This is a genomic window from Flavobacterium soyae, from assembly GCF_021245985.1.
In the GTDB taxonomy this organism is placed as follows: domain Bacteria; phylum Bacteroidota; class Bacteroidia; order Flavobacteriales; family Flavobacteriaceae; genus Flavobacterium; species Flavobacterium soyae.
In genome coordinates this window covers 8,383-66,053 of record NZ_JAJQXA010000009.1, presented here as the reverse complement: position 1 = coordinate 66,053, position 57,671 = coordinate 8,383, and the positions used below count along the sequence as shown (strand labels likewise).

52 protein-coding genes (1 of these 52 running past the window's edge) are annotated in these 57,671 nt (G+C 33.4%); 18 read left to right on the top strand and 34 right to left on the bottom strand.

Translation table 11 applies throughout. The features are described 5' to 3' along the window. The 8 genes from LUU93_RS12865 to LUU93_RS12830 all read right to left on the bottom strand — a co-directional run. Positions 1-323: the start of a hypothetical protein gene (locus LUU93_RS12865; protein WP_232681529.1), read on the bottom strand. The gene continues 1,150 nt to the left of window position 1, outside the view; 323 of the gene's 1,473 nt are visible here — the first part of the coding sequence; it begins with the start codon at positions 321-323; the stop codon falls past the left edge of the window. 189 nt (positions 324-512) lie between these two features. Then, positions 513-1,745 carry an ATP-dependent Clp protease ATP-binding subunit ClpX gene (gene clpX / locus LUU93_RS12860; protein WP_073489066.1) on the bottom strand — a complete coding sequence of 411 codons (1,233 nt, stop codon included), beginning with the start codon at positions 1,743-1,745 and terminating at the stop codon, positions 513-515. Between the two features lie 164 nt (positions 1,746-1,909). Further along, positions 1,910-2,584 (bottom strand): ATP-dependent Clp endopeptidase proteolytic subunit ClpP, encoded by a 675-nt coding sequence (clpP, locus tag LUU93_RS12855; protein WP_073489064.1) that lies wholly within the window; start codon positions 2,582-2,584, stop codon positions 1,910-1,912. A gap of 316 nt (positions 2,585-2,900) precedes the next feature. After that, positions 2,901-4,223, bottom strand: a complete 1,323-nt coding sequence (locus tag LUU93_RS12850) for a trigger factor (RefSeq protein WP_232681528.1) — start codon at positions 4,221-4,223, stop codon at positions 2,901-2,903. Between the two features lie 115 nt (positions 4,224-4,338). Then, entirely contained in the window at positions 4,339-4,683 is a 345-nt protein-coding gene (locus LUU93_RS12845; RefSeq protein WP_232681527.1) for a phage holin family protein, read from the bottom strand. Between the two features lie 85 nt (positions 4,684-4,768). After that, complete coding sequence (locus LUU93_RS12840) at positions 4,769-5,704, bottom strand: sterol desaturase family protein (RefSeq protein WP_232681526.1); 936 nt, start codon at positions 5,702-5,704, stop codon at positions 4,769-4,771. Positions 5,705-5,836: 132 nt separating this feature from the next. Beyond that, positions 5,837-6,601 (bottom strand): alpha/beta fold hydrolase, encoded by a 765-nt coding sequence (locus LUU93_RS12835; RefSeq protein ID WP_232681525.1) that lies wholly within the window; start codon positions 6,599-6,601, stop codon positions 5,837-5,839. Positions 6,602-6,709: 108 nt separating this feature from the next. After that, entirely contained in the window at positions 6,710-7,423 is a 714-nt protein-coding gene (locus LUU93_RS12830) for a pyridoxine 5'-phosphate synthase (protein WP_232681524.1), read from the bottom strand. 116 nt (positions 7,424-7,539) lie between these two features. Between LUU93_RS12830 and LUU93_RS12825 the strand changes: the two genes are divergently transcribed. The 8 genes from LUU93_RS12825 (at position 7,540) to murI (ending at position 16,001) form a co-directional block, all read left to right on the top strand. Further along, the gene (locus LUU93_RS12825; protein WP_232681523.1) at positions 7,540-8,199 is read left to right on the top strand and encodes a CBS domain-containing protein; all 660 of its coding nucleotides are present in this window, start codon (positions 7,540-7,542) and stop codon (positions 8,197-8,199) included. A 92-nt stretch (positions 8,200-8,291) separates the two neighbouring features. After that, positions 8,292-9,176, top strand: a complete 885-nt coding sequence (locus tag LUU93_RS12820; RefSeq protein WP_232681522.1) for an NAD kinase — start codon at positions 8,292-8,294, stop codon at positions 9,174-9,176. Positions 9,177-9,349: 173 nt separating this feature from the next. Beyond that, positions 9,350-10,039 (top strand): type IX secretion system protein PorG, encoded by a 690-nt coding sequence (gene porG, locus LUU93_RS12815; protein ID WP_232681521.1) that lies wholly within the window; start codon positions 9,350-9,352, stop codon positions 10,037-10,039. A gap of 5 nt (positions 10,040-10,044) precedes the next feature. Next, positions 10,045-10,785, top strand: a complete 741-nt coding sequence (gene uppS / locus LUU93_RS12810; RefSeq protein ID WP_232681520.1) for an undecaprenyl pyrophosphate synthase — start codon at positions 10,045-10,047, stop codon at positions 10,783-10,785. Beyond that, positions 10,718-13,474 (top strand): BamA/OMP85 family outer membrane protein, encoded by a 2,757-nt coding sequence (locus LUU93_RS12805; RefSeq protein ID WP_232681519.1) that lies wholly within the window; start codon positions 10,718-10,720, stop codon positions 13,472-13,474. Before uppS ends, LUU93_RS12805 begins: the two co-directional genes overlap by 68 nt. Positions 13,475-13,533: 59 nt before the next feature. Next, on the top strand, positions 13,534-14,559 hold the full coding sequence (locus LUU93_RS12800) for an OmpH/Skp family outer membrane protein (RefSeq protein ID WP_232681518.1): 1,026 nt from the start codon (positions 13,534-13,536) through the stop codon (positions 14,557-14,559). Between the two features lie 13 nt (positions 14,560-14,572). Further along, complete coding sequence (locus tag LUU93_RS12795; RefSeq protein WP_177178064.1) at positions 14,573-15,076, top strand: OmpH/Skp family outer membrane protein; 504 nt, start codon at positions 14,573-14,575, stop codon at positions 15,074-15,076. Between the two features lie 148 nt (positions 15,077-15,224). Continuing rightward, the gene (gene murI, locus LUU93_RS12790; RefSeq protein WP_232681517.1) at positions 15,225-16,001 is read left to right on the top strand and encodes a glutamate racemase; all 777 of its coding nucleotides are present in this window, start codon (positions 15,225-15,227) and stop codon (positions 15,999-16,001) included. A gap of 4 nt (positions 16,002-16,005) precedes the next feature. Here the strand turns inward: murI and bamG are convergent, their stop codons facing one another. Both bamG and LUU93_RS12780 read right to left on the bottom strand, forming a co-directional pair. Beyond that, positions 16,006-17,244, bottom strand: coding sequence for a BamG family beta-barrel-assembly machinery protein (gene bamG / locus LUU93_RS12785; protein WP_232681516.1), 1,239 nt, complete (start codon positions 17,242-17,244; stop codon positions 16,006-16,008). Beyond that, positions 17,245-18,573 carry a DUF4270 family protein gene (locus LUU93_RS12780; protein ID WP_232681515.1) on the bottom strand — a complete coding sequence of 443 codons (1,329 nt, stop codon included), beginning with the start codon at positions 18,571-18,573 and terminating at the stop codon, positions 17,245-17,247. A 281-nt stretch (positions 18,574-18,854) separates the two neighbouring features. On the opposite strand from LUU93_RS12780, the gene LUU93_RS12775 reads away from it, so the two are divergent. The 5 genes from LUU93_RS12775 (at position 18,855) to LUU93_RS12755 (ending at position 22,927) form a co-directional block, all read left to right on the top strand. Then, positions 18,855-19,646, top strand: a complete 792-nt coding sequence (locus tag LUU93_RS12775) for a DUF6268 family outer membrane beta-barrel protein (protein ID WP_232681513.1) — start codon at positions 18,855-18,857, stop codon at positions 19,644-19,646. Positions 19,647-19,662: 16 nt separating this feature from the next. Continuing rightward, positions 19,663-20,670: a Kelch repeat-containing protein gene (locus LUU93_RS12770; protein ID WP_232681512.1), complete on the top strand. Its 1,008-nt coding sequence runs from the start codon at positions 19,663-19,665 to the stop codon at positions 20,668-20,670. Then, complete coding sequence (locus tag LUU93_RS12765; RefSeq protein ID WP_232681511.1) at positions 20,660-20,989, top strand: DUF4907 domain-containing protein; 330 nt, start codon at positions 20,660-20,662, stop codon at positions 20,987-20,989. Before LUU93_RS12770 ends, LUU93_RS12765 begins: the two co-directional genes overlap by 11 nt. Then, positions 20,990-22,093, top strand: a complete 1,104-nt coding sequence (locus tag LUU93_RS12760; protein WP_232681510.1) for a sensor histidine kinase — start codon at positions 20,990-20,992, stop codon at positions 22,091-22,093. Positions 22,094-22,210: 117 nt separating this feature from the next. Continuing rightward, entirely contained in the window at positions 22,211-22,927 is a 717-nt protein-coding gene (locus LUU93_RS12755; RefSeq protein WP_232681509.1) for a LytR/AlgR family response regulator transcription factor, read from the top strand. 91 nt (positions 22,928-23,018) lie between these two features. On the opposite strand, the gene LUU93_RS12750 is transcribed toward LUU93_RS12755, so the two are convergent. Next, positions 23,019-23,531: a gamma carbonic anhydrase family protein gene (locus LUU93_RS12750; protein ID WP_232681508.1), complete on the bottom strand. Its 513-nt coding sequence runs from the start codon at positions 23,529-23,531 to the stop codon at positions 23,019-23,021. A gap of 10 nt (positions 23,532-23,541) precedes the next feature. Further along, positions 23,542-24,531 carry a PorP/SprF family type IX secretion system membrane protein gene (locus tag LUU93_RS12745; protein ID WP_232681507.1) on the bottom strand — a complete coding sequence of 330 codons (990 nt, stop codon included), beginning with the start codon at positions 24,529-24,531 and terminating at the stop codon, positions 23,542-23,544. A gap of 143 nt (positions 24,532-24,674) precedes the next feature. Between LUU93_RS12745 and LUU93_RS12740 the strand changes: the two genes are divergently transcribed. The 3 genes from LUU93_RS12740 (at position 24,675) to LUU93_RS12730 (ending at position 26,939) form a co-directional block, all read left to right on the top strand. After that, the gene (locus LUU93_RS12740; protein ID WP_232681506.1) at positions 24,675-25,574 is read left to right on the top strand and encodes a NifU family protein; all 900 of its coding nucleotides are present in this window, start codon (positions 24,675-24,677) and stop codon (positions 25,572-25,574) included. Positions 25,575-25,709: 135 nt separating this feature from the next. Further along, a complete protein-coding gene (locus LUU93_RS12735) occupies positions 25,710-26,036 on the top strand; it encodes a YtxH domain-containing protein (protein ID WP_232681504.1) in 327 nt (108 codons plus the stop codon). 90 nt (positions 26,037-26,126) lie between these two features. After that, positions 26,127-26,939, top strand: a complete 813-nt coding sequence (locus LUU93_RS12730) for a mechanosensitive ion channel family protein (RefSeq protein WP_232681503.1) — start codon at positions 26,127-26,129, stop codon at positions 26,937-26,939. An 8-nt stretch (positions 26,940-26,947) separates the two neighbouring features. Here the strand turns inward: LUU93_RS12730 and tsaB are convergent, their stop codons facing one another. The 7 genes from tsaB to LUU93_RS12695 form a co-directional block, all read right to left on the bottom strand. Further along, entirely contained in the window at positions 26,948-27,625 is a 678-nt protein-coding gene (gene tsaB / locus LUU93_RS12725) for a tRNA (adenosine(37)-N6)-threonylcarbamoyltransferase complex dimerization subunit type 1 TsaB (RefSeq protein ID WP_232681502.1), read from the bottom strand. A 118-nt stretch (positions 27,626-27,743) separates the two neighbouring features. Further along, positions 27,744-29,027, bottom strand: a complete 1,284-nt coding sequence (locus tag LUU93_RS12720; RefSeq protein WP_232681501.1) for an efflux RND transporter periplasmic adaptor subunit — start codon at positions 29,025-29,027, stop codon at positions 27,744-27,746. Between the two features lie 5 nt (positions 29,028-29,032). Further along, the gene (locus tag LUU93_RS12715; RefSeq protein WP_232681500.1) at positions 29,033-30,418 is read right to left on the bottom strand and encodes a TolC family protein; all 1,386 of its coding nucleotides are present in this window, start codon (positions 30,416-30,418) and stop codon (positions 29,033-29,035) included. Between the two features lie 81 nt (positions 30,419-30,499). Beyond that, positions 30,500-31,618: an efflux RND transporter periplasmic adaptor subunit gene (locus LUU93_RS12710; protein WP_232681499.1), complete on the bottom strand. Its 1,119-nt coding sequence runs from the start codon at positions 31,616-31,618 to the stop codon at positions 30,500-30,502. A gap of 41 nt (positions 31,619-31,659) precedes the next feature. Next, positions 31,660-32,925 carry an ABC transporter permease gene (locus tag LUU93_RS12705; RefSeq protein ID WP_232681498.1) on the bottom strand — a complete coding sequence of 422 codons (1,266 nt, stop codon included), beginning with the start codon at positions 32,923-32,925 and terminating at the stop codon, positions 31,660-31,662. A 2-nt stretch (positions 32,926-32,927) separates the two neighbouring features. Continuing rightward, positions 32,928-34,172: an ABC transporter permease gene (locus LUU93_RS12700; protein WP_232681497.1), complete on the bottom strand. Its 1,245-nt coding sequence runs from the start codon at positions 34,170-34,172 to the stop codon at positions 32,928-32,930. Then, the gene (locus LUU93_RS12695) at positions 34,165-34,866 is read right to left on the bottom strand and encodes an ABC transporter ATP-binding protein (protein WP_232681496.1); all 702 of its coding nucleotides are present in this window, start codon (positions 34,864-34,866) and stop codon (positions 34,165-34,167) included. Before LUU93_RS12695 ends, LUU93_RS12700 begins: the two co-directional genes overlap by 8 nt. Positions 34,867-35,044: 178 nt before the next feature. On the opposite strand from LUU93_RS12695, the gene LUU93_RS12690 reads away from it, so the two are divergent. Next, complete coding sequence (locus LUU93_RS12690) at positions 35,045-36,451, top strand: DUF4403 family protein (RefSeq protein WP_232681495.1); 1,407 nt, start codon at positions 35,045-35,047, stop codon at positions 36,449-36,451. A 173-nt stretch (positions 36,452-36,624) separates the two neighbouring features. Continuing rightward, entirely contained in the window at positions 36,625-36,813 is a 189-nt protein-coding gene (locus LUU93_RS21790; RefSeq protein WP_311202631.1) for a hypothetical protein, read from the top strand. A 3-nt stretch (positions 36,814-36,816) separates the two neighbouring features. On the opposite strand, the gene LUU93_RS12680 is transcribed toward LUU93_RS21790, so the two are convergent. The 15 genes from LUU93_RS12680 to LUU93_RS12610 all read right to left on the bottom strand — a co-directional run bounded on the left by LUU93_RS12680 (position 36,817) and on the right by LUU93_RS12610 (position 56,508). Continuing rightward, on the bottom strand, positions 36,817-37,401 hold the full coding sequence (locus LUU93_RS12680) for a DUF420 domain-containing protein (RefSeq protein WP_073488994.1): 585 nt from the start codon (positions 37,399-37,401) through the stop codon (positions 36,817-36,819). A 2-nt stretch (positions 37,402-37,403) separates the two neighbouring features. After that, positions 37,404-38,090 carry an SCO family protein gene (locus LUU93_RS12675; protein WP_232681493.1) on the bottom strand — a complete coding sequence of 229 codons (687 nt, stop codon included), beginning with the start codon at positions 38,088-38,090 and terminating at the stop codon, positions 37,404-37,406. 11 nt (positions 38,091-38,101) lie between these two features. Next, entirely contained in the window at positions 38,102-38,758 is a 657-nt protein-coding gene (locus LUU93_RS12670; protein WP_232681492.1) for a hypothetical protein, read from the bottom strand. Between the two features lie 78 nt (positions 38,759-38,836). Next, positions 38,837-39,187, bottom strand: coding sequence for a cytochrome C oxidase subunit IV family protein (locus LUU93_RS12665; protein ID WP_232681491.1), 351 nt, complete (start codon positions 39,185-39,187; stop codon positions 38,837-38,839). Positions 39,188-39,205: 18 nt separating this feature from the next. Continuing rightward, on the bottom strand, positions 39,206-40,192 hold the full coding sequence (locus tag LUU93_RS12660) for a cytochrome c oxidase subunit 3 (RefSeq protein WP_232681490.1): 987 nt from the start codon (positions 40,190-40,192) through the stop codon (positions 39,206-39,208). Between the two features lie 42 nt (positions 40,193-40,234). Next, complete coding sequence (locus LUU93_RS12655) at positions 40,235-40,822, bottom strand: cytochrome c oxidase subunit 3 (RefSeq protein WP_232681489.1); 588 nt, start codon at positions 40,820-40,822, stop codon at positions 40,235-40,237. A gap of 2 nt (positions 40,823-40,824) precedes the next feature. Continuing rightward, positions 40,825-41,727: a heme o synthase gene (gene cyoE / locus LUU93_RS12650; protein ID WP_232681487.1), complete on the bottom strand. Its 903-nt coding sequence runs from the start codon at positions 41,725-41,727 to the stop codon at positions 40,825-40,827. A gap of 158 nt (positions 41,728-41,885) precedes the next feature. Then, entirely contained in the window at positions 41,886-44,012 is a 2,127-nt protein-coding gene (locus LUU93_RS12645) for a gliding motility outer membrane protein RemB (RefSeq protein WP_232681486.1), read from the bottom strand. Between the two features lie 20 nt (positions 44,013-44,032). After that, entirely contained in the window at positions 44,033-44,776 is a 744-nt protein-coding gene (gene deoC / locus LUU93_RS12640) for a deoxyribose-phosphate aldolase (RefSeq protein WP_232681485.1), read from the bottom strand. A gap of 115 nt (positions 44,777-44,891) precedes the next feature. Further along, the gene (locus tag LUU93_RS12635; RefSeq protein WP_232681484.1) at positions 44,892-45,275 is read right to left on the bottom strand and encodes a VanZ family protein; all 384 of its coding nucleotides are present in this window, start codon (positions 45,273-45,275) and stop codon (positions 44,892-44,894) included. Further along, the gene (gcvH, locus tag LUU93_RS12630; RefSeq protein ID WP_232681483.1) at positions 45,268-45,648 is read right to left on the bottom strand and encodes a glycine cleavage system protein GcvH; all 381 of its coding nucleotides are present in this window, start codon (positions 45,646-45,648) and stop codon (positions 45,268-45,270) included. Before gcvH ends, LUU93_RS12635 begins: the two co-directional genes overlap by 8 nt. An 85-nt stretch (positions 45,649-45,733) precedes the next feature. Then, positions 45,734-52,948, bottom strand: a complete 7,215-nt coding sequence (gene sov, locus LUU93_RS12625) for a T9SS outer membrane translocon Sov/SprA (protein WP_232681482.1) — start codon at positions 52,946-52,948, stop codon at positions 45,734-45,736. A 24-nt stretch (positions 52,949-52,972) separates the two neighbouring features. Then, the gene (gene ruvA, locus LUU93_RS12620; protein ID WP_232681481.1) at positions 52,973-53,554 is read right to left on the bottom strand and encodes a Holliday junction branch migration protein RuvA; all 582 of its coding nucleotides are present in this window, start codon (positions 53,552-53,554) and stop codon (positions 52,973-52,975) included. Between the two features lie 80 nt (positions 53,555-53,634). Then, a complete protein-coding gene (locus LUU93_RS12615) occupies positions 53,635-55,926 on the bottom strand; it encodes an NADP-dependent malic enzyme (RefSeq protein ID WP_232681479.1) in 2,292 nt (763 codons plus the stop codon). Positions 55,927-56,082: 156 nt separating this feature from the next. Next, positions 56,083-56,508, bottom strand: coding sequence for a CBS domain-containing protein (locus tag LUU93_RS12610; RefSeq protein ID WP_232681478.1), 426 nt, complete (start codon positions 56,506-56,508; stop codon positions 56,083-56,085). Positions 56,509-57,671 lie beyond the last annotated feature (1,163 nt).

Genomic DNA, 57,671 nt, shown 5'->3' with positions numbered 1-57,671 from the left:
TTATTTTTATCTATTTTATAAATGTAAAGTCTTTGTTCCCAGTTTTCATCTTGAACATTTTTTTCCTCTACAATTGGAACCACAATTAATTGTGTACCATCCTTGCCTTCTTTAACTTCGGCTTTTTGCCACTCATAATTTAAATTTTGAAACAATTCAAGATTATCGCCATTTCCTTCATACTTACTAAACCATGTTTTGGCCGATGCTAAATTTGTGTCATCATTTTTTAAGAAATACTCATCGTTTTGGCATCTGGAAAAGATTACAGCAATTACCGAAATAACACTTAAAATCACAATTTTTTTAATGTTTTGCTTCATAATTTTATTTTTGAATGATTATTATTACAAAACAAACATATGAAATAAATTCTTACAAAGAAATAAAATATTAGTGATTTTAGAAAATATTCGAAAATAGGTTGAAGTCTTAACAAATTGCATAAAAAAAACCTGCTCAAATAAATGAGCAGGTTTAAAAGTGAAACTTTGTCAAAGTTATTTAGAGGTTTAAGAAGCAATTTCCATTCGCTTCAATAAGTTTTTACTTAAGGTATGTTCTGCATAATCTTTGTCGATTAATAAAACTTTATCGTCAGAACTTGGCAGTTCGTACATTGCATCTGTTAGGATTGCTTCGCAAAGCGAACGTAATCCACGTGCTCCTAATTTGTATTCTAATGCTTTGTCTACAATAAAGTCTAAAGCTTCATCTGTAATGGTAAATTCAACTTCATCCATTAAAAATAATTTCTGATATTGTTTTACCAATGCATTTTTAGGCTGTGTCAAAATAGCACGAAGTGTTTCTTTGTCTAAAGGATCCATGTGTGTCAATACCGGTAAACGACCAATGATCTCCGGAATCAAACCAAAATCTTTAATATCTTTTGGAATAATATATTGAAGCAGGTTATTTTTATCAATATTGTCTACATTTTTAGATGTAGAATATCCAACTGCCTGACGGTTTAAACGTTTAGAAATAATACGTTCTACTCCATCAAAAGCTCCTCCTGCAATAAACAGGATGTTTTGAGTATTTACCTCAACAAATTTTTGGTCCGGGTGTTTACGTCCTCCTTTTGGCGGTACGTTTACAACTGTTCCTTCTAATAGTTTTAGTAAAGCTTGTTGTACACCTTCACCAGAAACGTCACGTGTTATGGATGGATTATCGCTCTTACGGGCAATTTTATCAATTTCGTCAATAAATACGATTCCTCTTTCTGCTTTGGTTACATCATAATCTGCAGCTTGTAAAAGACGTGTTAAAATACTTTCAACATCTTCTCCTACATAACCAGCTTCTGTTAATACTGTTGCATCAACAATTGCTAAAGGAACGTCTAACATTTTTGCGATTGTTTTAGCAACTAATGTTTTTCCTGTTCCGGTTTGACCCACCATAATGATGTTACTTTTTTCGATCTCTACCTCATCGTCTAATTGCTGCTGCATTAAACGTTTGTAGTGATTGTAAACCGCAACCGACATTACTTTTTTTGTCTGGTCCTGACCAATAACGTATTGATCCAGAAAAGCTCTGATTTCTTTTGGTTTCTTTAAAATTAAGTCGCCAACAAGTTTCGCGCTTCCGCTTGATTTTAGTTCTTCTAAAACAATTCCGTGTGCCTGTTCAATACACTTATCACAAATATGTGCATTAATACCGGCAATTAATAAATTAGTTTCTGGCTTTTTTCTTCCACAAAACGAACATTCTAATACTACTTTAGCCATTCTTTTTTAGTTACTAAGCTGCAAAGTTACTAAGTTTCTGAGATTTATCACTAAAACCTCAAAAACTTAGTAACTTATTAACTTATTTATTTTTGTTCCAAGTTTAAAATGTTTGAAATTTCAGGTCAACTACATCAACCTGAAACTTTAAACTTTAAACTTATTTAACTCCTTCTCAACACTTCATCAATCATTCCGTATTCTTTTGCTTCTTCAGCGATCATCCAGTAATCGCGCTCACTGTCTTTGTGAACTTTATCAAAAGTTTGTCCTGAGTGCTGAGAAATGATGTTATATAATTCGTCTTTTAATTTCAACATTTCACGTAAGTTGATTTCCATATCCGTTGCAACACCTTGTGCCCCTCCAGACGGCTGGTGAATCATTACACGTGAATGTGGCAGGGCCGAACGTTTTCCTGCTGCTCCTGCACATAATAAAACTGCTCCCATAGAAGCTGCCATACCTGTACAAATTGTAGCTACATCTGGTTTAATAAATTGCATTGTGTCATAAATTCCTAGTCCTGCGTAAACGCTTCCTCCAGGAGAATTTAAATAAATCTGAATATCTTTTGATGCATCAGCACTTTCTAAAAATAATAACTGAGCCTGAACGATATTAGCGATTTGATCGTCGATACCTGTTCCTAAAAAGATAATTCTGTCCATCATTAATCTTGAAAAAACGTCTAATTGAGAAATATTCAACTGACGTTCTTCGATGATATATGGTGTCATATTCGTTGGGTTCATCGCTGCTATGATTTTGTCATAGTACATAGCGTTTACTCCTTGGTGCTTTGTAGCAAATTTTTTGAATTCTTTACCGTAGTTCATATTTTTAGTTTAAAGTTTGAAAGTCTAAAGTCTGAAAGTGACTTAAACGAATTAAAACAAAGTTCATACCTTTTTATAAAGGATGCCAATTTGTCTTCTTTTTTTTTTTTAAAGTTTTATACTTGGAAATTTAAGAAATAATAATTCAAAATTACAAGATTATATAATAAAAAGAGCGTCAAAAATATCTTTTGACGCTCAAATATAACTTTTTTTATCTTTCAGTTTCTGTAATAAAATCTTAAATTTTGAAATAGCGCTTTTACAGTATTCCCGTCAACTTTTGACTTTATAACTTTCGCCTTTAGACTAAAATTTATTCTCCGTAAGAAGCTGCAATAAATTCTTCGTAAGTAACTTCTTTAGTTGTTGGATTTGCTTTCTCTTTAAATAAATCTAACAATTTAGCTGCTACAACCTGCTCAGAAAGTCTTTTCACTTCTTCCTGGTTAGATAAAACTCTAGCCACGATTCCCTGAACTTCTTCGTCAGTTGGATTTGTTTGTCCAAATTGAGCCATTTGCTGTCTGATTGCGTTTGATGTAAACTCTTTCAAATCTTCAAATGTAATTTGGATATTACTTTGAGCCATTGCTTTTCCTTCAATTAATTGAAAACGTAAACCTTTTTCAGATCTTGCGTATTCAACTTCAGCTTCTTCTGCAGAAAGTTTTTTCTCTCCAACAGTCTGCAGCCATTTTTTAAGGAATTCAGCCGGTAAATCAAATTTTGTATTTTCGATTAGGAAATCCTGAACGTCTAATAATAATTTTTGGTCAGCTTGCTGTGCAAATTGAGCTTCAGCATCTTCTTTAATTTTAGCTTTTAAGTCTTCTAAAGAAGCTACTTTTCCTTCACCAAAAAGTTTGTCAAATAATTCCTGGTTTAATTCTGCCAATTCAGCACCGTTGATAGCTTCGATTGTAAAGTTAACTTCGATATCTAAACCGTGAACATCATCATGAGATACTTTTAAGTAATCCATTAATTGGTGATCGTCTTCAAATAAACCTTTTGTGCTTACTTTAACAACATCTCCAACTTTTTTACCAATGAATTTATCTCCGGCTTTTTTGTTGAATGTAGAAACAGAAATTGTAGTTGTATTGCTGATTCCTTTTTCTTCGTTTGTAAAAGTTCCAGTTAAATCAGAATCAGCATCTGCTTTATCCTGAGGAATTGCTTTTCCAAATTGCTTTTGGATACGCTCTACTTGTCCGTCTATTAATTTATCATCAGCAGTAACGATATATTTTACGATATTGTTTTTAGCTTCTAAATCAATTTCGAAGTTTGGCACTAAACCAATTTCGAATTCAAAAGTTAATTCTTCTGCATCCCAATCAAGGTTTTCGTTTACTTTTGGAAGAGGAGTTCCTAAAAGATTTAATCTTTCAGATTGTACAAAACGCTCTAAAGCCAAATCAACTACTTTTTTAATTTCTTCTTGTTTAATACCTTTTCCGTATTGTTTTTCAACAAGATCTTTAGGAACTTGTCCTTTTCTAAATCCTTTTACTTGTGCCAAAGGCAATTTTTCGTTGATTCTTTTTGCCACTTGACCTTTATAATCCATATGAACAACGTTCATTACAATTGTCTCGTTTACAGCGTCTATTGCTACTCTTTTAATATCCATCTTCTTCTTTAATTTACATAATAAAATTGGGTCGCAAAATTATAAAATTTTTGCAACCCAACCAAGTTTTTAATCTATTGTATTTGAAGCAGTTTTATGTGCTTTTAATTTTGTTTTATTTATCGTCTCCTAATATTTTGTAAGTAATTGACTGAAGAATAGACAAAATAATACTGAAAAACAAAGCTGTCCAGAATGATTCGACTGCAAAACCTCCCACAATATAAGTACATAACAGAATAATAATTGCGTTAATAACCAATAAAAACAGTCCCAGCGTGATAACTGTAACCGGAAAAGTCAATATTACCAAAATTGGTTTTATAAAAACATTTAACAATCCTAGAACCACTGCAACTATAACAGCCGTGGCAAAACTGGCAACATGAACTCCTGGTAAAAAATTTGCGATCAACAAGACTAAAGCTGCTGTGACAAGAAGTCTTAGTATTAATTTCATAACTTTTTCTTTTAAAATTTTAATAAAAGTAATGATTTTTTTCTAATCGTATCCTTTGTTCAGAAATGGCTTGTTGAATTAAAATTCAAGGCTGTTTTGGCATATTAATTTGCTTCAATTCATATTCTCTCTGATAATCTTTTACTGTTTTTCCTTGTCCGTTTGGTTTCCAGCCAGGAGCATAAAACATATATTTCAATCGGTTTTGCCAGCCAATATTAGGCTGTTTTATATCTTGCCACATTTTTTTCCATTCGTAAAATAAAAGCTCAAAGGCACCATCGCTTTTTGGCTTTGGATAAATTCCGAATTTTACGGGTATTTCTGGTTCTTCTTTCTGAAAAGTTCCAAACATCCTATCCCAAATTATTAATGCCATTCCCATGTTTTTGTCTAAATATTTGATATTTCTGGCATGATGTACCCTATGATGCGATGGTGTCACTAAAACCCATTCTAAAATACCCATACTTTTTATACTTTGTGTATGTACTAAAGTTCCATAAACCTGAAACAATGCGTAAGCTCCCATAATATGCCAGGGATTAAAACCTAAAAAAGCCAAAGGGGAAAAATACAAATAGCGGTAAAGCGGCTGGAAAACAGGCGATCTAAATCCGGTAGAAATATTATAGTATTCTGAGCTGTGATGCGTAATATGTACTGACCAAAAAAAACGTGATTTATGATCTACAACATGCAGTAAATAATAAGCGAAATCCTGCAGTAAAAAAACAGCTGCCCAGTAATACCAAATGTGAGTATTCCAAGAAAAAATGCGGTGTTGGAAAAAGAAAAACATAACCCCAAAAGCAAATGATTTCATTATAAAATCTAATGCAAAATTAAACACCGCAAATGTGACATTTACAAAAATGTCATTTTTAGTATACAGTTTTTTTTTACCAAAATGACTAAAGAGCATTTCGGCAAAAATCAAAAGGGCAAAAAATGGAGAGGAATACAAATAAATCAATCCTAAACCACTTTCCTCAAATAAATTATAAAAATTGAAATCCATTAAATTATAAACATTAAAATTCAAAAAGCAAATTTATGAATTTTAATGTTTATATGTAGGTTAATTCTTATTTTTTGGTTTCTCTGATTTCCAACTAATACTATATTGCTGAAAATAAAAAAATATAATAATTTACCCTTTCAAAAAAGCTGTTGTCAGTTCAAAAAACATTTTTGGATTTTCGGCATGAAGCCAGTGTCCTGCACCAGGAATAGTTTCTAGTTTAAAATTCAGAAACTGTTTTCTTATTTCATCTAAATCTGTATCTAAAATATATCCAGATTCTCCTCCTCTAATAAATAATGTTGGTTTATTAAAAACTAAATTTTCTGCCAAAGGTTTCCCGATAGCATCAAGATTGTTGTTGAAAACCTCAAGATTAAAACGGAAAGCAAGTTGTCCCGGTTCTTTCCAATATAAATTTTTCAATAAAAACTGGCGCGTTCCAAAATCTGAAACATATTGTGCAACGATTGCTTCAACATCATTTCGGCTTGGTTTTACAGAAAAGTCAACTGCGTTTAAACCTGCCAAAATATCCTGATGATGCTGTTTGTAAAATTTAGGGCCAATATCTGCCACAATTAATTTATCTACAAGATCAGAATGTGTCGCTGCAAAAAGCATAGCCACTTTTCCTCCCATCGAATGTCCAAGAATATCGATTTTTGTTAATTGATTTGCCTGGCAATATTCATATACATCCTGTACCATTGCTTCATAACTCCATTCGTTTGAATGAAAACTGCGTCCGTGATTTCTTAAATCTAAAATATGAACCTGAAATCCGGCTTCGACATATTGTCCTGCTAAGGTTTTCCAATTATCAGACATTCCAAGAAATCCGTGCATGATAATAAATGGTTTTCCTTCACCTTCTATTTTTGAGTATAACATTTAATTTTACTTTAAATATTTTTTTTCTTTGATATTCTTCATGAAATCTTTGTACAGCTCTGTGTAATAACTTTTTCGCAAAGATTTCACAAAAGGCTCATAAAATTATTATTTCAATTTATTCAAATACATATTTACTACATTATCCAAACCAAGATAAAGCGCTTCAGAAATTAAGGCATGCCCAATAGAAACCTCTAGCAAACCTGGAATATTTTGTTTAAAAAACTGAATATTATCTAAACTCAAATCGTGTCCTGCATTAATTCCTAAACCTAATTCATTTGCCAATTCTGCAGCTTTTACATACGGATCAATTCCATTTTTGTTTCCCAAATCATATTGATGTGCAAAAGCTTCGGTATATAATTCGATTCTGTCAGTTCCTGTTTTTTTAGCCCCTTCGATAATTTCTAAAACCGGATCAACAAAAATCGATGTTCTGATTCCGTTTCTTTGAAATTCCTGAATAACTTCGGTTAAATAAGCCTGATTATTTATTGTATCCCAGCCTGCAGAAGATGTAATGGCGCCAATTGCATCTGGAACCAATGTAACCTGATCTGGTTTACACTCTAAAACCAAATCAATAAAATTATGCTGCGGGTTTCCTTCAATATTATATTCTGTAGTAACAATTGCCTTTAAATCGCGTGCATCCTGATAGCGGATATGGCGCTCGTCCGGACGCGGGTGAATGGTAATTCCCTGCCCTCCAAAACGCTGAATATCGACAGCAACTTTTAATAAATCAGGCACATTTCCGCCTCGTGCATTTCGAAGCGTTGCAATTTTATTGATATTAACACTTAACTTTGTCATATAAATAGATAATTAATTCAAGTAACACTATATTTGTTACGGCAAAAATACAAAGTAAAACGCAGCAGTTTTTGGTATTTTTTGATTATTTTGCATCAAATATCTTCGATTGATTTATGACAGAAATTACAAACTATATCACAAATGATTTCAGAGCGATTGATAGTCAGGAAACGATAGCATCGATTCAGGACTTTTTTATTGATGTAAATTTTTCTCATTTCCCGATTTTAGAAGATGGGATTTTCATTGGAAGCATTTCTTCTGATGATGTTGAAACGTTTGATACCGATAAAAAAGCTATTGATTACAAATATACTTTGGAACGTTTTTTTGCCAGAAAATCAATGATCTGGCTGGATGTCCTGGAAGTCTTCGCAAAAAATCACACTAATATTATTCCAATTCTTGATGAAAATAACAGCTATATAGGCTATTATGAAATGGAAGATATTATGAAGTTTTTTCAGGAAACTCCATTTTTAAAGGAACAGGGAGGAATTATTATTGTTCAAAAAGGGCTGCTGGATTATTCGATGAGCGAAGTTACCCAGATTGTAGAAAGCAATAATGGTAAAATTTTAGGCTGTTTTGTTTCTGAAGCTGATGTAGAAAATGTTCAGATTACTATAAAAATAGGTTTGGGAGCCATGAATGAAATCATTCAGACGTATAGAAGATATGGTTATGAAATTATTTCAGAACATCAGGAAGATACCTATATTAATAATTTAAAAGAACGTTCTGATTATTTAGACAAGTATCTTAATATTTAAATTAGAAAATTGGTCAATGAGAAAATTAGAAAATGTTCTCAACTAAATAAATTATCAAATTAACACATTTCCTCATTATCTAATTAAGAAGAATGAAAATAGCCATTTACGGACAATATTATCAAAACAGTACCGAACCTATTATAAAAGACATTTTCTTGTTTTTCAATTCTAATAATGTAGAAATGGTAATTGAAGAAAATTTTCTTGACATGCTTTATGATAAGCAGCTTGTAAAAAAGGAGTATAAAACTTTTTCCCCAAGTACAACATTAGATAATAGTTTTGAAATGCTGATTAGTATTGGCGGTGATGGAACGATTTTGAGAGCTGCAGCTTTTGTTCGTAATTCAGGTATTCCATTATTAGGTATAAACGCAGGAAGATTAGGATTTCTTGCAAAAGTTCAAAAGGAAAATATTGACAGTCTGCTGCAATATGTCATCGATCAAAACTACACAACTTCTGAAAGAACTTTATTAGGATTAACCTGTGAACCTCATAATGATGCTTTTGAAGAACTTAATTTTGCCATGAATGAAGTTACAGTAAGCAGAAAAGACACTACTTCGATGATTACTGTTGAGACTTATTTAAACAATGAATATTTAAACTCTTATTGGGCAGACGGTTTAATTATTTCTACCCCTACGGGTTCTACAGGATATTCATTAAGCTGCGGAGGCCCTATTTTAACACCAGATGTAAAAAGTTTAGTAATTACACCTATTGCACCCCATAATTTAACCGCCAGACCACTTGTTATACCAGACGATACTGAAATTACTTTACGCGTAACCGGAAGAGAAGATCAATACTTGGTTTCATTAGATTCCAGAATTTCTTCGGTAAAAAATGAATCTATTCTTAAGATTAAAAAAACAGATTACAAAATAAAAATGGTTGAAATTCCAGGCGAAACTTTCTTAAAGACCTTAAGAAATAAACTGCTCTGGGGAGAAGACAAGAGAAATTAAACTCTTTTCTCCTTCATCACTATACGATAATACCACATTTTCTCGTTCTGCATATAGCGAATCATCATTAAATTGCTCAAAATCATAATGTAAATTGAAAAAAAAGCACATTTATCTAAAGGAACTTTGATTCGTATTGATAATTATTATATTTGCACGCAATTTTGAATTAAATGAAGAAAATTTTTAATTTATTGTTATGTTTTTTCCCTTTTATTACACTAAATGCTCAAATAAATGAGCTTGGTGTTTTTATTGGCGGAAGCAACTTTGTTGGTGATGTTGGAAGCACAACTTACATTAACCCAAATAAACTGGCTTTAGGTATTTTGTACAAATGGAACAAAAGCCCAAGACATTCTTACCGTTTCTCTTATACACAATCTACTATCACTGGGAACGATTTAGATTCTGACGAAACAGGACGCAGCAGAAGGGGATATCGTTTTGATAATGATGTAAAAGAGTTTTCTGCTGGTTTAGAATTTAATTTTTTTGATTTCAATCTTCATGATTACCACACAAAAATTACTCCTTATATATATTCAGGTTTAAGCTTTTTTCTTTATGATGGTTTATATCGTTATGAAACCAGCCCAAATGTTACGCAAAAAATCAACTCAAACTCATTTGCAATACCAATAACGCTAGGAATTAAATCAAATGTAACGCCGCATTTTGTTCTGGGAGCAGAGGTTGGGGCACGGTATACTTTTACAGATAATATTGATGGAAGTAACCCAAGTACCAGCAATGCAAACATTCTAAAATTCGGAAATTTAAATAATAATGACTGGTATGTCTTTTCAGGTATAACTTTAACGTATACCTTTGGACAAAAACCTTGCTACTGCGCAGAATAATAAAAATGAATTTACTAGACTCTATAGATCAATCAAACTTACCAAAACATCTGGCCATTATTATGGACGGAAACGGGCGCTGGGCTAAACAACAAGGCTTTTTAAGAGCTTTTGGACACGAAAACGGCACCAAATCTGTAAAAAAAACAATTACAACTTGTGCCAAGTTAGGTATTGAGTACCTAACCTTGTATGCTTTTTCTACAGAAAACTGGAATCGTCCTAAACTGGAGGTTGAAGCATTAATGAAAATATTGATCAATTCCTTAAAAAAAGAGCTGGTTACGCTTCAAGAAAACAATATCAGACTTAATGCAATTGGAAATCTTGACAAATTACCAAAAACGGCACAAAAAGAACTTTTAGACGTTATTGAGAAGACTAAAAATAACACCAGACTTACATTAACCCTTGCTTTAAGTTATGGTTCCAGAGAGGAATTGGTAAATGCTGTCAGAGTGATTAGTGATAAAGTTAAAAATAATATAATTTCAATAGACACTATTGACGATTCAATTATAAATGAGCATCTTTACACGCAAAATTTACCTGACGTAGATTTATTAATACGAACAAGTGGAGAACATAGAATAAGTAATTTTTTGCTTTGGCAGATTGCCTATGCAGAATTATATTTTACTAATGTCTTGTGGCCAGACTTTAAAGATCAAGATTTATATGAGGCTATTATTAGTTATCAAAAAAGAGAACGTAGATTTGGAAAAACCAGTGAACAAATTAAATAATTTTTTAGTGTTACAAAAAAGAATACCACAAATAATCTGTACCCTTTTACTATTGGGTAGTTTTTCACAAATAAAAGCTCAAGATAGAGTTCCTTTTGACCAAGGAAAAAAATATATTCTGGCTAAAGTTTCTGTTGTTGGTAAAATAAGCTTCAATGAGCAGACTGTTGTTACTTTCTCAGGTCTTCAGGTAGGTCACGAAATAACAGTTCCGGGGGAAGAAATTACTGGCGCTATTAAAAAATTAGGTAAACTAGGTCTTTTTGACGAGATCTCTTTTTATATTAATAAGGTTCAAAACGATAGTATTTATTTAGATTTAAATATCGTTGAACTTCCAAAATTAAATGAAGTTAAAATCACTGGTGTTAAGAAAAGTAAAGTCGAAGGATTAATTAAAGATAACAATTTAACTAAAAATAAAATTGTAAACGAAAACTTAATTACGACTACTAAAAATTACATTGAAAACAAGTATAAAAAAGATGGCTTTTATAATACAAAAGTTACCATTACCACTACTCCAGACAGTACAGCCGGAAATCAGGTAAATATGCTTGTCAGGGTAGACAAAGGAGATAAAGTTAAAATCAGCAGTATTGATTTCATAGGAAACAAGCAGCTTACTGACACAAAATTAAGAGCCGCAATGAAGGATACCAAGCAAAAAAATCTGCTTCGTGTTTTTAAAGCTTCAAAATTTATTCCTGAAAAATACAAAACCGACTTAGAAAAAGTTGTCGCTGCCTACAAAGAAAAAGGATATCGTGATGCACGTATTATTTATGACTCTGTTACTTATAACAAAGACAAAAATATGCTTGCAATAAAAATTAATGTAGAAGAAGGAAACAAATATTACTTCGGAAATATTAAGTTTTTAGGGAATACAGTTTATTCAGATCAACAGTTAAACCGTTATTTAGGTATCAAAAAAGGAGAAACTTATAATGGTGTTTTGCTAGAAAAAAGAATCGCTGATAACTCAAAACCAGACGGAGAAGATATCACAAACTTATACCAAAACAACGGTTATTTATTCTCTAAAATTAATGCTGTAGAGGTAAAAACGGTAAATGATACAATTGATTTCGAGATTAGAATTACTGAGGGTCCTATCGCTTATTTCAATAAAATCTATGTTACCGGAAACGACAAAACAAATGACCACGTTATTTACCGTGAGCTAAGAACTAAACCGGGAAACAAATACAGCAAAGAAGAATTGGTTAGAACTATTCGTGAAATTGGTCAATTAGGATTCTTTGATCCGGAGGCTATTAAACCAGAATTTAGAAACGTTGACCCTGCTGCGGGAACAGTAGATATCGAATACCAATTAGTAGAAAAAGGATCCAGCCAGGTTGAGCTTCAGGGAGGTTACGGCGGCGGCGGTTTCATTGGAACTTTAGGTTTATCTTTCAACAACTTCTCAGCCAGAAAACTATTTGACAAAGATGCTTACAAACCGCTTCCTATGGGAGACGGACAAAAAGTAGCACTTCGTTTACAAGGAAGTACTTATTTCCAAACGTACAGTTTATCATTCTCTGAACCATGGTTTGGAGGTAAAAAACCGGTACAATTCAGTTCTTCTATTTCTTATAGTAAACAGTTCAATAACAATTATGTAACCAGAACTGTAGATAAAAGCCAAAGTTTTAATATTTTTACAGTACAAGTTGGTTTAGCAAAACGTTTAACTGTACCTGATGATTATTTCGTTCTTTCACAATCTGTTAGTTATCAGCATTATGACCTAAACAACTATTATACTGGATTGTTTACTTTTGGTAATGGGGCATCAAGAAACCTTGCCTATACAATAGGGCTTTCAAGAAGTAATAAAGGGGTTAACCCAATATTTCCAACTTATGGTTCTGAATTTAGTATCTCTGCAAAAGTTACCCCTCCTTACTCATTATTTAATGGCGTGGATTATAAAGATTTAGGAAACCAAAAAGAATATAAAGTACAATATACCGGAGAGGCCAAAACTGGTCCAGACGGTCAGCCTATAAATCCAGGTGATTATATGAAGTCTGAAGTTATAAACGGATCTTCTCAATATGTGAGTGTGGGATCTGATTATAAAAGCGCTGACACCGATGTTGCGAAAGTCGATCAGAAAAAATATAACTGGTTAGAATACTATAAAGTAAAATTTAAAGCAGACTGGTATACTAAAGTGTATGGAAAATTAGTTTTAAGAACATTAACAGAATTTGGTTTCTTAGGAGCTTATGATCAATCAAGAGGTGTTGTTCCGTTTGAGCGTTTCTATTTAGGAGGAGATGGAATGGCAAACTATTCTATGGATGGCAGGGAAACAATACAATTAAGAGGTTATCCGAACAACTCGCTGACACCTGTTAATTCATTAGGACAACAGATTGGAGCTACTGTGTATAACAAATTCTCGATGGAATTACGTTATCCTATTACATTAAAATCGTCTGCATCGATTTATGCCTTGACGTTTTTAGAAGCAGGTTCGTCATATCCAACGTTTAGAGATTACAATCCGTTTGATTTGAGTCGTTCTGCCGGTGCTGGTTTACGTGTATTCATGCCTGCATTTGGATTATTAGGAATTGATTTCGGTTACGGTTTTGATGCCCTTCCTGGGTCTGTTACAAACAAAGCTAATGGCTGGGAAACACATTTTATTATTGGACAACAGTTTTAGTGCGGGTTTTAGTACAAATTTTAATACCTTTGGCTAAAAATTCAAAATAAAGTAATGTTATGAAACAACGGTTTTTATTTATATTTTTAGTCTTGATTGCAGTAAATACAAGTCAGGCTCAAGGTAAAACGACAAGGATCGGTTACATTGATATGGAATATATTTTGGAAAATGTTTCTGATTACAAAGAAGCAAAAGCACAATTAGAGTTAAAAGCTCAAAAGTGGAAACAAGAAATAGAAGCCAAAAAATTAAACATTAATTCTCTTAAAGAAAATCTTAAGACCGAAAAAGCTTTATTGACTAAAGAATTAATTGATGAAAGAGAAACTGAAATTAAATTTCTTGAAAACGAAATGCTGGATTACCAGCAAAAACAATTTGGAGCTGACGGAAATTTAATGAGACAGAAATCAGCTTTGGCAAAGCCAATTCAAGATCAGGTTTTTACAGCTGTTCAAGATATTGCCGAGGCTAAAAATTATGATTTCATTTTTGATAAATCGTCAGATTTAACAATGCTTTTCAGCAATAAAAGGTTCGATATTAGTGATCAGGTGCTGCGTGTTTTAAACAGAACCGAGAAAAGAGAACAGTTGACTAAAAAACAATTGAAAGATCAGGAAGCTAAAGAAAGTAAGGAAAATGCAATTGATGAAAATCCGGCAATGTCAGATCGTCAAAAAGTTTTAGATGAAAGGAAAGCTGCGAGAGAAAAACTAATTGAAGACAGAAGACTGGAGCAGGAAGCTAAGAAAAAAGAATACGACGACAGAAGGAAAGCAATTCAGGCAGAGAGAGAAGCCAAAAAAAATGGCACGGTTTCTGAACCAGCAAAAACAACCGAAACTGCAAAAACAACTGAAACAGGCAAAACCGGAGAAACAGCAAAACCTGCAGCGGCGGCAACTACTGAACCAACGACAACAGAGCCGGCAGTAGATAAAGCGGCAGAAAGACAAAAGCTTTACGAACAGCGTAAAAAAGAATTAGAAGAAAGAAGAAAAAAAATACTCGAGGAACGAGAAGCGGCTAAAAAAGCGAAAGAGGCCGAAACACAAAAAACAAATACGACCAATAATTAATTAATTTTTAAAAATGATGAAACAAATCAAAACTTTACTAATTGCTGCAATACTTATTTTAGGAGCAAGTAACACAATGAATGCACAGGCGAAGGTTGCCCATGTTGATGTTAGCGAGATTATGTCGAAAATGCCTGCTATGCTAGATGCTCAAAATCAACTGCAAAAATTAAGTGGGACATATGATGCTGAATACAAAAAAATGGTTGACGAATACCAAACTAAAATCAAAAAGTATGAAGCTGAAGCTGCAACTGTTACTGAAGCTGTAAACGGGGATCGTTCTAAAGAAGTTCAGGATATGCAAAAAAGAATTGTTGATTACAGAGACAATGCTCAAAAAGAACTTCAACAAAAAGAAACTGACATTGTAAAACCTTTGATGGAAAAAGTAAGAGCTTCTATCCAAAAAGTTGGTAAAGCTAAAGGTTTCCAATACGTTTTAGACGGTTCTACTCTTTTGTTAGCTGATGGTCCAAACATTACTGCTGACGTAAAAAAAGACTTAGGATTCTAATAAACGAATTCTTTTAATTAAACTGCTTAAATTTTAAAAATTTAAGCAGTTTTTTTTTACATTTATTTAAAATTAAAATGCATTAATATTTCCAGATTTCTACTAAATTGGAATATATTTTTATTCCAAAAAATACTAATTTTGTATTATGACAAACAATAATCCTATAGGCATTTTCGACTCTGGTATTGGAGGAACTTCAATCTGGAAAGAAATTCACGATTTACTTCCAAACGAAAAAACAATTTATTTAGCCGATAGTAAAAATGCTCCCTATGGTCAAAAATCAAAGGAAGAGATTGTTGCCTTAAGCAAAAAAAATGTAGAATTTTTACTTAAAAATAATTGCAAATTAATTGTAGTTGCGTGTAATACTGCAACAACAAATGCAATTTGGGAACTTCGTAATGATTATGATGTTCCGTTTATAGGAATTGAACCTGCAATAAAACCCGCTGCCAATAATTCTAAAACGCAGGTTATTGGAATCCTGGCCACAAAAGGAACTTTAAACAGCGAACTGTTTAATAAAACTGCAGAGATGTTTCAGCATACTACAATTATTGAGCAGGTTGGTCACGGACTGGTTAAATTAATCGAAGACGGAAATTTATATTCCCCGGAAATGACGCAATTATTAAAGGAATATTTGCAGCCTATGATCGATGCAAATATCGATTATCTTGTTTTAGGCTGCAGTCATTATCCCTATTTAATTCCGCAGATTAAAAAAATACTTCCTGAGCATATTCAGATCATAGATTCTGGAGAGGCAGTCGCAAGGCAGACACAAAATATTCTGCGTGAAAAAGTCGGCTTTACTGACACTCCAAAAAGTGAACCTGTATTTTATGTTAACTCAAATCCGGCAGTTTTAAGATCTATATTAGAGGATAAATATCCGGTAATCGAAAAAGATTTTTAAGGAATTAATCAAACTTTCGTTTCACAAACCAAATTCCATCTAAAGATAAATTAATGGATATCTTATGATAATTTTCTTTAATTAGATTATCTGATATCCTGCCCTTTTGACCATAGGAATATGAAATGTTTAAGGCCGAATAAGTGTTTTCAATTGGCAGATTAATCCCAATAGAAATTGATGCATTGTTAACTCTTTTTCCGTCAACTTCAAGATAGCCGGTATCAAAATTTGCTCCCGCAGAATATTTTATCCTGTCCCAATATTTACGAATATTTCTATTAGCATTAAAATAAGTAAATCCAAGGGCAAATCTGTCCTGATTTACAAAATCCCCATAAAGTTCAGACTGTTTCGTATCATTCCACAAACTTTTTTCATAATCTAAAGTCATGTTTAAAACATTCTTAAAACGTTTGCTGATACCTATTCCTATTTCTAAAGGCATATAATAATCATCGACGTTAGACGCTGCTTCAGACTCAATAACATTAGAAACCCCGTCAGTAATTGTTTCAACAGATTGTACTTTCGATCCTTTAATTTGTGCCGGGAGTTTAAAAGTTGTTCCAATTGTTAATGTCGAATCGATTTTATACTGCGTTCCTAAAGTAGCACGAAGTCCGTTATAATCTGTTTTTTTATGTACTGTAGTAATGGAATTCAAAATCGTGAATGTGCGGTCGTCTACAATATTTCCAAATAATAAAGCTGCAGAAGCCCCAACAGTCAGCTTTTTACCAAAACGATATCCGTATGAAAAATCGAAGTTATTAAGTCCTCCGGAACCCGCGGCAGTCAAACTATAAGATTCCTGACTATCTGCTATAGGCAGTAAAAGATTTGAAATTTTATAAGTAGAACTCGAATACGGTTTAAGCGCAACACTAAACCCGGAATTTTTTGTTACCGGAAAAGCAAAAGCAACATGCGAAAACTGAAAATTATTTCTGTTTTCTGTTTTGGAGCTGCTTTGATAAGTTGTCCCAATGGCTTTTCCTCCAACATCAAGCATGAAATGGTTTAAAGGCATAAAGCCTAAAGACGCCGGATTTAGATTATTGATGAAACTATCCGATGGCAAAGCAATTCCGGAAGATCCAATTGATGAAATCGCCCCAAAATCTGCATCATACACACTTCCTAAACCATACAATGAATATGGCGAACTCGAAATACTTTGAGAAAATGAAGTCAGCGCCATTAAAATGAAGCAGCTTACAAAAATTATTTTCTTTTTCATTTAATATGAGAGGTAATAAATTTTTATTAGAATTTTATTTTCAGGGTGTTTTTGATCTCCTAAAACAAGTCTGTTAACTGATTTAGAGATTCCGGGCAGTGTTAATATCAGGGACGATCTTGAATCAGATGCTTTCAGCATTTCTTTTTGCAAAAAACTGCCAAGCGGAATTGTATAGCCTATATTTTCATTAAACTCATCGCTTTTCTGGCTCAAAGTACCATAAACTGCCGTTCCTGCGGCATTAAGCAAACTGCCGCTAATTCTGTTTAGATTATCGCCCACATACACTTTTAAAGAATCTGCCAAAGGATATTTATCAGAATACGAATTGTTTACAGGCTTTACAAACATTTGAGCGTCGACAATGGCTCCGTTATCTGAAATATATTTAAGCTGTTTTATGTTTGGAAAATCGATTCGACAGGCAACTCCGGTGCCAGACTGAATAAAACCCTCTTTGTTTGTTAAGGAACTTGAAAGTTTACTGCTTGAAATAGGCAAATTTTGAATTATAGTTCCTGTTTTATCCAGCGATATGGAGTTAAACTGTGTAGCAGTATTTGACATCAGGAAATCAATAAAAAAAGAATCGGCATCGGCATCACCCTGGTATTTTGAATAATATAACCGAACTCTGCTGGTCGAAGTATGAAAGCCTATTACACTTGATGAATTAGAAGCTGAAGGAACAAGCACTAATCCTTTTAAGTATTCTGTAAAAGTATCCAAATCTGTAACTTCCCTCTTTTTTATTTTTTGGAAAAGGGCATCTCCAAAAGCATCACTCATTCTAATATTAATAGAATCTTTTTCCGTTGGACGGGGTTTATAGGAAATACTGCCCAGACTTTCGTCACTGTAACTTAAAGTAGAGTTATTATAAAAACTGTCATCGTCAGTATTTGGTTTTACTTTTTGTGTTAATCGATGAATATCAAATTTTTGAACCTGGGTAGTATCTCCATAGTAATAATTATCATATTTTAAAATCATTGAGATAGAATCAAAAACAAAATTTACTGCCTCGGTATCTGAACCCGAATTATTCAAGGCATAGGAGCTTCCTGAAAGCTGGAAATAACTGTTTGATTTTACTTTCCCAAAAACCGGATCATCATAATTACCTATTAAAATACGGCTTTGCCCCGAGGTAATAAGCGAATCAAAATTTATTGTTGACATTTCGACTGTTAACGTATCGATCATAACAACTTTATTACTCAAAGCCAAATAATCAGAACCAACAACAAATTCTCCTGCATCTGTATCTGTACCGCATGAAAATATAGTAAAAGCAAAAACTAACATTAATAAAAACCTGCTCATAATCAATTTTTTGAACAAATATAAAATGCAGTCTTCTGCACCACACTATAACATATACAGTCTCGTGTTTTTAGACTATAAACGGCTAAAAAACATCTACAATAGAATCTCGCAGATAAATATTTCATTCGACCTTAAAAAGTGCTGTTTTGTCTATCAAAATGAGCCATACATATATCTTCTTTTTTTTAAAACCTTCTCCAACCTACTTTTGAACCAATAAATAAGTAATGAAAATAAGGTTAATAATTTGTTCGGTTTTTTTAGTGTCATTTCTGAATATGAAAGCACAGGAAAATTTTTCAGTAAATATGAATTTAAAAACAGAGCCTACTGATAAAATTGATTTTACCGAAACAAGTATTGGTATCTCATTCAGCAAAAAAATAAGTTCAAAAAGCCTGATAACAAATACGCTCGAATACTCAAATTTGAATATAAACTATGATTTAAACAGTTATGAGTTGTTTGAGAATTTAGACAGACTGCAGCAGATTAAGGACAAACTTGAATTTTCACAGGAAATATCAAATTCGACAAAACTGAATTTTTCGGTTACGCCAACGTTTAGTTTTCAAGAAAATTTAGGTTTTTCTGATTTTACACTTTTAGGAAGTTTTGAAATAAAACAGCAATTAAATTCAAAAGCAACTTTAAGTATTGGAGCGGCCAGAACTAATGTTTTTGGAAACCCAAAATTCCTGCCGTCAGCATCCTTAAATTATAAAGTTAATGAGAATGCTAATTTGCTGATTGGTTTTCCGGATTCAAGGATTTCTTATTCGAATAACATAAGGAACAAATTTAGTTTAAGTAACAGCTTCAACGGAAGTTTTTACAATTTAAATATTCAGAATGAAATAGATAAAAATGCTGCAAAAGCAGCTTTATCGCAAATGACAACATCATTTGAATATGAAAGAAATGTTGACAAAAACTGGTTTTTAAATTTTAAAGCCGGATATGATTTTGACAAGAAATACAAATTAACTGACGGTGAAAATCATACTGTTTATGATTTCAGCATAAGTAACGGATATGTTTTAGGAATTGGCATCAAATACAAACAATAAATAAATTTTAAACACTATGAATAATCTAAAAAAAGGAATATTATTCGCAACCCTGCTTTCGAGCCTCTTTTTTATAAGCTGCAGCAATGATGACGATGATGATGATTTAGTAGGCAACTGGATTAAAAAATCAGCGTTTGACGGTCCTGCAAGATCTAGTGCAACAAGTTTTGTAATTGGGGATTATGCTTATGTAGCTACGGGTTATACCGGAGATGAATATTTAAAAGATTTATGGGCTTACAACTCTACTGGAGATTACTGGGAACAAAAAGCTAATTTCACAGGTGTTGCAAGAAGTTCGGCATCTGGCTTTACATTAAATGACAAAGGTTATGTTGGACTTGGTTATGATGGAACTAATAAACTAAAGGATTTCTATCAATATGATCCATCTGCCAACAGCTGGACTCAAAAAGCTGATTTTGCAGGAACCGGCCGTTATGGTGCTGTTGGGTTTCAGGCCGGTGGAAAAGCTTATTTTGGCACTGGTTATGATGGAAACTATTTGAAAGATTTTTACCAATATGACGACCAGGCAAATACATGGACACTTGTAAACGGATTTAGCGGTAATAAGAGACGTAATGCGACTGTATTTATAATTTCAGATAAAGCTTATTTGGTAACTGGGGTTAACAATGGTGTTTATCAGGAAGATTTTTGGGAATTCGATCCATCAACTGATGTCTGGACAAGAAAAAGAGATATTGATAAAGATACTGATGATGATTACTCCTGGAATGATGAATATGCCATTACGAGATCTAATGCTTCTGCTTTTTCAATGAACGGATTAGGGTATGTTGTGGGTGGTGAAAACATCAAAACAGTTTGGGAATACAATCCTTCGACAGATCTTTGGGAAGAAAGAACAGCTATGGAAGGTGCTACAAGAACCGATGCCGTAGGTTTCACAATTAACAATCGCGGTTTTTATATGTTAGGAAGAGTAGGTTCTACTTACTTTGATGATGCATGGGAATTTAGACCTCAAGACGAACAAAGCGACGATGACAATTAATACTAAACAATTCTTCTGGAGTAAAATCCAGAAGAATTTATTGCTTTTAATTCTGGTCTTGCAAATTGTTTCCTGTGCAAAAAAGGAAGCTTTTAAATCAGAATCATTCAAAACAAATTCAGGCTGGGGATATTCGATTTCGTATAAAGACAAAATCATAATCAAACAATCGATTATTCCTGTAATAAATGATAATAAAAGTTTTTCAACAGAAGAAGATGCATTAAAAACAGCCGATTTAGTGGTTAAAAAACTCAAACAAAACTTATCTCCAACGGTAACCAAAAATGAATTAATTTTATTAAAAATAAAATTATAAATGACACTAGATACCATTAAAAATTCAAATTCAAATAAAATATTGTTCCATTTTATGATTTGGCTGTTCTTTATTCTGACTTCTTTAATTCAGTTTTACGAAAGCCCTTTCAGAATCAATAATGACTTCTATGTACAATGGGCAAGCGGAATTATTTTGTTTTATCTGAATTATTTTTATTTGGTTCCTGCCCTTCTTTTACAAAAAAAATACTGGCAGTATTTTCTTTTTGCTTTTGCAATTATTGCTGTTTTCATGGTTATAAGGATTAATTATTTTATTCCTGAATTCAGACATTTGAGGCCCGATAATATCGTTCCGGCCAGAATGATTCCTCGAGATCCTAATTTTTTCCCCAAAGGAAAACATTTAAGAGTCGAAATGAGACAGCCGCTTTTCTTTAGAGTCGGTCCGTCATTCTTTTATATTTTGATATTGACAATAAGCGCAATTATTAGAACCCTGACAGAATTCTACAATAATCAGCAAAATAAATTAATTGCCGAAACACACAGAACGAATACTGAATTGATATATCTGCGTAAGCAGACCAATCCGCATTTTTTATTTAATTCATTAAACAGTATTTATTCTCTGGCACATAAGAAATCTGATTTGGTTCCTGATGCCATCGTAACCTTATCTGAATTAATGCGGTATATGCTCTACGAAACAGATAATAAAACGGTGGCTTTAGAGAAAGAGATCAATTACATCCAGAATTATATTGAACTGCAAAAACTCAGGCTTAATAATATTGAAGACATTGTAATAAATGTTCACGGTAATACAAAAAACAAGTTTATTGAACCTTTACTTTTAATTTCTTTTGTAGAAAATGCTTTTAAGTACGGAACAGATTACAAAGGTGCCACACATGTAAAAATTAAGATATTCATTTCTGAAAATAATCTGGATTTTTGGATTGAGAATACTATTGAAAATTATGAAAAAGATCCTGACAATTCAGGTATCGGACTTGTAAATATTCAAAGCCGATTGGATTTACTTTATCCAAATGCACACGAACTAACTATTAATCAAGATAATAATTTTTATCGGGTTCATCTAAATCTAAAATTAGACGAAATTAAAACAACATAAATGTTAAATTGATATTTGAATTAATTCAGTATTTTTATGATAATTTTAAAACTTAATTCATTGGTTTAAAATTACTTTTGACCGCCAAAACAAATTTAAAAACTTAATTTTCAACAGATGAAATGTGTAATTATAGATGATGAACCTTTAGCAGTTGAATTATTAGAAGATTTTGTCAAGAAAGTAGATTCGCTTGAATTGGTCAGCACTTTTAATAATGCAATAGATGCCGTTTCGTTTATTAATCAAAATAACATTGATTTGATTTTCCTTGATATTCAAATGCCGCATTTTTCAGGAATTGACTTTTTAAATACAATCGAAAAAAAACCTTTAGTAATTTTTACAACCGCTTATTCTGATTATGCTGTTGAAGGTTTTAATCTTGGCGCTGTTGATTATTTAGTAAAACCAATTCCGTTTCATCGTTTTCTAAAATCTGTAGTTCGGGCACAGCAAATAAGCAATCCCGCTGCAGCTGTTCAGCCAATTTCCGAAACCAGTGCCGCACCGGAAACTGAACAGGATTTTATGTTTGTAAGGGCTGAATATGAAAATGTAAAAATGAATTTTTCGGATATTCTTTTTATTGAAGGATTAAAAGATTATGTAAAAATTTACACAACCGACAATAAATTCACACTGACTTTAATCAGTTTAATAAAATTAGAAAATCTGCTTTCAAGCAAAGGATTTTCGAGAATTCACAGATCTTATATTATCAATATAAAACACGTAAAATCAATACAAAAAAATAAAGTTTTGATTAGTGATAAACGAATTCCAATAAGTGAAAGTTATAAAAACGCCTTCTTCGAAAAAATCAACTTATAATTTATTAAATTCCAAATAATAAAATTCCAAATTCCAATGAAGTGTCGATAACTATTGGAATTTGGAATTTTCATTTTGGAATTTATTGAATTTATTCTTTAAACCAGCCGGAATACATTACGTAATTATTTGAAATACGCTCGATTTCTCCGGCAAAATCAGACTGGTCAATATCTTTTACCTTTTTGGCAGGAACACCGGCAAAAATAGTTCCTGAAGGAACAACTGTATTTTGGGTTAAAACTGCTCCGGCCGCCACGATCGAATTACTTTCGACAACGCAGTTATCCATTACGATAGCGCCCATTCCTATTAAAACATTGTCGTGAATTGTACAACCGTGCACGATGGCATTATGTCCTATAGAAACATTATTTCCTATAATTGTTGGGTGTTTTTGATACGTGCAGTGAATTATTGCCCCATCCTGAATATTTACTTTATTTCCAATTTTAATAAAGTGAACATCGCCGCGAACAACAGCATTAAACCAAACACTGCAAGATACGCCAAAAGAAACATCACCAACTATAGCTGCATTTTCGGCAATATAGCAATCTTCTGGAATTGAAGGTGATTTTCCGTTTACAGATTTAATAAGCATAATAAAATTTTTAATTAATTGCCGGACAGTTACAGTCGTAACGTTCCTTTCTGCAAAATATATTAATTCCTAAAGTAATCTGGTGGTATCCGCCAGTATCAAATTTTACATCGCCCGTAACCTGAGAATAGGTGTAAGCAAACATAAAGTTTTTAAAGTTCACACCTACAATTGGGGTAAAATATTGCAGTTTTTGAGTTGAAACTCCGCTTCCAGAACTAAATTGAGCACCGTCAAAACTTCTTCTATAAGATAAAGCTGCCCATAAACTTCCAAAATCTAAATTCTTATAAGCTTTTAAGTTCAGGTCAATAGATTTTTCTTTTGTCTGATCAAATAATTGAAATAAAATAGAAGGCTCCCAAGTAATTTTATCTCTTTTTCCAAATACATAACCTGCACTAAAAAGAAACTTTCTTAAATTATCACTTTCATAATCTGTATACAATTCTCTTCTGGTTTCAAGCACTCCCTGAACCGTTGCGTGCGCATAAAAATTTAAGTAGTTATAAGAAGCTCCAAAATCTACATTAAAATAAGAGTCTTTTTGAATCGAACCAAAAACAATTGGATCAAAAGTACCGCCAAATTTTGTTTCATCTAATTGATTCTGGATCAATCCTCCACTAATACCAAATGAAAGCTGATTTAAATCGACTTCATCTCTAGAAAACATAATATGATGCGCATAGGTCAGCTTTACTCCTTTTTCTGAATGATATCCGTTTTTATCATTAAAAACAATAATCCCGGCACCGGAACGCTCTCCTACTCTTCCGTTAAAACTTAAAGTTTGAAGTGAAGGCGCGTCTTCCTGACCAAACCATTGTTTTCTGGCTGTCAATCTAATTTTTGCACAATTTGCAGCTCCCGCCATCGAAGGGTGAATCAAGTAGTAATTATCTGATAAATAATCGGAGTAAACAGGAATTCCTTCTTGAGAATAAGTATAAAAAGTCGTTATTAAAAAAACAATTAATAACTTGATTTTTAATTTCATAATGGCTGGCTGGTTAGTCTAATTTTTACACTCTTAATAATTCCGTACGAATTATTTGAAGAGAGTCTTAATTATTTTATTAAAAAACCAAATATAGGTAATAGTAGAAAATAACTTTAGTAAATTTGCAAAAAATTACTACCATGACAAAAATCACGATAAAAGAGACTCAAAATCCAACGATATTGAAATTTGAATTTGAAGATTTTATTACACAAAATCAAAACTTTGAATTCAAAAATATTGATGAAGCCCAAGCTTCGCCTTTAGCGCAGCAATTGTTCTATCTGCCGTTTGTAAAAACCGTTTATATTTCGGGAAATTTTATTGCTATCGAAAGATACAGCATTGTAGAATGGAGCGATGTTCAGGACGATGTTGCAGAGCAGATTGCAGCATTTGTAGACAAAGGCGGCGTTATTATTAAAGCGGACGAAAACAAAGCAAAAAAACAGCCTATTACGGTTTATGGAGAAACAACTCCAAATCCTTCTGCACTTAAATTTGTTGTGAGCAGGATGCTGACAAGAAATGCTGTTGAATACAAAAATATAGACCAGACAGCTTCTTCTCCGCTGGCACAGGAATTATTCAAATTTCCTTATGTAAAAGAGGTTTTTATTGATGAGAATTATATTTCTGTAACCAAATACGAAATCAACGAGTGGTCTGAAATCACTTTAGAGTTAAGAACGTTCATCAAGCAGTTTATCGAAAACGGAGGAACTGTTTTAGATGAAAGTTTAATTCAGACAACCACTAAAAATGATATTACAAAAGATGAAGCATTTGATAAATTAGATGTTACGTCGCAGCAGATCATCAATATTTTAGAAGAATACGTAAAACCGGCAGTTGCGGCCGATGGCGGTAATATTGCTTTTGATTCTTACAATGAAGATAATAAGACTGTAAAAGTGATTTTACAAGGTGCCTGCAGTGGTTGCCCATCCTCTACTTTTACTTTAAAAAGCGGTATCGAAAATATGCTGAAAAGTATGCTGAATGATGAATCTATTAAGGTTGAAGCTTTAAATGCATAAAAATTTTAATTGTATATAATTTTAAGCGTCTCAAATGAGGCGCTTTTTTATTTTTCATAATTAATTAAACAAAAATTAAATTGTTTTTCTCCAAAAATAATTAATATTGCAACCTTAACTAATCATTTTAAAACCATGGGATTATCATCATTTTTCAGTAATTTGTTTGGCTCGGCAAAAGAAACAGCAGTAGATTTTGCAGATCAGGCCGAAAATACTTTTGAAGAAGCAAAAGAAGCCTCAGAACCTATAATCGATTCTGCAGCAGAATATCTGGAACAAACCAAAGATACCGTGAATGACTATGTCGAAAAGGCATCTGATTCTATACACGATGTGATTGATTCTATCAAAGAAGTAATTACTGAAACTGCAAATGAAGATTATAAACTGGTTACAGAAACAGTAGTTGATGTGAGCGAAGACGGGATTACAGAATTGGACTCTGAAGACGAGAAGTAATGGAAACTATTTTCATATAAAAATAAAATATATCTATATTTGCAAAATTAATTTACCTTCTCTTTGAGAAGGTTTTTTTATTCAAATATTATGTACATCAATCCTGAACAGCTTAGCAGTTATGCTGCAAAATTCATTGATATTTTAATCGATTATTCTCCAAAATTAATCTCGGCACTGCTAATTTTATTTGTTGGTTTATATGCTATTCGATTAATCAACAGAGTAATTCGAAAAGTAATGGTGAAGAGAAATCTTGACCCAACATTAACAAAATTCCTTGCTGATATTTTATTGTGGGCGCTTAGAGTTTTATTGTTTGTAACCTTTATTTCAAAACTTGGTATTGAAACTTCTTCATTTGTAGCTATTCTGGGTGCGATGGGACTTGCAGTTGGTTTATCGCTGCAGGGTTCACTTTCGAATTTTGCGGGCGGAATGCTGATTATCGTTTTCAAGCCTTTTAAAGTTGGCGATACAATCGAGGCTCAGGGTGTTATTGCAACGGTTTTAGAGATTCAGATTTTTGTTACCAAAATGCTTACCGGAAATAATCAAACGGTTTTTGTTCCGAATGGTGCATTGTCAAACGGAACTATTATTAATTATTCGATGCAGGGAGAAAGAAGAGCCGATTTGACATTCTCAGTTTCTTATGATTCTGATATTAAAAAGGCTAAAGAAGTTTTATTGGATGTTTTAAACAAAAACCCAAAAGTGCTTAAAAATCCCGCACCAGAAGTTTTCGTAAAGAATTTATCAGCTAGTTCTGTTGATTTTGCAGTTCGCCCGTGGGCAAAGAATGTTAATTATGGAGCTGTTTTTTCTGACACTTTAGAAAATTGTAAAACAGCTTTAGATCAGGCAGGAATTTCTGTTCAGCCGTTTACAGTTCAAAAATAAAAATTAGTTTATTGTTTTTTTGATGGCTGCTGTGTCATCATAAAATCTTTTAAATAATAAGGTTCAAAATAAGCGACATCAACAGTGTCGCTTATTTGATATTTATCAAAACTGATTTTACTCATTTCTCTTGCCGAAGGATATTTGATTTCTTCTAAAAACACAAAGTTTTCTTTAGTTAAAACCGGTTTACATTTCTCTGCACAATCTCCAACAAAATAAAGTTTTTCTGTATAGGCTGCAAAAGAATCTTCTGTAATGATCTCCGCCTGAATTCCTCTTTCAACTTCTAAATCAGCATTAAAAATTTCGCTGTATACTTCCATTCTTCTGGCGTCCAGCATCGGGATGATTTTTCCGTCAGAAACATTTGCTTTTGATGCTAAAGTCTGTAAAGTATCTACAGCAATTAACGGAATATTTAATGCGAAACACAATCCTTTTGCTGCCGAAACCCCAATTCGTAAACCTGTATAGGAACCTGGTCCCTGACTTACTGCAATGGCACCTAAATCCTGAACTGTAATACCGGATTCTGCGATTACTTCTTCAATAAAAACATGAAGTTTTTCAGCATGCGAATATCCTTCTTCGGCAATTTCTTTACAAAAAATAGTTTCTCCATTTTTTGCAATTGAGACTGAGCAGTTTTTGGTAGCGGTTTCGATATTGAGAATGAAAGACAATGTGTGGTGCAATTTTAAAATTTATTATTATGTCTGGCTGAGCGAAGTCGAAACCCTCGTTACTTAATAAGCCTTCGACTTCGCTCAGAGTGACGAATATCTTAAATATATTTATTTTTTATTTTTTTGGAGCTTCAGCTTTTTTAAGCTTTACTTTATCCCCGGAATTTAGTTCTTTAGAAACTGTTGTGTACGGCCCTGTAATTACTACATCACCCGGTTTTAATCCAGACATTACCTCGATATTAGTATCATCCTGAATTCCTGTTTTAATAATTCTGATTTTAGCTTTGTCTCCTACTTTTACAAAAACACATTCGAATTTCTTGTCGCTTTTTGGAGCCGGTTTTTTCTCGTTTGGATCTTCAACCGTAAAATCTTTTACAGCAGTTGTATCAGATTTTACCACAACAGAACTTATCGGCACGGCCAAAACATTGTTTTTAGTCGTTGTAATAATATCAACAGTAGCCGTCATTCCAGGTCTAAAAGGGGAATACGCCGCTGGTTTTCCTTCTAATAAATCCTGATATGATTCTTTTAAAATACGAACTTTTACTTTGAAATTGGTAACCTGATCTGAAGTTAATGTTGTACTTGCAGAATTTGAAATACTGGTTACAACTCCTTTAAATTTCTTTTTTAAATAGGCATCGACTTCAACATTTGCTTCGTCGCCAATTTTAATTTTTACGATGTCATTTTCGTTTACGTCAACTTCAACTTCCATGTTATTAAGATTCGCAACTCTTAAAAGTTCCGTTCCGGCCATTTGCTGTGTTCCTAAAACACGTTCTCCCAATTCGACATTCAGCACCGAAATTGTACCATCTGCAGGAGCATAAATTGTGGTACGTCCTAAATTATCTTTTGCTTCATTTACAGAAGCAGAAGCGCTCTGAACGTTATAGTAAGAAGATTGTCTTGTTGCTTTTGCTACTTCAAAAGAAGCGATTGATTTATCCCAGTCAGATTTTGAAATAACGCCTTTATCATACAAGGTTTTATTTCGCTCGTAATTGGCTTTTGCTTCTTTAAAACTAGCTTCAGATTGTGTTAAACCCGCCTTTGTACCAGATAAATTAGAAACAGAACGATTGTAGCTTGAGGTATATAAATCAGGGTTTATTTTGACCAATAAATCTCCTTTTTTTACAACCTGCCCTTCTTTTACATTTAACAAAATAATCTCTCCGGAAACTTCAGGCGAAATTTTCACTTCAATTTCGGGCTGGATTTTTCCTGTTGCCGATACCGTTTCAACAATTGTCGAAGCGGTTACTTTTGAAGTTTCAACTTCTTTTCCTTCTTCTTTATTTCCTATTACTCCTTTAAATGCTATTAATGCTGCAATAACAACTACGGCTATACCAACTAAGAAGTAAACTGTTTTTTTTGACATAATAATTATTTTGTAATAATTGGAACAATTGGAATTCCGAAATAGAATTCAAGTATTTTTATTTTAAACATGTAATCGTATTTCGTTCTGATAACATCAGATTGTGCATTTGTAAGCAAAGTTTGTGCCTGTGTAAAATCAAATGAATTCATTAAACCTACATCATACTTTTCTTTGGCATAGTTGTATGCCTGCTGTCTTGCTTCTAAAGTAATCGTTGAAGATTCATAAGTATTTAAAGCCCCTTTTGCATCTGTAAATGCTGTATAAACGTTACGTTGCAAATCTAAACTTTTTTGTTCTAAATCTATTTTAGATTTCTCTAAACTTACTTTGTTTCTTTCAACATTGTTTTTGGCAGAGAATCCATTAAATATTGGAACACTTAATTGAAAACCAAAATTATGTCCTTTGTTATCACTAAACTGATCAAAAACTGGATTTGGACCTGCGTAAATTGGATTTCCTGCACCGTCAGTTCCTATGATTCTATCACTATAACTCGCACTGGTACTAAATTGATAAAAACCTCTCAAAGTTGGCTGATAAGCTCCTTTTGCAATAGAAACATTCTTTTCGGCAATTTCAAGATTTGTCTGAGCTAATTTTAGTTCTGTTCTTGTTTCTTTTGCTTTATTGTAAATATCAATTGGATTCTGCGCCATGATATTATTTTCATCTTTGGCATTTGTATCATCAATTACATCAAAATCAGCAAATTCTTTTAATTGTAAAAGCTGGGCCAGACTTAATTTCGAAATCAATAAATTGTTTTCAGAAACTGTAATATTTTGTTTATCTGTAGCAACCGTAGCTTTTAAGTCAAACAAATCTCCTCGAGGAATTGTTCCTGCATTTACCATTTCTTCGGAACGCGAATAACGTTTTTCATCAATCGCTAATTGTTCTTTCTTTACTTTTAAATCTTCTTTGTTAGATAAAATCTGAAGAAAAGCATTTGCAACATTCAACGAAATATCTTCCTGCATTTTCAACAGTTGATATTTTGATGCTATAATAGAAAGAGTGGCTTTTCTATATGCATTTTGATTTTGCAAACCTTTGTAAATATCAACATTTGCGTTTACCCCTAATGAAGAATACTGCGTTGTTTGTGTAGTCGCAATATTGGTAACAGGGTTAACGTTCAAACCGATATTCCATGAATGGGAAGCAGTTCCGTTTACTGTTGGAAGATAACTTCCTAATGCACCTTTTTTGTCAATATTTGCAGTTTTGACATCCAGTTCAGATAATTTAATTGTAATGTTATTATCTAATGCGTATTTCACACATTCTTCCAGTGTCCATTGTTTTGACTGCGCATGTCCGGCTAATCCAAACCCAAACAACATGGCAAAAACAAGACTATTATATTTATTTATTTTCATATATTTTGAATGAAAGCGCAGTATACCAAACTACGCAAATTTAACATTTTTAAAACCCAAAAAACTCTTTACAGTTTCAAATTACTTTTTCTCTTCTTTCTCGTCAATTAAACCCTGATTCCAGATTTTAATTTTATTCGTGTTTTTGATTCCGCTTTTAACCTGAACATAGATTCCGTCGCTTACACCCAAAACTAAATCTCTTCTTTCAAATTTCTGAGGCGCTGTTTCAACTTCTACATATGGTTTTTGAGTTTTTTTGTCAAATTGAACTAATGATTCTTTTATAGCCAGAACTTTCTCTGCTTTTTCAAGAATAATAGATGCATTTGCACTTAAACCGGCTCTAATAAATGTGTCATCTCTATTTTCTAACCTTGCTTTTATTTCAAACTGAATTGCTCCGTTTTCTACAACTCCTTTTGGTGCAATATCCGTTAAAACTGCTTCGAATTTTTTATTTTCAATTGCTCCAACAGTGATTTCAATTGGCATTTTTTCTTTGATTTTTCCAACCTCAGATTCGTCAATTTTTCCAATAAAAATCATTCTTCCAACATCGGCAACACTTGCAATTGTAGTTCCTTCATTGAAATTATTACTTTCAATAACCTGGTTGCCTACTTTTACCGGAACCTGTAAAACCATTCCGTTTACTGTTGAACGAATTAAGGTATTAGCATAATTCCCTAACGAAGTAGTAGTACCCGTTTTTACAATATCTAAGTTTTGTTTAGCAGCCAGATATGTTTGTTTTGCCTGTTTGTAAGCCACTTGAGCTGCATCAAAATCATTGGCAGAAATTACATCTTTATCAAAAAGTGTTTTTTGTCTTTGATAAATTTTCTCCTGATTATCTAAAGCAATTTTAGCCGTCTGAACCTGATTTTGAGTACTGCTTACATTAGAAACGTTAGCAACAACTCTAATTTTGGCAATCATATCTCCTGCTTTAATTTTTTCTCCTGCTTTGATATAAACCTGTTCAATAATACCTGAAATGTTTGGTTTGATTAATACCTCCTCATCAGGCTGAATATTACCAGTCGCAATTGTATTTTTTACGATCGTTTTAATCTCTGCTTTCTCTGTCTTAAAAACAATTGGCGATTCCTGATTCTTTGCGTACAAATAGTAAAGCGCGCCAAAAAAGACTATAGCAATTAAAATTAAAATGGTTACGGTTACTCCTTTTTTCATTTTGTTTTTTAGTTTAATCGATTATTTTTTGATTGATAATTTTATTCTGTTCGTAAAGCATCTACAGGCTTCACATTAATTGCAGTCTGCGCCGGGATAAATCCTGCCAGCAAACCTGATCCTACTAATATTATTAAGGCAACAAATACAACTCCTAAATCGACACTCGGATTGGCAAACATGGTATCATTTCCGGGCGGCATCGAATCTAATGCCATGTTTAAGAGTGCAATAATTCCTGTTGCTACCGCAATACCAAACATTCCAGAAATGATGGTTAGAAATATAGATTCAGATAAAATCTGCCCGCGAATTGCCCCAGGCGTTGCTCCTAAAGCTCTTCTAATTCCTATTTCTTTAGTGCGTTCCTTAACTACGATCAGCATAATGTTTGAGATTCCAATAACACCCGAAATCAAAACTAATGTTCCTACAAAATAGGCAATGATTTTTAGAATATTAAACAAACTCTGCACCTTGTTAAATTGTTCATACAAATCAAAATTTCCTACTGCTCTGTCATCGGCAGGATTTATGGAATGAAGCCCTTTGATTATTTCTAAAATTTTAGGCTTCAAGTCGGTAATGGATGTTTCGTCTTTTGCCGTAAGTGCCATCCATCCTACTTTATCTCCATAATTAAAAGCCTGCTGAAAAGTCGTAAACGGAATAAAAATATTCTTTTGTTCCTGTTCTGCATTTCCTCCTTGCTGTTTAGACTTATAAACGCCAACAACCATAAAGTTGATACCATTAATTTTGATATAAGACCCAACAGATTCTTCCTCTTTTCCGTAAAGTTCGCTGATAACCCCTTTACCAATTATTGCCACTTTTCTTCTATCCTGAATATCCTGCTGGTTTATAAATCTGCCTTTTATAATATCCATCGGCTGTTGTTTAATCAGCTCTGGATAATCTCCATAAATAGTAAAAGCCGAAGTTTTTGTCCCTCGAACCACATTATTTGTTCCGTTAAAATCTCCCAGCTGATTACGTGGAGAAACATATAACAAATCCGGTAAAGCCGCTTTTAAAGCTGCAACATCGCTGTTTCTAAAATCATAACGACGCGTTTTAGGCAGTCCTTTATAAGCTTTAGAGGTAGTCTGGCTCCACATAAACATGGTATTTGTGGCAATTCCGTCAAATCCTTTTTTAATTCCGTTTTCCAAACCGTTACCGGCAGCAAGGAGAATCACCAAAATAAAAATCCCCCAAAATACACCAAAAGCCGTCAGAATAGTTCTGAAGGGATTCGCCGTTAAGGCCTGTAAAATCTCATCCCAATTATCTTTTTTAAACATGATTATTCGTCTCTAAGTGCTACAATAGGTCTAATTTTGGCGGCTCTGTATGCTGGAAAAAATCCTGCAACGGCACCGGCAAATACAAGTAAAAATAGTGTCGTTAATGCCACATTAAAATCTACTTCGGGATTTCTGAAATATTCACTCTGAACCATCGGCCCAACAAATTCTAACAACAGTAAACTGGCTAAAAGCCCGGTAAAACCTGCTATTGTTGTAATAAAAATGGATTCGTGAAGTATCATCGAAATAATAGAAAATGGCGATGCGCCAAGTGCTTTTCTAATTCCGATTTCTTTGGTTCTTTCTTTTACAATAATCAGCATAATGTTGCTCACCCCAACAACTCCGGCAATAATGGTGCAAATACCAACCCACCAGAAAAACAACCTGATATATAAATTTAAATCGTAAAACTGTTTGGCATCTTTAACGGAGTTATAGGCATTTATTCCGCCGTCATCATCTGGAGCCACAACGTTTTTACTTTTCAATAATTCCTTTAATTCTTTAGTAAATTTTTCAGATTGTGCTAAAGCTTCATCATAATCTTTTGTCTTTTTTAAAGTAAAAAATATGTTACTGATTTTGTCGCCGGCACCAAAAGTTCTTTGTACAGTTGTCAATGGCAGATAAGCTCTTGCTTCTTCTCTTTCCCCTCCCGGATCTGTAAAAACCCCAATTACTTTAAAATTGATATTGTTAATTTGAATTTCTTTTCCAAGGGCGTCTTTGTCTTTAAACAAATCGGTTTTTATCTTCATCCCGATCGCAGCGACTTTTTCGTTATTGGCTAAATCTTTACTATTTACATATCGTCCCTGAACTATCGTAAGGTTTTCAATTCCGCCATAATCCGGATTAACACCTCTATATTGATAATTCCCATTTTCTTTGCCGTAAGCAAATTGTGCTCCCCAATAATTTTGTGTTGAAGCTCTTAAATCTAATTTATCCTCAAATTTTTGAATAGATTGATTGTAATCACTATTTCTAAACTGAATCTGTCTTCCCGGATTCAGTCCTTTATACTCTTTAGTCGTCGTACCAGACCAAACCTCAATAATTCCTGCAGCATCACGCTCGAATTGTTTTTCAATACCGTTTTGAAGCCCTTTTCCTGCTCCAAGCAAAATCACCAAAATAAAAATACCCGATGCCACCGAAACTCCTGTTAGGAATGTTCTGAGTCGGTTTTTGGAAATTGCATCAAATATTTCCTGCCAACGCTCAATATTAAACATAAGATGAAGCTCTAACTTGTTCTACTAATTTATCATCGATAATTAATCCATCTTTCAGGACCACATTTCTTTTGCACATAGCGGCAATATCAGGTTCGTGTGTAACGATCAAAATTGTTTTTCCTTCATCGTTAATTCCTTGAATAAGTTCCATAACTTCATAGGAAGTTTTGGTATCTAAAGCTCCCGTTGGCTCATCGGCAAGCAAAACTTTCGGATTCGAAGCCAGTGCTCTAGCTATTGCAACACGCTGTTTCTGCCCTCCTGAAAGTTCATTTGGCAAGTGATGAGAATGCGAGCCCAAACCTACTTTTTCAAGATATTTCATCGCAATATCGTAACGCTCTTTTCTTTTTACACCTTGGTAATACAAAGGCATAGCAACGTTGTCTAATGCTGTTTTATAATTGATCAAATTAAAAGACTGAAAAACAAAACCCAAAAATTTGTTCCTGTATTTTGAAGCCAATGTTTCGTTTAATTTCTTAATTGGCGTTTTATCTAAAATATAACTGCCAGAATCGGCTTCATCAAGAATTCCTAAAATATTAAGAAGAGTCGATTTTCCAGATCCCGATGATCCCATAATCGCCACTAATTCTCCTTCTGCAATATTAAAATTTATCCCTTTCAACACATGCAGCTCCGAACTTCCCATTTTATAGGATTTATGTAAGTCTTTAATTTCGATCATGGTATTGTTAAATTTTTAAAACAATAATAATATATTTTATAAGTAAATTATGATAATAAAACGTTAATAATTCTGTTTCACTATCTAAATAAGACGGTCGTTATTATCAAATGTTACACTTTATCAAGATAATTTAATTGTTTTCTTAATTTTGCTTCACTTAAAAAAATCATCAATTATGAAATTTTTTTCAATAATCTCAATGTTTGCGGTAACTGCGGTGTTTTTCAGCTGCTCAACTTCTCAAAAATTAGAAACTTTAAAACCAGAACCAGATGACGCAAGTCCGTTAATTTACGATGCCAATCCTTCATTTATAAACCTGCCCATTACAGTTAAACTGAATGATATTGAAAATCAAACAAATGCTCTCTTAAACGGATTAATTTATGAAGACAATAATATCGAAGATGACGATATTGAAATGAAAATTTGGAAACAAGCCCCGATAAAAATTCAAAACGATCCTGCAAATCCTGATAAAAAGATAAAAACTATTCTTCCGCTTAAAGCGAATATCAAATACCGAATTGGAACAAAAAAAATGGGTATTGAGCTTTACGATACGAGAGAATTTAATTTAAATGGCGTTATTACATTATCCAGCGATGTTGCTTTAACGAATTGGAAATTAAATACTAAAACTGAATTCAGATCTTTAGACTGGAACGAAAGTCCAACGATGACTGTTTTTGGAAAAAATATGCCGATTACTTATTTGATTAATCCGGCAATCTCTATTTTTAAATCTAAACTGGAATATAAGATTGATGAAGCGATTGAAAAATCTATGGATTTTAAACCGAATGTTTTATCGGCTTTAGAAAAAATCTGTACTCCTTTTCAAATGAGCGATACTTATGAAAGCTGGTTAAGAATTGTTCCCGTTGAAGTTTATTCTACAAACGCAAAACTGAAAAATGATTCTTTTTTACTCGAAATGGGAATGAAATGCAACATGGAAACTATTGTAGGCAAGCAGCCGGAATCTAAATTTAATGCGAGTAAAATTGTTTTGAAACCGGTTACCAAAATCCCAAATCAGATTTCGGCAAATATTGCAGCGATTTCAAGCTATATTGATGCTTCAAAAATTATGACGAAGAATTTTGCAGGACAGGAATTTGGCTCAGGAAGTAAAAAAGTAACGGTTAAAAATGTTTCGATCTGGCATAAAAACGGAAAAATGATTATTGCGCTTGATGTTTTAGGTTCTGTAGACGGAACACTTTATTTAAACGGAATTCCGCAATATAATGCACAGACAAAGGAAATTTATTTTGACAAACTCGATTATGTTTTAGACACCAAAAGCAGATTAATGCGAACTGCAAACTGGCTTGCGCAAGGTTTTGTATTAAGAAAAATGGAAGAAAGCTGCAGATATTCGATACAGCCTAATTTAGAAGAAGGCAAGAAAAATATGGCCGCCTATCTTAAAAATTATTCGCCAATGCCGGGCGTTTTTGTAAATGGAAAAATGGATGATATTCAGTTTGACAAAATTCAATTAACGAATCAGGCAATTATCGCTTTTATCAAAATAAACGGAACTGTGAATGTCTCAGTTAATGGATTGAAATAAAAAATTGAAATAAAAAATGAGGCTGTCTCAAAAGTCGAGACAACCTCTTTTTTATTCGGATACCTATCGGAGAAATTTTCCATTTACGCAATTCTCAACAGCTTGATTTTACTTTTGAGACAGCCTCATTTTTCTTTTTAGACCGGTACATCTTATAAATAAGAAAACCAATTATGGCTACAAGTAAATATGGGATTATCATTAAAAAAACGATTCCGTCATTTACAGCTTCTGCTTTTTTTATGTTAGAATCTCCTGCAAGCGCGGCGCGGCACATAGCACATTGGGCATTCGCCGAAATTCCAATTAGAAAAATACAAATTCCAAAAATAAAGCTTTGGAATTTAGAATTTGAGTTTTGAGTTTTAGTTTGCATAGTAAGGAGAAATCATTAAATAAACTACAACACCTGTTACTGCAACATATAACCAAAGTGGGAATGTTATTTTAGCTATTTTTTTGTGTTTATCAAAACGCTTCGCAAGTGCTCGTACATACGTTACTAACACAAACGGAATAATTATAATGGATAAAAGAATATGCGTTATTAAAATGAATGCATATAAATATCTAACAGCACCAATTTTAGCTTTTTCTACCGCATCTAAAATTCCGTCATGATTTACATCACCAAATTTAGTGGAGTCAGCAGTCATATGGTACGCAACATACATCGCCAAAAAAGCCAAAGACAAAGCAATTGCAAAAGTCATTAAACGTTCGTGCAGTTTAAGTTTTCCGTTTTTAACTGCAATTACTGCTGCAACTAAAACAATAGCTGTAAGGCCATTTGTAGAAGCATAAATTGGAGGTAAAAAGGAAAGCGGTTCTACATTGATTCCAAAATCTTTTAATTTGATGGCAAAAAGAATCCCTACGAGTACCGGTATAACAATTGAAACCGCAATTATGTATTTATTGTATTTCTTTTCTAATGAATGATCTTCCATTTTTATTCTTCTAATAGTATTTTAATATCTTCCTGAATCTCTCTAACGCCTTTTTTATCTAAGCCATCATAATAGATATTTGGGTTTCCAAATTCATCTTTTCGGCAGCGAATGTTTCCATCTTTATCAATCAAAGCAAACAATCCAGAATGTTCAAATCCTCCGCTTACTTTTGAATTTTCTCCGGCATAAAGATTAAATCCTTTATTAGACAAATCCATAATTGCAGCTCTGTCTCCGGTTAAGAAATTCCAGGTAGAAGATTTTACACCTAATAATTTTGCGTGATCTTTTAAAACCTGCGGCGTATCATGAGTAGGATCAATGGTAATGGAAACGATTCCAAAATTAGGGTTGCCAAAAAATGTCTTTTCAATTTCCAGCATGCTCATATTCATCTTCGGGCAGATTGACGGACAAGTCGTGAAGAAAAATTCTAAAACATATACTTTCCCTTTATAAGCCGCATTAGATATTTTAACGTTATCCTGATTTGTCAATTCAAATTTTGGAGCCGCTCCTATCGTTATTAATTTTGTGTCTTTAGAACTTTTAGAACCAACATTGTCTAAACGATTTCCTTTTACAACATCACCATTTTTAATTCTGTCAACAATTTTTGGCACTGCATAGATTCCGAAAATCAAAATAATAAACGAAATCCCTATGTAAGATTTATTTTTGAACATTATATGTGTATTTAAAGTTGTTTTGTGGCGTTATGGTTCTTTTTAAGAGCGGCACGATATTCATACAAAATGATTTTAAAGTCATCGAGCATCTCATTACTCAATTCTGATGGATGAAAAGTATCGTATCCTTCTTTATACTCGTCCTTTTTATCTTTATTCCCGCCTTTGCGGCCTCTTAAGTTTCTTTCTTTATCAACAATAAAAACATTTGATGTACCCAATTTATCATCGAGTTTCCCTTTTAAATGTAATTGGTTATAAAATGCCTGAATATCATCTGGTGAAGCAAAAACAAAATTCCAGCCAGAAACATCTGTAAAAGGTTTTAGTGCATCAACCAGCTTTTGAGCTTCCTTTTCTGTTCCGAGCGGACAGATTACTACGAATTGAAGATCTTCGAAACCGTGGTAACGTTTGTAGATTTTTTCGTTAAGGTTAAAGTAGTTTCCTCTGTTACCTAAAATATCAGAACCGGAAAAACCTAAAACAGTAATTTTTTTATCTAAAGAAACTTTTTTTCCGTCGAGAGATTTCCAGTTTCCAAAGTCAGCAATTTTTGGGGTAATTATGGGAAGTTTTGTAAAACTATTTACACCTGAAGCAAAAAACAAATAGGCTACAATGGGTAAAACAAAAAGCACAAAAAGAACTATATTTTTTTTCATTGTTTTAACGGAAGTTATTGAGGTACAAAAATAAAAAAAGCTCCGTTAAACGGAGCTTCTTTTCGAATTAATATCATGTTAAAAATTCCATTTAATGGTAGAATCTTTAAAAACCCCATAAATATAGTGTCCTTCTGTCAACAAGATGAACAATAAATATAATACTAGGAAAATAACTGGCAATACAACAGCCCATCTAAGACTGCTTTTTTCACCTTCCATGTGCATGAATGCCCATACAATATAATAAGCTTTGAATATTGTTAAGATATAAAATATCCAGTTTAACAAATTCAAACCAACAAAATGATTAAACTCTAATACTCCCGGTTTGTAAATACCAAGGATAACTTCTACTGTAGTTACTACTGATAGTAATGCAAAAACAAACCAGATTCTTTTTGTATTTGATACGTGCTCGTGTGACATAATAATTAAAATCTAAAATTAAACTAAGTAGAAAACTGTAAATACAAATACCCAGACTAAATCTACAAAGTGCCAGTATAAACCAACTTTCTCTACCATTTCGTAACTTCTTCTTTTCTCGTAAGTTCCCAATAATACATTAAAGAAAATAATGATATTAATGATAACTCCAGAAAATACGTGGAATCCGTGGAATCCTGTGATGAAGAAGAAGAAATCAGCGAATAGTTTACTACCGTATTCATTTCTGGTTAAGTTTGCTCCTTCTACTACATATTTTGCGTCAACTAAACGAGCTTCAGATTCAGCTCTTGTTAAAACAGTTTTTTTCTTTTCAGCAGTAAGGGTTTCAGTTCTGATTAATACATCAGGGTGTGCTTTAAAACCTGCCTGAATTTCAGCAACAGTATAAGTTGGCTGTGTCTCTGCATCCTGAACAAACCAAGTTCCATGGCTTCTTGTTAATGCTTCTCTTTGTTCTGGCAATTTTACTGCAAAATCTGCAAGAGCAACTCTTGTTCCATCTGCTTTAACAAACTGCAATAAACTTCCGCCTTTAGTTTCAACTGCACCATATTCTCCTTTAATGAAGTTTTTCCACTCCCAAGCTTGAGAACCAACGAAAATTAAACCTCCAATAATAGTTAAGAACATGTAAATAGCAACTTTTGTTTTCTTTAATTGGTGACCTGCATCAACAGCTAAAACCATTGTTACAGATGAGAAAATCAAGATAAAAGTCATTAAGGCTACATAATACATAGGAGCCGAAACACCATGCATAAAAGGAAAGTGTGTAAACACTTCGTCAGCCAATGGCCATGTTTCAATAAATTTAAATCTAGAAAAACCGTAAGCACCTAAAAATCCAGAGAATGTTAAGGCATCAGATACGATAAAAAACCACATCATCATTTTACCATAACTTGCTCCTAATGGCTGGCTATGCTCACCGCCTCCCCAAGTTTTTTCGTCGTTATTTGCAGTAGTAACTGTCGCTTCCATAAAAGATATTCGTTAAAAAGTTCCCAAATTTACGTTTTTTTCTTATTTAAAGAAATATAAAAATAAAAATAATAATACCCATAATAAATCCAAAAAGTGCCAATACATCGCACCTAGTTCTATACCAAGAGTTTGAGTCGGATTGTATTTTTGTTTAAAATGATTATAAATTATAATTAAAAGCGAAATTAATCCGCCTGCTAAGTGCAATAGGTGCATAAGCGCAATAACATAAAGGAAAGTTGTAGTAATTGAACTACCTTGTCCCGTCATATAATAACCGCTTTCTATAATTTGCCCGAAGCCTCTAAATTGTAAAATTACAAATAGAATCCCTAAAGCAAATGTTCCTAAAAGAAACGCAGAAGTGGCACTTCTATTCCCTTTTTCAATTGCTTTTTTTGCTAAATAAAAAGTAACACTGCAGCCAATAATAACTGCTGTACTAAAATAAAATGCAGTTGGTATTTGAAAATTAGTCAACCAGTCTGCTCTCGATTTACTTACTACAAACGCACTCGCTAATCCTGCAAACATCATGGTCATACTTACCATTGCAAATAACAAAATCAGTTTTGCCGATTTTGATTTTTGCACCTGTTCTTCACTTGCTTTAATTGTCATTTCCATAACTATCTTAAAAATTTATCTACTATAAATACAATCTGCAGTAACGAAATATACGATACGCTTACCAGCATTAATGTTCTTGCTGCTTTTGCTGTTCTCAATTGATACAAACGCACCGCATAAAACAACATCCATAAACCCAGTAAAAACACTAAAACTGCTGCTATTGGCGAAATAAATAACTGTCCTGTATATCCTAAAACCGGCAACAAAGAAGCTATAATTAACCAAATCGTATATAAAATAACCTGCAGAGCTGTTTTTCTATCTTTGTTTCCGGTTGGAAGCATGAAAATACCTGCTTTTGCATAATCATCATACAAAAACCATCCAATGGCCCAAAAATGAGGAAACTGCCAGAAAAACTGAATCAAAAATAATGTTCCGGCTTCGATGCCAAATTCTCCCGTTGCTGCAACCCAGCCTAACATAAACGGAATTGCCCCCGGAAAAGCTCCAACAAAAACCGACAATGAAGTCACAGTTTTTAAAGGAGTATATATACTTGTATATAAAAATATTGATATTGCAGCAAACATTGCCGACTTTGCATTTATGGTATACAACAATGCTATACCTATTATAGTAAGCAGGCTTGCGACAATTAATGCTGTTATGGGAGACATTCGTCCGGAAGGAACCGGACGGTTTTTTGTTCGGTCCATTAAAGAATCGATATCTTTTTCAATTACCTGGTTGAAAGCATTTGAAGCTCCAACCATACAATAGCCGCCTATTGACAAAATAATTAGAACACTCCATTTAAAAGGATGTTCGTCATTAACTCCTAATAAATATCCCGCAATTGAAGAAAACAAAACACTAATAGCCAAGCCGGCCTTAGTTATCTCTTTGAAATCCAGAAATATTGATTTTATTGAAATTGTATTTTTAGCAGCGTTCAATACCGTAGTCTTTGTATATTTTTTTTGAGTGCTGCAAATGTACAAATTAGATTATAGAATTTAGGACTTTAAAATTAGATTTTTTCCAATAAAACCAGCACAAAATAGGAACTTTCCAATCTTTAACACTATTATTTCGAAAAATCTTATTAAAAATTCTAGTAATCAAAATACCAGTTAAAGATATCAGAACGTAAACCAATAGTAAACCAGGTTGTACTTTGCTTAAATGTTGTTGCAGTTTCCTGGGTTGGATCAAAATTTCTATAAATAAAGCTTCCGAATAGTTTTAAATTTGTTATCGGGTTTATTAAATATCCACCTTGAATATCGGCAATAAAAATGCTGGTTTTATTTCCCTGCCCTACTTTTACACCTGTATCATAAGGACGGTTTAGATCATAATCTTTATAGATATTTCCTCCATAATTATAACTGTTTTCTGCGGTATCAAAATCTAAACCTCTTTTACCAACAGTAAACTTAGCATCGGCAAAAAGACGTCCTTTATGGTAACGGCCAATCGCAATTAATTCTTCAAAATTTCCTCCCCATTGATGCCCAATACTTTGATTGTTATGACCATAATTCGTAATTGGATCACTATGAGAATACACATAAGGACGTACATGATTGTATTCTAATTGCAAAAGCAGGTCTTTAACCTTAAAAGCATTATAGTATTTAGCCCCTAATTGATATCCAAATTTATTTTTCCAGCTTTGATCTCCTTCTTTCATATCACCAATCGAGAATTCGTCTAATAAAAACTGAGCATATAAATTAACATTGTTGTTCCATTTGTATTTAGACGTGATTCCTAAAAGCGCATTTCCGCTTCGGGATGATGAGGCAAACTCAACAGAACGGTAAAAAATAATTGGGTTCACAAAATTGATATCAAATCCTCTGTTATTAGTATCTGTCCAAACAACAGATTCAAAAAAACCAAAGTTTAATTTGTTCGAAACATTCCAGCTTAAATAATGGTTTGCCATAAATTTTGTTGCATAGGTTCTGTCGACTGTTACATCTGGACGAACATCTTTAAGCCACATATAAGTATTGGTATACTTGATTTTCCAAAAATTGGTATTTATTTTAAAGTATGGATAAGGGCTTGCTCCATCACTTTCAAGCAGCGAACGATATCCGTCTCCAATAAAATTTCTTCCATAACCCAATTGCAGATCAAATATTTTACTTGGTGCAAAAGTAATATTGGCTTCTGCCAAAGGAAAATCGTATGCATCAGTTTTAAATCTCTTAGCAATTCCCATTCCCGGAATAATTGCCGGATTTCCTCCAGAAGGTTTTAGTGTTTCTGCATAATCGTTATAATAACCTGCAAACCTTCCCTGGCTTTCAAAAATGGTTGTTGTAAAATTGATCTGCTTTCCTAAACCTCCTCTAAAATTAAGTGCACGGGTATTTACATACGAATAAGAAGCATCAAGATCTGAAGCTTTTCCCATTTGTAAATCAAGAATTGGGTTTAATGCCAGCCAGTAATCTTCTCCTTGAATCTGCACAAGGTTTTCATTCCAGAGTTTTCTTCCCCACCAGCCCGAAACTTTTTTCTGTAGCGACTCGTTTACTGCTTTTAAATTATAATATTTTGAAACCTCAGCATAAGTATAAGGTTTTGATGCTGTATGATTATTACTTCCCACCTGATTCATTGCGCCATCAAACTGTGCATAATAACTATGAGAGAATGGTATATTTAAATGACTTCCAAACTCTGGCATATTGTACTTTTTGTATACAATACTGTCTAATTCTGTCATTGGTTTTTCAAATGGTTTTTCAAATGGTTTTTCAATTTCGGATGCTGCTAAAGCTTCTGCCGCAAGTTGGTCTGCATTTTTTAAAGGAATATCAATTGAAATTGTATATTTTGAGTAAGTTGGTTTTCCGTTATAAGTCGAAGGTTTTATTTTCGGAAATTTTCCAAAAACTCGTTTTGCTTCTTCAGATAATAAATCATTTGCTGCATTTACATAAATTACTATGAACTCTCCGTTTGCATCAACTTCAAACAACACTTTTACTTCGCCTTTGTAATTGTTTTGTTTTAAACTTTCAGGAACTTCAAAATTATTATAGACAAAATCCTGTACTTCTTTATAAAAGCAATTTTCCAGTTTTTTAGCCTCCAGATTTTCACAGTTTGGAAAAACAGGAAACTGCTCTGAAGTAAAACCAGATTTTACATTAGTCTGCTGTGCAAAACCAAGTAAGGAAAGGAGAGTAATAACAAAAGATAAAAAAAACTTATTCACGTAGATTGGGGGCTTATGATTTAATATTGATTTGTGGTATTTTTTCCGTCTGCGATCGCTTTTGCTGCCGAAGTCCCGATGCGTTTAACTCCTAAACGAATCATTTCTGCTGCGTCTTCATAAGAGCGAACACCACCGGCAGCTTTTACCGGCAAAGGCGATGCATTTTCCAGCATCATTATAACAGCAGGGATTGTTGCTCCGTTCGGCAGATGATTTTCGGTTTTATAAAACCCTGTAGATGATTTTACATAAACGGAAGCGTAATCTTCTTCTTTGAAATTTGATATAACAACATTTTTTATTAAAGCCGAAAGCTGAATAATTTCTTTATCAGTCAAAGCTGCAACTTCAATAATCCATTTTACTGTTTTATTACTGGCTAAACCTATTTGGGTTCCAATTAGAATTTCTTCTTTTATTAATGAAACATTTCCATCTTTAAAAGCTTCATAATTACAGACAAAATCTAAATCATCGGCGCCATTTTCAATTGCTTCATTTGCTTCCTTAATTTTAGATTCTAAACTTGAGTTTCCCTTTGGAAAATCTATTACTGTACCAACAAGTAAATTCGAATTTTCTTTTAAAATCATTTCTTTGGCCAGACTCACATATTCAGGTCGAATCATTATGAGTTTAAATTTTTCCTGAATTGCTTCTGCAATTGCTTTTTTGACTACAATAATATTATCCTCTTCCGAAATTCCGGCTTGAGAAGCAGTTTTTAAATAAGTAGAATCTAAGTATTGCTTAACATTCATAATATTGAAGTTAGATCGAATGAGGCAAAAATACATTTAAATTCAGAAAAAATGCTCTTTTATAAAGCTTGATTTTATGACAATAAAAAACCCACCGAAGTGGGTAATTATATTCTTATATTTTATCGATCTGTTTTTTAAAAGCTATCGCAGAAAATACCCCTGCAACTGCACCTAATGCATTTGCCAAAACATCTGATACATCGGATGCTCTTGTTACTGTTAAAACACTTTGTAAAATTTCGATTGTAATTCCAAAGAAAACAGAAAAAATAAACGAAATTAAATAAGCTTTATAGTCATTAGCATCTTTTCCTTTGAGCTCTTTCTTGAAAAACAAAATCCAGGAAAGGGTAAATCCAAAGTGAAAACAAAAATGCACAATCTTGTCAATACTCGGTATATTTACCGCCGGAACATTACTTGAATCTATTAAACAAAAATACGCAATGATTCCAGAGCAGATAATTGCCCAGATTAACAATAATTGTTTAGGCACCGATAAGTTGTTTATAAGTTTCGTCAGATAATAAAGTATCTATTTCTGATGCATCAGCAATTTTGACTTTAATCATCCATCCAGCTCCGTAAGGATCAGAATTTACAGTTTCCGGAGCGCTTTCTAAATCTTCATTAAAAGCAATAATTTCTCCAGTTAAAGGTAAAAACAAATCAGAAACTGTTTTAACAGCTTCAACTGTTCCAAAAACCTCATCTTTATCAAGTGTCTGATCTAAAGTTTCTACTTCAACATACACAATATCCCCTAACTCTTTTTGTGCAAAATGAGTAATTCCTACAGTTGCAACATCGCCTTCGATGCTAACCCATTCGTGATCTTTTGTGTACTTTAAATTTGCTGGTATGCTCATAATAGTATGTTTGAAAATTGATATTTTAATAATTCAGCAACAAATGTAATAATCTTCTAATAAAATCTCGATTAGAAACCTAAATTTAATTTCCGAAATTATAACGAAGCGTAAAACCTGATCGAATGTTCGTTAACGGGAATGATGTTGAAATTACTGCCTTTGAAAACGAATGATCATAATAGAATATTGCAGTAAGGTTTTTACTGAATGAATAATCTGCTGTTAATTTTAATGACCATATATTTTGTCCTGCTGCTAATTGATTATTATCATAATCTAAGTAACGAACCAAAGTTTGATTATTTCTATATGAAAAATCAGCTTTTATGTTAATGTCGCTTTTAATAATTCCTGTTGGGTTATCTGCAAGTCTTGATGAAAATATAACATCTTTAAATCGATACCCTAAACCAACTACATATTCAATACCTTTAACTTCTGTCAATAAATTATTGTCAAAACTCATTGATAATGCTCTGTCTTTTTTAATTTCAGAAAGAACTCTCAGCGAGCTTTTCAACTCAAAATCCATTCTAATTAATGGGCTGAACTGTTCTACCAAATTGATATTCGACATAATAATTTCATTGAAGAAATTGGTATTAACATCCTGCACTTTCGGCGAATCATTATAATCAAAATTTGATCTGAACTGATTGATCGTATAAGATGCCCTATAATTATGCTGTAATGAAAAACGCTTAAATTTGTCTTTGAAATATTTATAACGCATTAATCCATTATATTTAATACTCCAGTTTGGAATTGGGAAACTTCTAAATATATCTGTCGATGAACTAGAAGCATCGCTTCCTGTATAGGCAGCCAAAAATGACGGCAATAATACGGCCTGATTACTCTTAGTATATCCTATTGGATATCCTTGATTGGCGGTATAAATTGCATAATTTGGATCTGTATCTGCCGGAATTGGATTGTTTGCATCACCATATCTTGGAATTACAACACCTGAACCATAATGCTGCTCTGCCAAACGGTTTGCAATTATTAAACGATTATTTCTAAAATCATCAAATGCAGCCGACTCGTTTTCGTTGCTGGTCGAAAAAGCTGTTTTTATCAATACTGTAGAAATAGAGAACATTCCGTATGTGTAAGGAGACAATGGCATATATTCATGCGTCGCCGGATCAACACTATATTGTTCTGAAGTATTTTCAGAATAAGAGCGGTCCATTGACAGATCAACTTTTAAATCTGGCAGTAAATCAATATTAACCGTAATCTTCAACAATTTATTAGTAACCTGCGAATAGCTTTGATTAAAATCCTGATAAGTTGTAAGCCATCCATTTTTAGCAGCTTCGTAACGCACATCATCCTGACTTCCAAAAATAAACCCTAAAGATGGCTTAGACGTTCCTAAGAAACCAATACTTGGCGTATAACCCGGTAAAACCGTTCCGCTGTTTTTGGTATAATTAATCTGAACATTTTTAATACTTGTCAATACTCCAATTAAACCATCATAAAATGGACTATTACTCACGACTGGTTTAGCCGTATTTACAATTTTTTCACCCGGTTTTGGCGGAGCTGTTGGTTTAGGTTTAGCTTGCTTTTTTGCACCGGGAGTTAACCCTAAATACTTATACAGCGTAGGCATATTTAAAGTCGTTGTAAGTGTATTTGAGTTCGCATTTTGAATTGTATTTCCTAAATCAAACTCATTACCATTATCATCGACATACTGAGAAAATGCTGTCGAAGAACGCTGCCAGCTATAGTCTGCTGTATAAGAATAACTTGCTTTTACAAAACCAAAAATTGGAATTTTGTTAATTGGAATTTCATAGTTTAACACCAATTGCTGTGCATGCTGGTTTGGAGTTCCAATATCCCAGTAATCATCCCATATATTGAAATCTTCTTTTGGTGTGTTGTCATCATTTAAGAAATTTCGAACGATATTATTTGATGTTGCACTATAATTCAGCTTTAAAGATTTGGTTAAATTAAAACCAAAACCATACTGATAATTAAAGGCAAAATTTCGTCTGTAAAGCGGATCAAGCCCAATGCCCTCCACTTCAACTTCCCTAAACTGCTGACGGTTGCTTTGTCTTAAAATATTAGAATTGAAAGATATATTTGAAGGAAGATAATTAAAATTGAAATCACTTAATAATTTCCAGTAATCACTTTTCTTCATGAACTTAGTGCTCTTAAACGGAACAACTTCTTTTGGCTGGAATGTATAGGCATAGTTTACCGCCGTATTTGATTGTTCGTCTTCATAATTTTCTACTTCATAATCATGGCGTTCTACCTGATTGTAGGATTGTGAAAATGTAAAGTTTTCGACATCATAAACATGAGGTTTTTGCTCGGCTGCCCTATCTTTTCTAACCCCGATAAAGTTGATGCTTTTTCGTTTTGTATAATCTACGGCACGGGTTCTGATATTCTCTTTTTCCGCCTCATCTGTAGTTTCTCTAATTAACTGATCCAGCTTAATATCCTGATTAAACGGATCGTATTCCGGTGTAATTACTTCTTCGCCAATTGCGTAATTAAATGGCAGGTTAATGCCCCATTTTTTAGGCAGTAATTTTCCTAAGTTTAAATTAGTTACGATGTTATACTGCTGAATATCTTCACGGCTGCGTTCATTTGCCCCCTGTTCTAAAGACCCGAAACCAATTGTACTTTTTCTACCCGTTGCAGAAAGAGTAGCAAGATCGGCCATATTGGTATCGACATTTAATATCGCTGCCATACCGCCTTTGTTTTCTAAATCAGACATACGAAGTTCATTAAACCAAACCTCTCCTTTAATATCTTTATGATCGGCCCTGCTCTTTACTCCGACCATTAAGTTTCGAACTAAACCAAAATTAGGATTTCCTTTTATACCTAAAACTAATTTGTCATCACCATCTCCGCCTTCAACATCCGGGTCATTATCCGGGTAATAAATACCATTCTCATCTCTTTTCGTAGAATTGATATCAATGCTCATCCCCTTGATTTTCATTTTGGTCAACAGCTCAAGAGCTAAATCAATATCATTTTCTTCCATCCAAACCTGATCCGCGCTTATTGCACAAGACCCTCCTGTAGGAGTTACTTTTAATGGAATTTCGACCTGATAAAAGTTTTGTGTAAAGTCATTTCCAAAACGGATAAAACCTACCATTTCATCATTTTGAAGTGTATTTTCATTTGGCAGAGATTCGGCGTGTAAAAACATTTTTAGTTTTTTATACTGACGCATATCTACACTTACATTTTTGAAAACTGCTCTTGAATCCTGATACTGTAAACCTGAACCTGCAACTCTTACTGCTAATGCCTGCTCATTTTGATTGATAACTGTATTGTTATTGTACAGCTGCTCTCTTTGAACTCCCGGCGGAATTACATAGTTAACCGGACATTTATTACTGTTTTCCTGAATATTTACTGCCGCAACATCAAATTCTACAGTAGAATCGTCTGGTTTTGGGTGATTAACATCTAGTGTTCCTGTATATCTTCTCCATTCTCCTCTTACTAAATCTAAAGCTCCAAAACGAACAGTTGTCTGACCGCTAAATCCAGTCATGAACATACGCATAAAACGAATAGATCTAAAGTCTGTAATATTTCCAATTGTGTTTTGAGGCTGCGAAACAGGGATTTTAAACTGAATCCATCTGGCAGTTGTGGTTCCGCCATTTGGCAATTCTATAGGCCCTAAATCACCTGGCTCACGAATATCTGTAATGTAATTTTGACCAACCTGCATTCCCGGCTTAATATCGATGCTATATTCATAATATGCATTTATAGTACTCATCGTATTGTCACGGTTAATATCTTCAACATCCGGCAGCGTTGTAGAGCCGCGATTTGGATCGTCAATGCTTACTGCAGAGTTACCTTCTGTACCGTTATAATTTTTATAGCGTTCTAAAACGCCTCCATCTGTATTTAAATAGTAAGTATAATCATCTGCAGCCGGATCTGCCTCACCAGCGTAACTTGTATAAATTTGTCCTTCTTGAGAACTTGGTAAACCATCTAAACCAATGTCCTGATTTTTTCTATTGTCAGGATTGGTATCAAAAGCATAAATTAAAGATTGCGAAGCCGGAACATCTCCCCAAAGCGGCCTCGGATTAACCTTAATCTGGTCCGGCCCTAATCCATTTTCGTATTGTTTTCTTCCGTCTTTTAAAACATCCTCAGAGATTTCCCCTAAGTTGAAGTAAATTTTACCTGTATTATTTACCGGAGCTTCTGAGTTTCCTACATAAGGATCCAAAACCCAAAACTGGATATACTCGACATTTCCCTGTTCAAAATTGGTTGAATTTAAAGCACGCATAATTCCACCAAAATTTGTTGTCGGACTGGTTGTCGCAAAATCAGGATTATTATTATATGGACCTCTTTCAGATGGATAATAAGTTAAATCCAATGTATTGACAACCTGAATCTGTCCCTGAGCAATATCTGTATTTGGATACAACTCTCTGCTGTAAATCCTTCTTGTTGTATTTAATGATAAATCGTCATTTGAGATTCCTGATGGTTTTGAGGTATAAAATACCGGGTCAATTGTATACCATGATAATTTTGCTCTTTTAAAACCGTAATCCAGAGTGTTTGAATTTGCATTAAAAGTATTATCTGTAATAGAATTTATATATGGTGTCGAAGCTAAACTCCACGCATATGCAGAACGCATATCAATGGTTGACTGCGAACCTTCAAAATCATCAATGTATATTGTTGCTTCACCTTCAAAATCACTGGCTTTTGGCGCATCCGGTTTTAAAAATGCAACTTCACCTCGAATAGATAAATTCGAAGGAACATCTGTATCAACATTTGGAAGCTTGTTTGCTAATCTGGTTAAAAATGGAACTTCTGTAGAATAGTTTCCATTAAATCCAAAAATAGTATTGTTTACAGATTCCTGCCCATAACTTGATTTTTGAGTAAATGGTCTTTCTGTCATTTTTAAGAAAGTTCCACCTACTACAAATTTATCCGAAATTTTATGCTCAACATTCAATCCCATAAATCTTCGAGTCTGCTGTCCGAAGATTGAATTATTTTCTAACGAAACTTCAATTGGAGTATTTGATGCCTGCAGTGAAGGATCAAGAATTTGTACTCTTCCTAATTGATAATCGACGCTGTAATCTATTCCTTCGACTAAAACTCTTCCGGCTGCTGTAACTACAACAGAACCCTGCGGCACATTGAATGCCCCAATAGGGATTCCGTTACTTCCGGATGATTTGTATTTTCCTCTTAATAAGAATTTGTTTTTATCACTGTCCTGCAATGCACCCGCTTGTGTATTTCGGTACATATTTCTAAATACGTACTTCTGCTGGTTTGCATTATAGGTTGCCGGATCGTTATAACTCTCTCCTCCGCCTGTTTGTAATTTATTGAATATAAGTTCCCCAAAAGGCTCTTTTGTTGTAAATATTATTCGCCCATTTTGAACGTCAACCGTAATGCCCGGAATATAATCGAAGAAACCATCTCCGCCAGCCTGTGGATCATTATTATAATTTAAACGGTCCAGGTTGAAAACATTCAATAATGGGGTTTGATCTACCTTCATATCCGATGTTGGGTTTGGCGGAAAACTTGACCCTTGAACCGGCGTGATATAATTTATTGGCGAAGGATCTGTGTAAAGAATATTTAACCTGAAATCGTCTTGTTTAATTTGATAGGCCTGCGGAATTTGATAAACGTTTTTCATCATCAGGTTCCAAACCGGATTTTGAACGTTTGTCAAATTACTTTTCAGCATTTTCAAAACTAAACTCTGCGTAATAATTGCCTGATTTGCATTGTTATTTCCTGTTACAACTGTTCCATCAACACCATCACTGCCAAATTCCCCAACCTGATACACTTTGCCTCCAATTGTATATTCGAAGGCAACGGCCAAAATTTCATCATTTGCCAAACGCTGCTGCAAAGAAAGGTATCCTAACTGTGGATTAAATGTATATTCTGCAGTAGTTAATTTTCTGGCATTTTCTAAAACAGAATAATCAGTTGCTTCGCTGACATTTGTGTTGTTGAATCCAGATTTTGCTGTTACAATTTCTCTAATTTTAGAATTTAAGAAAGAACTTGCCTGACCTATTGTTGCCGGATCGTACTTATTGTTATTGTTATTAGTTGGCGAATCTATCGGATTGTTGAAAAATCCTGCTGTTGAACTAATAACTACAACTTCGTTATCCGGAACTCCTGTTATTTGAGCTTCACCTAAATCCTGAAGCGCAATGATATTTCTAAGGTTATTATTGTTTGTGCTTACACGATTTTGTTTGTTGGTTACCCAGACTTCTAATCTTGTAATTTGAACACGGCTGTCAATAAACGGGTATTTTTTTAATGATGCATCGTACTTATTTCTAAAATACTGAGATAAGAAAAAGTGACGATCATTATCATAATCTAAAGCATATAAATCGAAGTTTTGAACTGTACCTCCGTTTTCTGCAACTACACTTTTTGTCTGTGATTTTTGTTCAGAGAAAACTCCTGTAATGGTAGTTTTTCCAAATTGCAATTGTGCTTTTACCCCAAATAAACTTTGTGCCCCGCGAATTAAAGTGCTATTAAGCGGCATGCTGACGTTACCAACTTCTACTTTTTGAATAATATCATCTTCGGAAGGAGTATAAGCTAATTTAAATAAGTTTTGAAATGCAAATGTCGATTGGGTATCGTAATTAGCATTTACTTCTAATCTTGTCCCTACTTTCCCCATTAAACTCATACTAATACGCTGGTCAAAGTCGAATGTAAGACTTGATCTGTTTCGAGGTGAGAATGAAGGGTTGTCTTGTTTAGTGTAACGAACACCTAAATCCATTTCGACAGAACCTGTAGGTTTTACATCAATGGTGTTACTTCCAAAAACGCTTTCAAAAAGACTTGAATTGATATAGTATCTTGGCAGTAAATCTTTTTTAGCCGCTTCGGCTCCGTTTTTTTTGCCGTCGATTGCATCTGCTTTTTTTCTAAAATAATCTCTTCGTGATTCTTTTAGAACTAAATCTTCATATTCTTTGGGAGTTAAAACAATAGGATAATCGATTGAAAAACCATCAACCGAATTGGTGTAAATATATCGATCTGTAATAGGATCATATTTATATGCCGAAAGTATGCTTGGAGGATTTTCTAACTCAAGTTTCCCTACAGAAAATTGAGTTTTTGTTGTATCTTGAACCGCCGGATTTACTTGTGATCGCATAACGTTACCACAAAATAAAACCAGTAAAAAAATACAAATTTTACGCATACAATTGGTTATAAAAAATTGATTTTATAAGCTTTTTAAAGCCTTTTTAATGATCGTTTCTACTGTAGCTTGAGGATCTTCTTTAACGATCTTTTCTACTACTTTTTCAGAAGTTTTTCGAACGAATCCTAAAACTTCCAAAGCAGATAACGCTTCATCTCGATTTGTATTGTTTTGGACTACTGAAACTTCGTCCAAATCGTACAATTTTAACACTTTTTCCTTCAAATCAAGTATTACTCGCTGCGCAGTTTTGTTTCCAATTCCTTTTATAGATTGAATTAAGCCAACATCTCCCGAGGCAATTGCATTAATAATTTGTCTTGGTTCTATCGAAGAAAGCATTGTTCGTGCAATGTTTGCCCCAATTCCAGAAACAGACAAAAGCATTCTAAATATTTCACGTTCAGATTTTTCTACAAATCCGAATAAAGTATGCGCATCTTCTTTTATTTGAAGATGCGTATACAATTTTATAAAATCAGCATTAGGGATTAATGAAAAAGTATGTAAAGAAATATTTACGAGGTATCCTACTCCACCGCAATCAATTACAACTTCCGTGGGATTTTTTTCAACTAATTTCCCCTGCAAATGTGCTATCATAAGTATTATTAATAAGTATCAAATATAATAAAAATGCAATAAAAATAAGACAATTTTATTTGATCCTTATATAATGGCTGCTATTGAGCTAATTTATTTTTTTTATTTTGTTTTTCCTGAGCGTCGATAACAGCAATTGCTGCCATGTTTACCATTTCTTCAACGCTTGCTCCTAATTGAAAAATGTGAACCGGTTTATTCATTCCCATCATAATTGGTCCAATAGAAGCTGATTTATTCAATTCCTTCATCAACTTATAAGTGATGTTTGCCGACTCTAAGTTAGGGAATACCAGTGTATTTACTTTCTTTCCTGCTAATTTAGAGAAAGGGAATTTTTCCTGCAGCATTTCTGAATTTAAAGCAAAGTCTGCCTGAATTTCACCATCTACGACCATCTCCGGGTGATTTTTATGCAAATACGCTACAGCATCTCTTACTTTTGAAGCATTTTGATGTGTTGATGAACCAAAGTTTGAATATGAAACCATTGCAATAACAGGCTCAATTCCGAACATTTTTGCTGTTTTAGCAGTCATCAAGGCTATGTTCACTAAATCTTCAGAAGATGGATTAATGTTTATAGCAGTATCTGATAAAAACATTGGGCCGCGAGATGTAAGCATCATATTTGCTGTTGCGACAAGCGAAGCTCCGTGTGCTTTTTCAATTAATTGAAGCATTGGTTTTACTACACTTGGATAACTTCTTGAGTAACCTGTAACAAGAGCATCTGCCTCGCCTTCGTTTACCATCATGGCTGCAAAATAGTTTCTTTCGCGCATGAATTTTTGAGCATCAAGCAATGAAACTCCTCTTCGTTCTCTTGTTTCCCAGTATGAAGCTGCAAATCTGTTACGTCTTGCTTCTTCCTCGTTTGTTTTAGGATCAATGATTTCTAATTCAGCATCAAAACCTAGTTCCTCTTTTAATTCTAAAATAGTTTCTCTGCTTCCTAATAAAACCGGAATACCAATTCCGTCTTCGTGTACAATCTGCGCTGCTTTTAATACATTTAATTGATCTGCCTCAGCAAAAACAATTCGTTTAGGTTCTAATTTAGCACGGTTTGTAATTAAACGTACCATTTTATTATCATTACCCATACGTTCGCGAAGCTTATCCTCATAAGCAGCCCAGTCTGTAATAGGATTTTTTGCTACTCCAGATTCCATTGCCGCTTTTGCAACTGCAGGTGCTACAATAGTAATTAATCTAGGATCAAATGGTTTAGGGATAATATATTCCTGCCCGAAACCTAATTTTGTTGCTCCGTAAGCTACGTTAACCTGTTCTGGAACCGGTTCTTTTGCTAAAATAGCCAATGCTTTTACAGCCGCCATTTTCATAGCTTCGTTAATTTTTGTAGCACGTACGTCTAACGCTCCTCTAAAAATATAAGGGAATCCTAAAACGTTATTTACCTGATTAGGAAAATCAGAACGGCCTGTAGCCATAATAACGTCTTTACGAGTTTCTACAGCTAAATTATAATCGATTTCCGGATTTGGATTTGCCATTGCAAAAACAATCGGGTTGTCTTTCATGGTCAATAACATTTCTGGCGAAAGAATATCTCCAGATGATAATCCGATGAAAACATCAGCTCCATTTACAGCTTCTGCTAATTCAATTTTTGGGCCGTCAATTGCATATTTTAATTGTAATTCTGATAATGAAGGATTGTCTTTTGTTAAAAGTCCCTTACTATTAAACATTAAAATGTTCTCAACTTTTACGCCCAATAAAACATATAAATCTGTACAGGCAATCGCCGCAGATCCTGCTCCGGAAACTACTACTTTTACATCTTCGGCTTTTTTACCTGCTAATTCAAGCGCATTGATTAATGCTGCAGAAGAAATAATTGCGGTTCCGTGCTGGTCATCGTGCATTACCGGAATATCTAATTCTTCTATTAATCTTCTTTCGATTTCAAAAGATTCCGGTGCTTTGATATCTTCAAGATTAATACCTCCAAAAGTTGGAGCAATATTTTTTACAGTCTGAATAAATTCTTCTACGTTTTTTGTATCAACTTCGATATCAAAAACGTCAATGTCAGAGAATATTTTAAACAACAAACCTTTTCCTTCCATTACAGGTTTTCCTGCCTCAGGGCCTATATCTCCCAGACCCAAAACAGCTGTACCGTTTGAGATTACGGCAACTAAATTTCCTTTAGCTGTGTATTTGTAAACATCATCAATGTTTTCTGCAATTGCTAAACAAGGCTCTGCAACACCTGGCGAATAAGCCAGCGATAAATCTCTTTGGGTTGCATATTTTTTTGTTGGAACTACCTGAATTTTTCCTGGAGTTGGCTCTGCGTGGTACACTAACGCCTCTCTTTTTTTACTCTCTTTGTTCATTATTTTAGCTTTTATTCTAGCTTACAAAGATATAAGTCTTAGTTTTAAAATGGGGCGTTTTGGTTCTTTCTTTTGTTAAAATATCAAAATTGAAAAGTCAAAAAAAATAGTCCGGCTTGTTCCGGACTATCTAAAAAAGTATTTTAATAAGTGTATTTACTGTGAGATATAAGAGTTTAAGTGATTAATAGTGTCTTTTTGAATTTCGATAATCGCCTTAACAACATCGCTGATTGAAATAATCCCCACTACTATTCCATCTTCTAAAACAGGAAGATGTCTGATTCTTTTTGAACTCATAAGTTCCATGCAGTCTTCAATATTATTTGAAAGCTGTACTGAGAAAACAGTGCTTTCCATAATTTCATGTACGAAAGTTTCTTTTGAAGATTTATCTTTTAAAACAATTTTTCGAGCATAATCCCTCTCAGACAAAATCCCTTTTAAGTCGTTTCCGTCAATAACAAGAATGGCGCCTATATTTTTATCGCCCATTACTTTTAAGGCTTCAAAAACGGTTGTTGTTGAACGTACGGAATAAACATTCCTTCCTTTTGCATTAAGTATTTGATGTACAGTCATATCTGAAAAATTTTAGATTTATAAAGTTAAAATAAAAACAAATACGATTTGCAACGAAATCGATTTTTTAAAAACACAACTCATTCATTTTAAACAAAATACATCAAATTTAAAGTTTTAGAAATTATACACTAACGAAAGAAAAGATTTACAAAGGTTTTTTGTAGAAAATTAGATTTTTTAACGTTTTGAAATGTTCGTGTAAAACATGAATTTCATTATATATTCATGTTTTTATCGACGATCATATGTCCCTACGGGACAAAATGCATGTTAATATTTTTTTTGTTACCAACCAGTCACTCCTAACGGAGTGTTTCGTAGAAATTAAATATTAAAAGAAATTTCATTACGAGTTAAATATCGGTAAAATCAAATGTTATAATTTGTATGGAATAGTTCGTTAGGAGTAATTGGTTGGTAGAAAAAATGAAATCATTCGTCCAATAATTTCCCGTAGGGAGATATGAAACAATATTAAATGTATAGTCCCTATGGGACAAAATGCATGGCGATATTTTGCAAGAGCTACCGATATATAATTTCTACGAAATATTTTTCAATGTTTAATTCTTACAAAAATACTCCGCTAGGACTTACATATCGGTAGAAAAAAAAAAGAAACCCCAACCCAAAAATATCCCGTAGGGATTATATAAAAAACAATATGAAATGTATAGTCCCTACGGGACAAAATGCATGGCGATATTTTGCAAGAGCTACCGATATATAATTTCTACGAAATATTTTTATCAATATTTAATTCCTATAAAAACTCCGTTAGGAGTTACATATCGGTAGAAAAAAAGAAATCCCAACCCAAAAATATCCCGTAGGGATTATATAAAAAACAATATGAAATGTATAGTCTCTACGAGACAAAATGCATGTCGACATTTTGGAATGGCTACCGATATATAATTTCTACGAAATATTTTTTACCAATATTTAGTTCCTATAAAAACTCCGTTAGGAGTTAAATATCGGTAGAAAATAAAGAAATCCCAACCCAAAAATATCCCGTAGGGATTATATAAAAACAATATGAAATGTATAGTCTCTACGAGACAAAATGCATGTCGACATTTTGGAATGGCTACCGATATATAATTTCTACGAAATATTTTTTACCAATATTTAGTTCCTATAAAAACTCCGTTAGG

Excerpts from the sequence above, each read along its gene's own strand:
- LUU93_RS12845 (WP_232681527.1), bottom strand. The coding sequence starts at position 4,683 with ATGAAATTAATACTAAGACTTCTTGTCACAGCAGCTTTAGTCTTGTTG.
- clpX (WP_073489066.1), bottom strand. The coding sequence starts at position 1,745 with ATGGCTAAAGTAGTATTAGAATGTTCGTTTTGTGGAAGAAAAAAGCCA.
- LUU93_RS12755 (WP_232681509.1), top strand. The coding sequence starts at position 22,211 with ATGAAATGTGTAATTATAGATGATGAACCTTTAGCAGTTGAATTATTA.
- LUU93_RS12830 (WP_232681524.1), bottom strand. The coding sequence starts at position 7,423 with ATGACAAAGTTAAGTGTTAATATCAATAAAATTGCAACGCTTCGAAAT.
- LUU93_RS12615 (WP_232681479.1), bottom strand. The coding sequence starts at position 55,926 with ATGAACAAAGAGAGTAAAAAAAGAGAGGCGTTAGTGTACCACGCAGAG.
- LUU93_RS12660 (WP_232681490.1), bottom strand. The coding sequence starts at position 40,192 with ATGGAAGCGACAGTTACTACTGCAAATAACGACGAAAAAACTTGGGGA.
- LUU93_RS12665 (WP_232681491.1), bottom strand. The coding sequence starts at position 39,187 with ATGTCACACGAGCACGTATCAAATACAAAAAGAATCTGGTTTGTTTTT.
- LUU93_RS12700 (WP_232681497.1), bottom strand. The coding sequence starts at position 34,172 with ATGTTTAATATTGAGCGTTGGCAGGAAATATTTGATGCAATTTCCAAA.
- LUU93_RS12710 (WP_232681499.1), bottom strand. The coding sequence starts at position 31,618 with ATGAAAAAAGGAGTAACCGTAACCATTTTAATTTTAATTGCTATAGTC.
- LUU93_RS12740 (WP_232681506.1), top strand. The coding sequence starts at position 24,675 with ATGACAAAAATCACGATAAAAGAGACTCAAAATCCAACGATATTGAAA.
- sov (WP_232681482.1), bottom strand. The coding sequence starts at position 52,948 with ATGCGTAAAATTTGTATTTTTTTACTGGTTTTATTTTGTGGTAACGTT.
- LUU93_RS12735 (WP_232681504.1), top strand. The coding sequence starts at position 25,710 with ATGGGATTATCATCATTTTTCAGTAATTTGTTTGGCTCGGCAAAAGAA.
- LUU93_RS12745 (WP_232681507.1), bottom strand. The coding sequence starts at position 24,531 with ATGAAATTAAAAATCAAGTTATTAATTGTTTTTTTAATAACGACTTTT.
- LUU93_RS12780 (WP_232681515.1), bottom strand. The coding sequence starts at position 18,573 with ATGAGCAGGTTTTTATTAATGTTAGTTTTTGCTTTTACTATATTTTCA.
- LUU93_RS12695 (WP_232681496.1), bottom strand. The coding sequence starts at position 34,866 with ATGATCGAAATTAAAGACTTACATAAATCCTATAAAATGGGAAGTTCG.
- LUU93_RS12840 (WP_232681526.1), bottom strand. The coding sequence starts at position 5,704 with ATGGATTTCAATTTTTATAATTTATTTGAGGAAAGTGGTTTAGGATTG.
- LUU93_RS12800 (WP_232681518.1), top strand. The coding sequence starts at position 13,534 with ATGAAACAACGGTTTTTATTTATATTTTTAGTCTTGATTGCAGTAAAT.
- LUU93_RS12680 (WP_073488994.1), bottom strand. The coding sequence starts at position 37,401 with ATGGAAGATCATTCATTAGAAAAGAAATACAATAAATACATAATTGCG.
- LUU93_RS12705 (WP_232681498.1), bottom strand. The coding sequence starts at position 32,925 with ATGTTTAAAAAAGATAATTGGGATGAGATTTTACAGGCCTTAACGGCG.
- LUU93_RS12750 (WP_232681508.1), bottom strand. The coding sequence starts at position 23,531 with ATGCTTATTAAATCTGTAAACGGAAAATCACCTTCAATTCCAGAAGAT.
- LUU93_RS12715 (WP_232681500.1), bottom strand. The coding sequence starts at position 30,418 with ATGAAAATAAATAAATATAATAGTCTTGTTTTTGCCATGTTGTTTGGG.
- ruvA (WP_232681481.1), bottom strand. The coding sequence starts at position 53,554 with ATGATAGCACATTTGCAGGGGAAATTAGTTGAAAAAAATCCCACGGAA.
- LUU93_RS12820 (WP_232681522.1), top strand. The coding sequence starts at position 8,292 with ATGAAAATAGCCATTTACGGACAATATTATCAAAACAGTACCGAACCT.
- LUU93_RS12770 (WP_232681512.1), top strand. The coding sequence starts at position 19,663 with ATGAATAATCTAAAAAAAGGAATATTATTCGCAACCCTGCTTTCGAGC.
- LUU93_RS12655 (WP_232681489.1), bottom strand. The coding sequence starts at position 40,822 with ATGGAAATGACAATTAAAGCAAGTGAAGAACAGGTGCAAAAATCAAAA.
- LUU93_RS12675 (WP_232681493.1), bottom strand. The coding sequence starts at position 38,090 with ATGTTCAAAAATAAATCTTACATAGGGATTTCGTTTATTATTTTGATT.
- LUU93_RS12835 (WP_232681525.1), bottom strand. The coding sequence starts at position 6,601 with ATGTTATACTCAAAAATAGAAGGTGAAGGAAAACCATTTATTATCATG.
- LUU93_RS12850 (WP_232681528.1), bottom strand. The coding sequence starts at position 4,223 with ATGGATATTAAAAGAGTAGCAATAGACGCTGTAAACGAGACAATTGTA.
- uppS (WP_232681520.1), top strand. The coding sequence starts at position 10,045 with ATGAATTTACTAGACTCTATAGATCAATCAAACTTACCAAAACATCTG.
- LUU93_RS12775 (WP_232681513.1), top strand. The coding sequence starts at position 18,855 with ATGAAAGCACAGGAAAATTTTTCAGTAAATATGAATTTAAAAACAGAG.
- deoC (WP_232681485.1), bottom strand. The coding sequence starts at position 44,776 with ATGAATGTTAAGCAATACTTAGATTCTACTTATTTAAAAACTGCTTCT.
- LUU93_RS12690 (WP_232681495.1), top strand. The coding sequence starts at position 35,045 with ATGAAATTTTTTTCAATAATCTCAATGTTTGCGGTAACTGCGGTGTTT.
- LUU93_RS12730 (WP_232681503.1), top strand. The coding sequence starts at position 26,127 with ATGTACATCAATCCTGAACAGCTTAGCAGTTATGCTGCAAAATTCATT.
- LUU93_RS12760 (WP_232681510.1), top strand. The coding sequence starts at position 20,990 with ATGACACTAGATACCATTAAAAATTCAAATTCAAATAAAATATTGTTC.
- gcvH (WP_232681483.1), bottom strand. The coding sequence starts at position 45,648 with ATGAGCATACCAGCAAATTTAAAGTACACAAAAGATCACGAATGGGTT.
- LUU93_RS12610 (WP_232681478.1), bottom strand. The coding sequence starts at position 56,508 with ATGACTGTACATCAAATACTTAATGCAAAAGGAAGGAATGTTTATTCC.
- LUU93_RS12670 (WP_232681492.1), bottom strand. The coding sequence starts at position 38,758 with ATGAAAAAAAATATAGTTCTTTTTGTGCTTTTTGTTTTACCCATTGTA.
- LUU93_RS12825 (WP_232681523.1), top strand. The coding sequence starts at position 7,540 with ATGACAGAAATTACAAACTATATCACAAATGATTTCAGAGCGATTGAT.
- clpP (WP_073489064.1), bottom strand. The coding sequence starts at position 2,584 with ATGAACTACGGTAAAGAATTCAAAAAATTTGCTACAAAGCACCAAGGA.
- LUU93_RS12720 (WP_232681501.1), bottom strand. The coding sequence starts at position 29,027 with ATGTCAAAAAAAACAGTTTACTTCTTAGTTGGTATAGCCGTAGTTGTT.
- murI (WP_232681517.1), top strand. The coding sequence starts at position 15,225 with ATGACAAACAATAATCCTATAGGCATTTTCGACTCTGGTATTGGAGGA.
- porG (WP_232681521.1), top strand. The coding sequence starts at position 9,350 with ATGAAGAAAATTTTTAATTTATTGTTATGTTTTTTCCCTTTTATTACA.
- LUU93_RS12765 (WP_232681511.1), top strand. The coding sequence starts at position 20,660 with ATGACAATTAATACTAAACAATTCTTCTGGAGTAAAATCCAGAAGAAT.
- LUU93_RS21790 (WP_311202631.1), top strand. The coding sequence starts at position 36,625 with ATGGCTACAAGTAAATATGGGATTATCATTAAAAAAACGATTCCGTCA.
- LUU93_RS12805 (WP_232681519.1), top strand. The coding sequence starts at position 10,718 with ATGAGGCTATTATTAGTTATCAAAAAAGAGAACGTAGATTTGGAAAAA.
- bamG (WP_232681516.1), bottom strand. The coding sequence starts at position 17,244 with ATGAAAAAGAAAATAATTTTTGTAAGCTGCTTCATTTTAATGGCGCTG.
- LUU93_RS12795 (WP_177178064.1), top strand. The coding sequence starts at position 14,573 with ATGATGAAACAAATCAAAACTTTACTAATTGCTGCAATACTTATTTTA.